We start from the raw sequence: 57671 nt of genomic DNA on the forward strand, positions 1-57671 counted from the left end.
GAAGCTTACGAGGCTGAAGGGGTGGAAGTTTTCCATGATCTTCAAAAAGCGATTGAGCGAGGAAAAGAGTATTCGGATGAAGTAGTCATTATCGGTGGAGCCGAAATTTTCAACTTATCGATGGACATTGCCGATCGTCTATACATAACGATCATCCGAAAAGAATATGAAGGGGATACATATTTCCCTGAACATAATAATAGCTGGAAGCTTGTATCGGAGTCGGAAGATCATTTTACGGAAGAAGGCATTCCGTATTCTTATTTGATATTTGATAGAACCTCTAACAGCTGACTTTTGACTGCCTCAAAAATGTAAAGGAAGTGCTTTACTTGAAGAAAATTCATATCGTAACGGACTCAACTGCAGATTTGATTGAAAACTATACTGATCAATTTGATATTCATATTGTCCCGCTAACGATTCATATTGACGGCAATACGTATACGGATGGAATTGATTTGCAACCTGAATCTTTCATTGAAAAAATGAATGGAAGCAAAGAGCTTCCTAAAAGCTCGCAGCCGGCTGCAGGAGTTTTTAAAGATTTGTATGACCGCCTCGGAGAAGACGGGAGCGAAATCATCTCTATCCATATGACTGGTGGCATGAGTGGAACTGTCAAATCAGCGGAAGCTGCTGCTGAAATGACAGACTCGAAAGTGACTGTCATCGATTCTATGTTCATCTCCCATGCTTTGACGTTCCAAGTCGTCGAAGCTGCCAAAATGGCGAGCGAAGGTAAGAGTTCCAAGGAGATTATTGACAGATTGACGGATGTACGTAAAAACACGACTCTATTTGTAGTCGTCGACAAGTTAGATAATCTCGTGAAAGGCGGCCGTATCGGCAAAGGCAAGGCATTGATCGGTTCTTTATTGAACATCAAACCGATTGCGACGTTGCAAGACGGCGTCTATACACCTGTAGGGAAAGCGCGCAGCCATAAACAAGTCGTTTCACATCTTTTCAAAGCATTCAAGGAAGAGACCGCTGGGAAAATAATACGCTCGATCGGCATATCTCATGCAAATGGGATGGCGATGGCGGAACCGCTATTACAGCTAATGGAAGATTCGGGTTTGAAGGATGTCAAATTCTCATTCACTTCCCCGATCATCAGCACACATACAGGCGAAGGCGCAATCGGTTTCATGTATTATACTGACTGATCGACCTTCGGGCGGTTCAATAACTGAAAAAAGGGGAATTGTGTTTATGAGAAGAGTTTTCTTATTCATCGTCTTCTCATTCGTTTTATCCGGATGCCAGGAAAGAGTCGTCTTCGAGACATCTTCATTTTCTGAAAGGGAAAGTTTGGCACTGTCGGACTTTAATGTCCCGGATTATTTCATTCCCGAAAAGGTCACTGTTATCGGACTTGGGGATTCACTTACCCAAGGAGTGGGGGATGAGCTGAAAAGGGGCGGTTATTTCGGGCGTGTTGCTCTTGCAATGAATGATTGGAAAGGCGTAGATGAGATCGATTCGAAGAACTTGGCCAAAAGAGGAAGGCGAAGCGATCAATTAATTGATCAATTGGAAAAAGAGGATATCCAGACAGAGATTAAAAAGGCGGATGTCATTTATATGACAATCGGCGGAAATGACATGATGAAAATCGTCAAAGAGAATCTTTTCAATTTGACTGCAAAACCGTTCTATGTTGAATTGGGTAAATTTGAAAATAGACTAGATGAAATATTCAAGATCATTCGAGGACTGAACGGGGACGCAGTAATCGTCGTTTCGGGCTTATATAATCCGTTGTCCATTGTCACGGAGGAAGCGAATGAATTTGAAACGGTTATCGCTGACTGGAATGAGGCAATCGAAATTCAGGCAATTATGGACGGAAAAGCTTGTTACGTCCCTGTAGTCGACTTATTTGTGAGCAATGAAAACATGGTATACCATTCCGATTTTTTTCATCCAAATGCGAAAGGATACGAATCGATGGCAAATCGCTTTATTGAAAAGATCGACCAATGCGGTTTGACGGAATTGTCGGATGGAAAATTGGATATGTAGAGGTGACCGTTGGTGAATCTTTGGAAAATAGCATTTTTCGTACTGGTCGGCCTTTTAGCGACCGGTATTATTGCTTTATTTATGTTCTTAGAAAGTCCGGGGGATTCGGATCCGCTTCCCCCTTTGAATCAATTTACGCCGAAGGGCAGCGTGTTGAGCGTCAAAGCGACCCGGAGCGATTTGGAGGCGCTTGCGAATAATTATATCCGGAAAGCAATGAAGGGAGAACGGCTTCCTGTAACTATGGAAGTGAAGGATGATGTCGTGCTTCATTCGGAATTGACTGCCTTCGGAATTACATTCCCCCTCATGATGCATTTTGATCCGGTTGTACTTAAAGACGGTAACTTAATGCTGAAACAGACTTCTATGGAAATTGCAGAATTGGAACTTCCACCTTCGACGGTATTAAGTGTATTGCGTGATTCAGTCAAACTGCCTCCGTGGATGATTGTAAGACCAAAAGAGGAAGAGATATTCATCCACTTGACGGATCTTGAAATAGCAGGCAATTTGCAAGTTAGGGCTAAATCGGTGGATCTTGTGAATGATAATATTGAACTTGAAGTGACGATACCTAATGATTGAAGTCCAGCTTCGGGCGCCAGAAACTCGGGGTCATAAGTCGAATATGCTGCGTGGCAAAGAGCGCCACTTCGCATCTTCGTCTTATGCCCGTCGTTTCTAGTCGGGCGCCCTGCGCATTCTAAATGAGGAGGGGTAAACTTGCCAATTCAAAAAGCGACATTTGCCGGAGGGTGTTTTTGGTGCATGGTAAAGCCTTTCGATCGGTATGATGGAGTCTTGTCCGTCGTCTCCGGATATACAGGAGGAGATGTGGAAAATCCATCATATGAACTCGTCTGCACAAATACGTCGGGACATCGCGAAGCCGTTCAAATCACTTTTGACGATGAGATTATTTCATATGAGGAGCTTCTATCTATTTTTTGGCGCCAAATCGATCCAACAGATGTGGGAGGACAGTTCTTCGATCGGGGAGAATCGTATCGCACTGCGATTTTCACTCATTCACAGCAACAAGAAGAGCTTGCTGTCAAATCCAAACAGGAGCTTGACTCCTCAGGGAAATTCGACAAGCCGATTCAAACAGATATTTTGCCGGCAAAACCGTTCTATCCCGCTGAAGAGGGGCACCAAAACTATTACATGAAAAACCCATCACATTATGAACGCTATTCAATAGGTTCCGGGCGTGAACGATTCAAAACTGAACATTGGGGTGATCAATCTTGAAGGAAGAACTTAAAAATACTTTGACGGAAATGCAGTATTATGTGACTCAGGAAAATGGAACAGAACCACCATTCAACAATGAATTCGATAGCCATTATGAAGAGGGGATCTACGTTGATATCGTTTCCGGGAAGCCGCTTTTCAGTTCAAAAGACAAGTATGATGCCGGATGTGGATGGCCAAGCTTCACGAAACCGATTGAGAGCAAAGAAGTGACAGAGCATTTTGACACAAGTTACGGAATGCGTAGGACAGAAGTACGCAGCAGGACAGCCGACTCCCACTTGGGACATGTCTTCCCTGACGGCCCGGGTCCGGCTGGCCTCCGTTATTGCATTAACTCTGCAGCTCTTCGTTTTGTTCCTGCCGACAAGCTCGAAGAAGAAGGCTACGGTGAATATACACACTTATTCAATGACTGAAAGGAGGTTCGAGGATGGATCGTTCTTTTTATCAATTTGTTTTATCTTTCCGGGGAGGGAAGAAAGACGATGAAAAATCCGCCTTTGCTGAAGCAGTGTTCAATGACCATAGTTTCCCGAAGGACGAAAAAGGCTTCGACCCGCTTTCCCGCTACTTGGAGGAGAAGGCGGACCCCGAAATGCCAAGTGTCGTTTTTGATGAATTATATGAATTGTACAAAGAGCGTTTTCAATAGGATGGAACGACTATCTTCATTGCATAAAAAGCGGTTTAACTGTATGATTAGAAAAGAAATTTGAAAGTGAGGCGGATAAATTGAGCATACATATTAATGCGAAAAAAGGCGATATTGCAGATACGATTCTTCTACCAGGAGACCCATTGCGGGCAAAATATATCGCAGAAACATTCTTAGAGGATGTAACACAGTACAACGAAGTGAGGAATATGTTCGGATACACAGGAACATATAAAGGGAAGCGCATTTCTGTTCAAGGAACAGGCATGGGTGTTCCTTCCATTTCCATTTACATCAATGAATTAATGCAAGAATATGATGTACAGAAACTGATTCGTGTAGGAACTTGTGGAGCTATTCAAAAAGACGTACACGTCCGTGATGTCATTTTAGCTCAAAGCGCGACGACGAACTCACCGATCAACCGTACGTTTTTCAATGGAGTTGACTATGCTCCGACAGCAGATTTTGATTTATTGCTGAAAGCTTACAATGCTGGTTTGGAAAAAGGCTTAAAGTTGAAAGTGGGTAACATTTACACAGAAGACTTCTTCTACAATGAGCATGCTGAGCATGAAAAACTTGCACAATACGGTGTGTTAGCAGTTGAAATGGAAGCTGCGGCCCTTTACACATTGGCTGCGAAATACGGAAGACAGGCATTAGCCGTATTGACTGTAAGTGATCATATTCTTACTGGAGAAGTCACAACTGCGGAAGAACGCCAAACGACATTTAATGACATGATTATTGTAGCACTTGAAGCGGCAATTCAATAATCGTGCAACGGAGGACCGCTCGCTGATAAACGGCGGTCTTTTTTTGAATAAACCGGTATAACGGGAAAGAAAGTGGGGAATGGGATGGACGAAAAAGAGAAAAATGGCGGACATGAAGCTGAAACAAACTATGAACCGCCGGCAAAGCGATATATACGAATAAAACCGTTCTCGTTAGTCATGCTCATATTCGGCCTCGTCCTTGCGACTGCCGCTGTGACATTTTTTGCATTGACGACAGGTGAGGATAAGGTCGTGGAAGTGGTCAGTCCTCAAAACCCGACGACAGATCGCAAGGAATTTAAAAAGCTATATGAAGCTTATGATGAAATGAAAAAGACCTATTATAACGAAATTGATGAATCTGCCGTGATTGATGGTGCCATAAACGGTATGATCGAAGCATTGGGTGATCCTTTTTCAGATTATTTAAATGAAAAGGAAGCACGTCAATTAACTGAAAGCATTTCTTCGAGTTTTGAAGGAATCGGTGCAGAAATCCAAGAGTTAAATGGGTATATAAATATTGTTTCACCAATTAAAAATTCACCCGCGGAACGTGCAGGACTCTTGCCAAATGATCTGATCATCGCTGTCGACGGCAAGAGCATCCAAGGAATGTCCTCTTCAGAAGCTGTCCTTCTCATACGCGGTAAAAAGGGTACAACTGTGACCCTTTCCGTCCGTCGCGGCGAAATGGGAGAGCCATTTGACGTGAAAATTGTTAGAGACGTCATTCCAATTGAAACGGTCTATGCAGAAATGCTTGATAACAATATTGCCCACATTCATATTACAAGCTTTTCTGAGCACACATATGAAGAGTTATTGGCTGCACTTGATGAAATGGAAAAGCAAGGCATGGAAGGTCTTATCATGGACGTCCGTCAAAATCCTGGTGGCATGTTGAACACAGCTATCGACATTTCAGACCTATTCGTTGAGAAGGATAAGAACCTCTTTCAGTATGAAGGTAAAGGGAATAACCCCGAAGTGTATGTCGCTTCTGACGGAAGGAAAGTGAAAGTTCCTGTCACTCTGATTATCGATGACGGCAGTGCCTCCGCTTCAGAAATATTGGCAGGCGCTTTAAAGGAATCTGCAAATGTACCGCTCATCGGTATTAAAACGTATGGAAAAGGTACCGTTCAGACACCAAAAGACTTGCCGGACGGATCCAATTTGAAGTTGACAACAGCGAAGTGGTTGACGCCTGACGGCAACTGGATACACGAAAAAGGAATTGAGCCTGACATTGAAGTTCCTTACCCTTCATATGCGATGCTCCCGTTCCTTGATCCATCCATGGAAATGAAAGAGGGAATGGTATCACCTGCAATAAAAACAGCAGAGGAAATGTTAAGCGCTGTCGGATATGACCCAGGTGAAATAGACGGTCTCTTCGATCAAACGACGGAGACTGCCGTTTTAGAACTTCAAAAGGCATTATCTTTGAAAGAAGATGGCGTCCTCGTGGGGGACACGACTTATGGATTGATGAACGAACTGAGAAATAAAATCCAAGAAGAAGACCCGCAGTTGCTAAAAGCAAAAGAAGTTTTAATGGAACAGATAAAAAAATGATTGGAAAGCGTCCACTCCTTCACGGATGGGCGCTTTTCATGTAAAAAAAGAGGGATACTCATGATTGACGTATACTTGTTAAGCGGTTTTTTGGGAAGTGGAAAAACTTCCTTATTGAAAAATTTGATTTCCCAATTAAAAGAGGAAGGAAAAAAGCCGGCTATTTTTATGAATGAATTCGGCTCTATTTCCATTGATTCTGATACAGTCGGCAAAGAAAAAGACATCCCGTTAAAAGAACTTTTGAATGGATGCATTTGCTGCACGGGTTCAGAAAAAACGGAGGCGCAGCTACAAGGCTTGCTGGAAGAGAATGATGACATTGATGTCATATTGATTGAGACGACAGGTGCCGCTCACCCTGTCGAAGCGCTAGACGCTGTTTACTCTCCTTTATTCGCTGAACGTTTACAAATCAAAGGTATTGTAACAGTTGCAGATGCTAAGCGTTGGTTGGAAAGGGATAAGATGTCGCCTCAAATCCGTTCATTGTTCATGGAACAGATTCGTCATGCTCATATTTTATTGGCAAATAAAGCTGATTTGTTATCGGAATCCGAATTGGCGACAGTGTCGATGGAACTTTCGAATTTTAATAGTACGGCGCCCATCATTCAAACTACGAATGCAGATATCTCTTTCTCCTTCATTGAGAAAATGCTTAGTGACGTTCCAAATCCGACAAGGGAATCCATTGTTTCTGGACAAAATCTTCCTTTGACCTCCAAATTGATTACCTTCGATAAGCCAGTTGATAAGGATGAATTTGAAGATTGGGTCAGATCATTGCCGGATACGGTATATCGGATGAAAGGCTATGTACCTGTGAAAGGAATACCGAACCCGTACCTTTTCCAATATGCATATGGAATGGTGAATTGGCTTCCCGAGTATGTGAAAATGGAACCGAGACTTGTAATTATCGGAGAAGGGATCAACCAAATAGAGTACGTAGGATTGTAAGTCTATGAGCTTACTGTCAACCCCTTATTAGTTACAATAATAGTCGTATTGACCAAAACAAGCCAATTCCAACGTTTTTCATTCACCTTTGTCATCGGGTTCAGAAATTCTTTGGTTCTACTGGGATTTAATTCCGATTCTTCCCTTCTCGCATGCGTTATGATAGTTTGCGAAGGGAGGAGTAATAAGATGAAAAAAACGATGTCTGTCATCTTGCTCGGTTCGGCGCTTCTAATGTCGAACAACAGTGCAGAAGCTTCTTATAACAATAACGAATTGGAAACACAAAAAGCGGTGCAAAACGTTCAGTACTATGTATATGAAGGGAAATTTTCTGCTTACAATCCTGAGGAAGTTAACCAATATGTGAACATGTACTTGAATGACCTAGAAAAATATTTTGGTAAAAATATAGAGGTTACTTTTCAACAATCCGCTCAACCGGTGAAGAAACCGCTAGAATCAAAACCAGTGAAAGTAGCACAACCTGCAGAACAGGTTAAACCTGAACCTAAAAAACAAGTTGAACAACCTGCTCCAGTACAACCAACGAAACCTGTAGAACAAGCTAAGCCAGTAGAGCAGGCCAAACCAGTGGAACAGGCAAAACCTGCAGAACAAGCAAAACCAGTTGAAAATCAGGTTCAAAATGATATCTCCGCGATTGAACAAGCGGTTCTTGACTTGACGAACGCCGAAAGACAGAAAGCCGGATTGCAACCATTGCAAATCGACAAGAATCTCATGAACTCGGCTCGTCAAAAATCAACGGATATGGCGACTAAAAACTACTTCTCACATACAAGCCCGACATACGGCTCTCCTTTCGATCAAATGAAAGCGAACGGGGTTACGTATCGTTCAGCTGCTGAAAACATCGCAATGGGCCAACGTTCCGCAGAAGAGGTTGTCAAAGCGTGGATGGAATCTCCAGGTCATAGACAAAATATCTTGACACCGAACTTCACCCATATCGGAATCGGTTATGATGCAAACGGTCAATATTGGACACAACAATTCATTCAAAAATAAGAGATAGAAAGAACATGGCTGGGAGTTACCAGTCATGTTCTTTTTTTGCATAAAAGTGTTCGCAGCAGGCGATACTTGACGAGTGAGGTGATCGTATTGGCCAATGAAGGTAAGCCGGTGATCGATAAAAAAAGCTTGAAACAACTTTTTTTCAATTCAACAGATTTCGTTATTATAGATGTAGACTGGCCGACCGGTAAAGGGATTTTATGCTATTATTCATCGCTGGTTGACACAGCTGAAGTAAACAAACAGATTACTATTATTCAACAATATGCAGCTGAGAAAATGAGCAATTGGGGGAAAACAGCTGTCTCAGAAGTCAAGCCGTATTCGGAAGCTGAGCTTATAACAGCCGTATGCAGCGGCCTGACAGTCGTCATTTTTCAAGATTCCCAAGTAATGTTGACCATTTCCGCGCAAAGCTCTTTCAGCAGGTCACCTAATGAACCGGAAGCTGAGCAAGTTGTCCGTGGTCCCCATGATGGCTTCATTGAAAGTACACAACAAAACCTTACACTTATACGTCGAAAACTTGAGAGAAGTGACCTCGTCGTTAAATCTTTTGAAGTAGGCAAAGAGCCAAAGAAGAAAATTACCTATCTATTCATTTCTACCATTGCGGACAAAAACGTTGTTGAATTATTAGAATCCCGTCTACGAGACATACAAGATGAAGAAATTCTTAACACCGGTGAACTTGAGGATTTTCTTGAGGACTCCGTTTTCTCGCCCTTCCCTCAATTCCTCAATACTGAGCGGCCGGACCGGGTTGTTATGAATTTGATGGAAGGGAGGATAGCTATCTTTACCAATAATTCACCAACCGCTTTAATCGCACCTATATCTTTTTTTTCGTTTTATCAATCTCCTGATGATTTTAATGGCCGAGTCATCGTCGGTTCGTTTTTCAGACTCTTGAGGATCATGAGTTTGGTGATGGCCATCTACCTCCCGGCATTTTATATAGCAGTCGTCGGCTTTCACTCGGAGATATTGCCAATAGAAATTAGTAAAAAAGTGAAGTTGGCGATTAACGAAATCCCATATCGTCCAATTTTCGAAGCAATCATATTGGAAGTGTTCATTGAATTGATCCGAGAGGCGAGTATTAGGCTTCCGAAGCCGATCGGACAGACAATCGGTGTTGTGGGCGGTTTGATTATCGGAGATGCGATAGTTAATGCAGGCCTCGTATCTAATTTAATGGTCATTGTCGTTGCATTGACTGCAATTTCAAGTTTTGTCATCCCTACGCTTGAAATGAATATGTCCATTCGGATAATAAGGTTCCCATTCATGTTGGCTTCGGCACTTTTCGGCTTTTTCGGTATGGCAATCGGAACTTTACTATTAGTTATTCACCTTTTGTCGTTATCTTCATTGAAGCAGCCGTATTTTTCGCCTTTCATTCCATTGGACACAACAAGATTCATGAATGTGTTGTTCCGCATGCCATACTCTAAATTTAATAAACAGCAACAGACTTTTACATTCATCAACAAAAAGAAAGGCCGGAAATCATGATGTTTACATTATCAAGAATCCAGTTTTTCTTGCTATTGTTCATCATTCAGACAGGAACAGTTTTCATTTCGTTCCAATCTCGTTTAATTAATGCTTCAGGATCGAATGCCTGGATCGTCTTCATCATTGCCGGAATCATCCATTACGTGCAATTGATGCTTTTTGAGAAGTTTTATAAACGGTTCAATCCAGGTCCGTTTATCTCCCATCTCTATATTGCTTATTGGTTTTTTATCATGGTTTCCTTTTTGGCTTATATCAATTACACGCTCTCCATTTGGATTTTTCCGAACACCCCTCAGATTGTCACGATGGCCATCATCGTTGGGGTATCATTGTATGCAAATACGAGACGGCCGGAAACGGTCATCAACTTACCGGTTGTCATCATACCGATGATTCCATTCTTCCTCTTATTTGTATTCATGGCTATACCGGAATTGGTATGGACATGGCTTTTTCCAATTAATTTAACGGATTATAAGTCCCTGTTGAAAGGGTTATTTATATCTCAGATAACATTCATTGGTGTGGAGATTTACCTATTTCTTCGAAAGTATGTTAAAGAGGATGAACCGGTAAAAGGAAAGCCGCTTTTCATTTACCAATGTATATGGTTCTTGTTTTTCTTTACAATATTGGTTTTCGTTCTTCTCTTTTTCCCGGTGAAAGGTTTCAAATTTGCAACGGAGCCTCTGCTGCACTTGCTGAAATCGCAGAAAGTATCATTTGTTGAACGCCTGGATCTGTTCTTTCTATTCATATGGGCAAGTTGGAGCATAATAACCGTTACGATTTATACGTTCATGTGCATCCATGTACGAAAACTTCATTCCAAAAATCTCAGCAACCGTAATATTTTTCTATTCCATTCCCTTCTCGTCATCATTCCAGCTTATTTGGCGACGAAAGACCGGATTGAAATTGTTCGACAATCCTCCATCTATGTCCATATGGTTTTTTCTATATTGTTTCCAGCCATTGTCATTTTGATGAATAGGGGGAAAAAGAATTGAAAAAGGGATTTCTAGTGGTCATGCCATTGATAGTAATTTTACTGGGGGGTTGTTGGGATGAGGCTCAATACAAAGATGTGACAATCGTTCCGGTCATGGGGATAACAAAAGAAGACGAAGGAGTGAAAGCGAATTTTTCCTATCCTACTTTCGAAAACGGGGAAATCAATTATAGTAAATCCGAGGGGAAAGGACTTTCGACGAGAGAGGCCCGTGAAGATGCTAACCATCGAACGATGGAAGCGCTGGACATTTCTCATCTTGAAGTATTATTAGTGTCGGCTGAGATTGCTAAAGAAGATCTATATGAACCGTTAGATCAGTTTTTTAGGTATCCGAGGAATAGGATTACGAGCTATATCGCGATTGTCGAAGGCGATATGGAACAATATTTCAATCCTTCGGGTGAACTTAAAACCGATATTGCGGATTTCTATCCGGAGCTGCTGCGTACCGCTGTCCTGTATACATATGTTGCAGAAAACACATTGGGAGAGACGGCTAAATTGCTGCTTGATGAATCGATGGACTTAAGTTTGCCATATATAATCATAAACGAAAATGAAATACCTACTATCGAAGGGATTGCTTTGTTCAGCAACAAACATTTTACGGGGAAGACTCTAAAGAAGCAAGAAGCGATATTAGCAGCCATCATGAAAAAAATGCAAGGAAGGTATACCCGCCTCACATATGAATGGAAGGAAAAGAAAAGTCCCATCACGATTGAAATCATTAACGTTAATAGAAAGATGAAAATCTCCAATGGGAAGATTGATGTTAACTACGTCATCGATCTTAGTGTTGAAGAATTTCCTAAAAATGATTTGTACAAAAAAGAAACCCGAAGAGAGGCGGAAATATTCCTCGCCGACAAGATAAAGAAGGATTTCGAAGCAATCATTAAAAAAACGCAAGAAGCGAAAAGTGATATTATCGGTTTCGGCAGAAGAGTCCATGCGTTCCATCCGGAGCTCTGGAAACGCGGAAAATGGCAGGAAACGTATGCGACGATTCCAATCGAAGTAGATGTGAAAGTGAAAATGAAGAGAACAAGTATTTTAGACTGAAAAATCCCGAGCCGTATAAACGGCATCGGGATTCATTTCGTTAAGTTTCTTCTTTGGAGATGAAACAGACGAACACTTAACGTGATTGCTCCAATCGTTAACCCGGTAATAAGGCCAACCCAATATCCATATGGCCCGAGATCAGTATAGGTTGCAGTCAAATAACCTACAGGCAAGCCGATCACCCAATATGAAATGATCGCCATTAAGAACGTCATATTTACATCCTTATAGCCGCGTAAAGAACCTTGAATCGGTGCTTGGATCGCATCTGACAACTGAAAGAACGCAGCGAACAGGAAGAAATGTACTGAGAGTTGAATGATCGCCTTGTCGGTCGTGTAAAGGGAAGCGATCGGCTCTCTGAACGTCAATAAGATGACGATTGAAATAAAGCTGAACAGAACGGCAAGCCCGACTGCTAGGAAACTGTAATGCTTAGCCTCATTCATCCGTCGTGCGCCAACAGATTGGCCGACCAGAATCGTAGCGCCCATTGAAATGCTTAGCGGCACCATATAGAGGAGTGAAGTGAAATTCAATGCTATCTGATGGGCAGAAATCGTCTCAGTCGAATAGCCGCTCATTAGAAGTGTCACAACAGAAAAAATGCTAATTTCCACAAAGATTGATAATCCAATCGGCAGACCGATTTTCAAAATCTCTTTCCATCTTTTGAAAGAGACGCGTTCCCAATTGGAAAAAAGGGTGAAAGTTTGAAACGGCTTCCGCAATTTTGCAATTACGAATGTAATACCGAAAACAATCCAATAGGTAATGCCGGAAGCATAACCTGCACCAGCTCCACCCAGTTCTGGAAATCCGAATTTCCCGAAGATGAGTAAATAATTGAGTATAATATTGATCGGTGCAGATAAGAGAATGATTGACATCGATACTCGCGTCGATCCGAGTGCGTCAAAAAATGAACGCAGAACGGTATAAGCGAATAGCGGGAGTAATCCAATGCTCATTCCTTTCAAGTAATCCGCAGCAACTATCCTAACTTGGCCTTCTAGCGGCATATGCTGAAGGGATGGGATAACAGCATACAACATGATCGTAAAAACGACTGCAGCAAGAACGATTGATACATACAGCCCTTGTTGAACCGACGGGCGAACCTCGTTCTTACGATTGCCCCCTATGTAATGGGCGATCATCGGGGTTAGTCCCATCAGAATTCCTGAAAGTCCTGTATAGACCGGCACCCAAAAAGATGATCCAATTGTAACACCCGCAAGATCATGCGTATGATAACGTCCCGTCATGAGGATATCAAAAAAAGTCATCATATAGAGTGCAACTTGGGTGACGAGTATCGGAATGACTATTTTTGTGAAGTTCAATGTTTTTTGGCGAAGCGGCAAAGCTTGTTCCACTAATAATACCCCTTTCATAGCAACAACGGACATATCCATCAGTAAAAAAACGGACGTAAATCAATCAACATTGTAACATGATTTGTCTGCTATAATAACAAAGAAGTAAATAGGGTATATGTTGAACCGTAGTTTTCGATCGTCTTTAGAGGTGTTTGAAGTAGATGTTCAGCCTGAATTGCTTAATAAAAATCAGATGAGGTGAATGGCCACATGAAACGGCCGGTAATACTATTGACAGGTGGCGGAACGGCAGGGCATGTTTCCGTCAATGAAGCGCTAATTCCTGTCTTCATTGAAAAAGGATATGAAATCCATTATATCGGTTCCCATGATGGAATCGAAAAAGAATTGATAAAGGAAGGCCATCGAGAAGTGATCTATCATGCCATCCAAAGCGGCAAGTTAAGACGGTATTTTTCCATGAAGAACTTTTCTGATCCATTTCGCGTTGGAGCGGGCGTCATCCAGGCGTTTTCGATATTGCGCAAAGTGAAGCCGGAAATTATTTTCTCGAAAGGCGGATTTGTCTCTGTGCCGGTTGTATTGGCGGCAAAGCTCGCGAAAATCCCAGTCGTTGTCCACGAATCGGACGTAACACCGGGATTGGCGAACAAGCTGGCACTTCCTTTTTCAAAACATATTTTCACTGTTTTTGAGCAGACGCTTGATTATGTGCCTGAAGGAAAAGCGACATGTACAGGGGCTGTCATCCGGCCTGAAATATTCCAAGGGGACAGGAATGAAGGATTACGCATTGCTGGCCTGACAGGAGATAAACCAGTGTTCATTGTGATGGGCGGTAGCCAAGGCTCGGCAGTGCTTAACGAGGCCGTTCGAAAGGAATTGGAAACCATACTCAAAAAGTTCGATGTCATCCACCTTTGCGGTAGAGGTAATATTGATGAATCATTAGAGCATACGAAAGGCTACATACAGTTTGAATATGTCACTGAAGGACTGCCACATTTATTAGCAGCTTCCGATTACGCTGTATCCCGTGCAGGCTCCAATGCAATATTTGAATTGTTGTCTGTCTTAAAGCCAATGCTGCTGATTCCGCTGTCCGCTTCTCAAAGCAGGGGAGATCAGTTGTTGAATGCATCTTTATTCAAATCACTCGGCATTGCAAATGTGAACCAGGAAGAGGAGTTGCATGACCTATCCATGGCCGAGTTATTCAACTCACTTATGGAGGACGGAGACAAATTGGTTACCAATATGAGAAAAGTCTCAAACACGAAATCACCTGAGAAAATGGCGGAATTGATCCTCTCATACAAGAATTAGCTAGAATAGAGTTTGTAAAGTTGGAAAAATGGCGAGAACATTACAAACGAAAGACATGGAATCTATTTTTGTTAAATGCATAAATGTCAATAAAATAGAACTAATCCCTTTCCGTTCTATTATTTGCATGGTAATATGGATACGGATTAAAAATAGTAACACAACAGGCCAATAGGCAAAATGTGGAGGTCATTTTACATGTCGAACAATGTTGGTACCCAACGTTCCCCTTACTCGGTATTTACTGGTCCGAACCTTGGGTATGTAATGGAAATGTATGAACAGTTCAAAGTGTCACCCGAAACGGTAGATCCAGAGCTTGCTGAAATGTTCAGAAGCTATGGCGCGCCTTCGATTGAGGGAGCCGAACAAACTACAGCAATGTCAGCTGTGCCGGCAGGTGATTTCGGCAAAGTACTGGCTGCTTATAAGCTAGTTGACGCTATCCGCGCATACGGGCATCTTGCTTCGGATATATATCCGCTGAACGACAGACCTAAAGACGCAACCCGTCTGGAACTTTCGTATTATGGATTATCTGAGAATGATTTGCAGTCGATGCCATCCTCCTTGTTCCTGAAAAATCCGCCAGCCCATGTAGAAAATGGACTGGATGCTGTAAACTATTTGAAATCATTGTACACGGGGAAGATCGCCTACGAATTCTCTCATGTAATAGATGAAGAAGAGCGTGCATGGATTCAATCGAAAATCGAAAACGGTGAAATCTCCGTACAACTTTCCGAGAATGATAAAAAGGCCTTGCTAGAAAGACTTACTAAGGTTGAAGGCTTTGAGAAATTCATTCATCGGACATTTGTCGGGGCAAAACGCTTCTCCATTGAAGGCCTTGATTCCCTAGTCGTCCTTATTGACGAATTGGTGCGCCGTTCAGAAGCCGATAAAGTGAAAAAAATATTAATCGGCATGGCACACCGTGGACGTTTGAATGTATTGACCCATATTTTGAATAAACCTTATGAGATGATGTTCGCTGAATTTGCAGGTGTCCCTTCCGAGCCTTTCCTTCCGAAGGATGGATCGCTCGAGACGACACATGGCTGGTTCGGTGATGTTAAATACCATATGGGAGCCCTTTACAAAGCTCCTTCAGGAACTGAACGCTTCTTAGCTTACAACCCTTCGCATTTGGAAGTCGTCAATCCGGTAGTGGCTGGCCAGACTCGTGCCGCGCAGGAAACGACAGACCATGAAGGCTTGCCAGAGCAAGATATGAAAGCGGCTTATGCAATCATGATCCATGGTGATGCAGCATTCCCTGGTCAAGGCATTGTTCCTGAAACGTTTAACTATAGCCGCGTCCGCGGATATAAGACTGGCGGTTCAATCCACATTATCGCCAATAACACGATCGGTTTTACAACTGAATATTACGATTCGAGATCAACTCATTATTCTTCGGATCCCGCAAAAGGATTTGAAGTGCCAGTATTGCATGTTAATGCTGACAGCCCGGAAGACGTTATGGCAGCGGCGGCATTTGCATTTGAGTATCGTCAAAAGTTCGGTAAGGATATTTTAATAGATTTGATCGGATACCGTCGTTATGGACATAACGAAATGGATGAGCCGTTAGTGACGAACCCGATGATGTACCACTTAATCCATAAGCATCCGACAGCTCGCCAGATTTACGGATCTAAGCTTGTCGAAGAAAATATCTTGCAAGACAAAGATGTAGATAAATTAGATACGGATGTATTTGCAAAGATGCAAGCCGCATATGACAAAGTGAAGGAAAACTCCTCCAAAGCGAAAGAAAGTTCCAATGCGACACCAGATGCTGTCGTGGCTGGATATCCGAGAGATCTTGAAACAGGCGTTAGTCAAGAAAGATTGCAACGGTTGAATGAAGAGCTTCTCACTTATCCAGAAGATTTCACGGTGTTCAGCAAGTTGGATCGTATTTTGAAACGTCGTGAAGAGCCTTTCAAAGGCAAAGGAAAAGTCGACTGGGCACATGCGGAACAATTGGCATTCGGTGCAATCCTACAAGACGGAAAGCCGATTCGCCTAACAGGCCAAGACGTCCAAAGGGGGACTTTCGCACATCGTCATCTTGTGTTGCATGATGAGAAAACAGGGGAAGAATTTGTTCCGCTTCATCATATTAGCGATTCAAATGCTTCATTTGTCGCTTACAACAGTCCATTGACGGAATTTGCCGTCGTCGGCTATGAGTTCGGTTATAACTTGGAGAAAGACCAAGCGTTGTCAATTTGGGAAGCTCAATATGGAGACTTTGCAAATATGGCACAAGTGATGTTCGACCAATTCATCTCCTCCAGCCATTCGAAATGGGGACAGCAGTCCGGGATGGTCATCCTTTTGCCGCACGCGTATGAAGGTCAGGGACCGGAACACTCAAGTGCCCGTCTCGAAAGATATCTACAACTTAGTGCCGAAAACAACTGGACAGTTGCTAACATTTCAAGCGCGGCAAACTATTTCCACGTCTTGCGCAGGCAGGCAATGATGCTTGGTACTGAAGTGGAGCGTCCACTCGTCATCGTTTCACCAAAATCACTCCTTCGTCACCCGCTCGTAGGTGCGGACGTCAGTGATCTTGCTGAAGGCCATTTCCAAACAGTCCTTGAACAGCCAGGAACAGGCCAGAATCCGGACAAAGTGAAGAAAATCCTATTCGCAAGCGGTAAAATGGCAATCGATCTTGCTGAGAAAGTGAAGGATGGAGAAAGCTTCGACCACTTGCATATCGTGCGTGTGGAACAGCTATATCCTTTCCCTTCCGATAAAATCGCAGAAATCGTAGCACGCTATCCGAAGGTGAAGGATCTTGTCTGGGTCCAAGAAGAGCCTAAAAACATGGGGTCTTGGTCATTTGCATTGGAGTACATGCAGGAAATCGCAGGCGATAAAAAATCGGTTTCTTATGTAGGCCGTATCCACCGCGCGAGCCCTTCCGAAGGAAATGGTGAAGCGCACAAAGTCGAGCAACAACGCATCATCGAAGAAGCTTTGAAAAAATAATTGCACATTAATACAACATATTTGTTTAGCACCGTTGAAACGGTAGAACAGAGGAGGAATTTATTGTGGCTGAGATCAAAGTACCTGAACTTGCAGAATCGATTACTGAAGGAACGATTGCAAAATGGTTGAAACAACCAGGTGAGAGTGTTGACAAAGGTGAGTTTATCGTAGAATTGGAAACTGATAAAGTTAACGTTGAAGTTATTTCTGAGGAAGCGGGAGTCATCCAAGAACTTCTTGCTGCAGAAGGCGACACAGTCGAAGTCGGTCAAGTCATCGCAGTAGTCGGAGAAGGATCTGGAGCACCTGCTGCTCAACAAGCGGCACCTGCTCCAACTGCAGAAGAGACGCCTGCACCAGCACCAGCACCACAACAATCAGCTGCTGCGCAAACAACTGAACAAACTTCTTCCGACCGTACGATTGCTAGCCCAGCTGCTAGAAAACTAGCGCGTGAAAAAGGCATCGATTTAGCCACTGTTTCACCAGTAGATCCGATGGGACGCGTTCGTGCTCAAGACGTTTCTGCACATGGTACTGCACCTAAAGCTCCTGCTGCATCCGCTGCACCAGCTAAAGCTGCATCGGCTCCTGTAGAAGACGGCCGCGAAACTCGTGAGAGAATGACGCGTCGCCGTCAAACGATTGCAAAACGTTTGTTGGAAGTAAGACAATCAACTGCAATGCTGACGACTTTCAACGAAATCGATATGACTGCAGTGATGGAACTTCGTTCACGTAAAAAAGATGAATTTTATGACAAGAATGATGTACGTCTTGGTTTCATGTCCTTCTTTACGAAAGCGGTAGTTGCTGCACTTAAAAAATATCCATACGTCAATTCAGAAATCGATGGCGATGACATCATTCTGAAGCACTATTACGACATCGGTATTGCAGTATCGACTGAAGGTGGATTAGTCGTTCCAATCGTCCGCGATGCAGATAGAAAGAACTTTGCTGAAATCGAGTCGACAATCGGAGAGCTTGCTGGAAAAGCAAGAGACAATAAATTGACGATTGCTGATATGTCAGGTGGTTCATTCACAATTACAAATGGCGGTGTGTTCGGATCGTTGTTCTCTACACCAATCTTGAACGGCACGCAAGTCGGAATCCTAGGCATGCATACTATTCAAAAGCGCCCTGTTGCAGTAGGCGATAAAGTGGAAATACGCCCAATGATGTACATTGCATTATCATATGACCACCGTGTCATCGATGGAAAAGACTCGGTCGGCTTCTTGAAAATGGTAAAGGAATTGATTGAAAACCCTGAAGACTTACTTCTTGGTTCATAAGTTATTTAATGATAAACTGAAACAGCCCGAGCATCTCGGGCTGTTTCATATTACTGCAATTGGATGGTGATCTACATGTCTTTTAAAGATTGGACGACTGCACCGACGCTTCGGAGAGTCGTATGTACGCATGCGAATGCGGAAAAATATGTCGTAACCGATTGTTTAACACCGGGCAAAGAATATGATGTAAAAAATGAAACGGACGAATTCATTTTCATCGTAGATAATACCGGTAAAGTCGGCGGATTTTATAAAACATATTTCGAATGAATTTTTCGCCCGATGCCAATCTATCAGCATCGGGCCTTTTTTAGGAGGATGAACATTTCATGGATTCTTTTATTGCAAATGAAAAGGCTGTTCGGCATGCAAGGAAATATGAAAAGCAATATTCCGATTTAATCCAAGAAGGAGGTTATATTTCCCCTGTTTCTGATCTATGGGAGGATATTCTGATTGGGATAATATTAAAGAAGCCTGTTCTTTTGAAAGGGCCGTCTGGATCCGGAAAGACGAAACTTGCACAAAGCATTTCACATTTTTTCAATCAGCCAATGCATAGTGTGAACTGTTCTGTCGATTTGGACGCTGAGTCGCTTTTAGGTTTCAAGACGATTAATGCAAGCAGTGGCCAATCCATTATTGAATTTGTAGAAGGGCCGGTTGTACAAGCAATGAAGGAGGGTCATATCCTCTATATCGATGAAATCAATATGGCAAAGCCGGAGACACTGCCGATTTTACATAGCGTTCTCGATCATAGACGTATGTTGACAAACCCTTTCACTGGAGAAGTCATTCATGCTCATCCTAATTTCACTGTTATTGCGGCTATTAATGAAGGGTATGTCGGGACATCCCCTATGAACGAAGCATTGAAGAACCGATTCATTTCCTTTTCGATACCATACTTGTCGGGTGAACAACTACAGGAAATTATTCAATCTCTTTTCCCCCAAGCCGATAATACTTTGGTTCATACGTTCATGAATATTAACGAAGATTTAAAAAGGCAAGTGTTGAACGGTTTATTGTCTGAAGAAGCCGCCTCTGTCAGAAGTTTATTGGATGCAATTGCGCTTGCGGAACATATGCCGGTGAGGCGCGCAATCAAATATTCCATTGCAGAAAAGCTGGAAGACAAAATGGAAAGGGAACTCGTCATGGAATTAGTGGAAACGTGGGTGAAGTGAGGCGAATGAAATGGTTAAAATAAATCGGTTCATTCAATTCAATGATGAGACGATCGATGCCAACTTGCTGTTGCTATACGAACGGTTGGGGAGGGCGCTTGCGGATGCGGAATTCTTGGAATTGACGGAGCGGAAACTATTTGAATTCCAGCCGAAGGAAGGCATTGTCTCGATTAGCGTGTTTTGGAGGCATCGATCCGAAGATGTGATGCACGCCGGCCGGTTATCTGACGTGTATTTATTAACAGCAGGTTTTTGGAAGCATTTTTCTGTATCCGACTGGATCAGATACAGGGAAAGGTACGAAAGCCATCCTTTACGAAAATTCGCTGAAGAACTGTTGCTCATGTTGGAGGAATTTAGGCTAATGGATGTAGTTGAGAAGGAGAGACCGGGGACTGCCAAGGCATTTTCGGTGAGAAGGCAGCTTTTGCTAGGATTTCATCGGGATAAACTCATGTCCAATACGAATAAGGCATTTATTGCTGACGCGTTATTGAATCAGCTGTTCCTCACTTTACATGAAGGACGGTTGACAGACTCCCACGTCGAGTGGGACTTGCCGATTGGTCAAATAATGATGCTCACAACGTATGCAACTGATGCAAAAACAACTTCAGACATGGCTGGACTGGCGGAGCGCATCGTCTACATGGTAGAGGAGACGATTGAAAATGACCTTGTTCATCAGTATTATGCTGTCGGAGATGCTATTTCGGAGAAAACAGCTGTATTTCATTATCATGAAGGGATGAATGAAGCGGAAAAAGGGGAAGAGGAACCAAAGGAAACGATCGAGGAAATTTTCCGTACGTGGCATCGGGAAAGTGTTAGTGAATCTGGCGTACACTTGGAATACGAGTTGGAGCATGGAAGGGCTGGGAGGGGAGACGGCAGCAACATGACAGAAGGAAATGAAAATGCTGAAATCCAAGAGACTGGGACCGGCCAATCAGAGGGGAATGAAAGCAGCAAGTGGGCAGATGAGGAGCGGGCAACACAGGGCAAGAAATTAGAGCGAAAAACGGCGGGAAATGATTTTGGAAAAGAGCATGTAAACGTTGTTTATGAAGAGCAGGCAGTTCAAGTTGTCCGCGATGAATTGAATCTGAAAAAATTAATGCAATGGCGTGAAGAGCAAAGACCGCATGTCCGTTCATTTGTAGAGGAAATGAAAAAACGGATCGAGTTGAAAGAAGACTCGAAAAGGACGGGCTTGATGAAGGGCAGACTATCGACAAAATTGACGACGATGCTATTGGATGAACGTCCTCGGCCTTTTTACAGGAAAAACATGCCCTCAGATAAGCTTGACGCAGTGTTCGGCTTGCTCGTCGACGGTTCCGCCTCGATGATGGATAAGCTCGATGAGACGAAGAAAGCAGTGTTGCTTTTCCACGACGTCTTACGCGAACTATCTGTCGAGCATGAAATCTCTTCTTATTTTGAGGATGCAATTTATGCCTCGAAGAATTTCCAGCCGAATGTGTTCGGATTAATGCATACATTTGAGGACAAGCGGAAAGATGATGGATTGACGATTCTTTCATTTGAGACGAACGAAGATAATCGGGACGGTTTTGCGATTAGGTGGATGACGCGTCGGTTATTGGTCAGACCAGAGAAACATAAATTCCTCCTCGTTTTTTCGGATGGTGAACCTTCCGCTTTTGGTTATGATCGGAATGGAATTTTGGACACGAGGGAATCTGTATTGGAGGCCGAGAAAAAAGGGGTCTCTGTCATCCATTTGTTTTTAGCGTCAGAGGAGCCAACGGATGATCAGCGGGCGTTGTTTTCAATGATGTTCGGGAATAAATCTGCCGCATCGCAATCTGTTGAACATTTCACTGATCAGACATTACGGATATTGAGAAAGCTGTTGGCGATTGTATTGGTATAACAGAACGAAAAAACCGCCATATGGCGGTTTTTTAATTTATAGTGGACGATTCGGAGATTGTGTTTTTTCGTGGACGGCTAGAAGACGTTGTTTCAATTCTTCTTCCATGCGGGCGATTTCAACTTCCGCCGCTTTCCGTTTCGCGCGTCCATCCGCTTGGATGACAAGCGTCTCTTCAATTGTCTGGATTAAGTTTTCTTGTGTTTTCTTCAATGTGTCAATTTCGATGATGCCTCGTTCGTTTTCTTTCGCAGTTTCGATCGAGTTCACTTTTAACATCTCTGAATTCTTCAATAGAAGGTCATTTGTCGTCTTCGTCACAAGACGCTGTGATTCGACGGCTTTTCGCTGTCTATTCAGTGTCAACGCTATGGCGATCTGATTTTTCCATAACGGAATGGAGGTCATGATAGACGATTGGATCTTCTCTGCAAGGGTTTGATTCGTTTGTTGAATCATTCTGATTTGCGGAGCGCTTTGGATTGTGATCTGTCTTGAAAGCTGAAGATCGTAGAGTCGTTTTTCCAACCGATCTAGGAATTGCCTCATATCATTCACTTCTTGGAACGCCATCTGGTCGTTCGATAATTCCGCTTTCCTTTGCATTTCCGGAATAATGACATTGGCAATCTCATCTCGTTTCAATTCAGCCGCAGCAATATAGACATTCAAAGCTTGGAAATATGTCTTGTTCTGTTCGTAAAGGCTATCGAGCATTTGAACATCTTCGAGCAACCCACGCTTAGAATGTTCCAATTGGACACCAATGCGATCGATTTGCGTGCTAAGTTTTTGGTATTTTGTCATCATTTCCTGAATGGACCTTGTTGCTCGGCTAAAGAGACGGCTCAGTCCGGATTTTTTCTTCTCGGATAAATCTTCAGGATCGATTTCCGAAAGCTTGCCCATTAAATCGCTTAAGACATCCCCGACTGGGCCGATATCCTTGCTTTGTACATGATCCAACATTTTATGGGAGAAGCGTGATAATTCATTTTGCGCATTTGCGCCATATGTGATGATCGCTTCATAATTACCTACGGGGATTTGCTCGGCAAGTTGCTTCGCCTTTTCCTGTTCTTCAGGCGACAAGCGATCTAACAGTTTCACTGTCACCTGGCCTTTGCTTTGCTCTGTCTGCATCTCTTTTGGCAATAGCGGTTCATTTACGTTAAATGGATTGTCCAATAGGTCATCCATCGTTTTCACATCTGCATTAGTCAAGTTGTTTTCCGTCATTCCGCATTTCTCCTTTCATCTCAAGCAACGGTTTATTCTTTTTCATTGTAACATCCACATAGTCCAGCTCGAGTTGCAGCTGTTCAATATCAGTCGCTAATGCGCCTCTTAAATCTTGCTCCAATTGCTTGTTCACTTCAGTAAGTGTTTCCCTTGTATGTTGGAGGGCGACTCTGATTTCTTGATCTTTCAACGGTTGATTGACCAATATTGCATATTTGGAAGTCAACTCGACAGCTGAATCGAGATGAGAGTAGAAAAATCTCTCGACATGATAGAATTTCTTCGGGTTTTTGCGTACTATGGTAAGAATCCTTTTTGCCAAGTTATTCATCTCATATACTTGTTTGAATGCTTGGACAGAACGTACCTGGCCGTACAAACCGTTCAATTGCTTGATTTTCGATTTCGCTTCGTTGATCTGGTTTTTAATATGCTTATATTCGGATCTAGACATGCCAAGTTCTTTCACATTCGACGACAGTTGTATTTGTTTAATCGTGAAATTGCCACCTAAGTATATTGCAATCATCAGGCCTGTTGCGGCGAATGGGTTCATGCCTGCAGCAAGAATCATTGCCAACCAAGAGCCGAAGCTAATTGGCGCCGCTATTAAGTGCCTTTGGAAAAACTGTTTAACTTCTTGCATCGTCTACAGGCCTCCTTATTATCTCTATTCTTTACTACGTTTGATACGACCAAAAGTTTCATCCCCTTAGTCCAATTATACCTGATTTACGGTGGAAATACATTTTAATGAATGTGTGAATTCATTTACTTGGATAGTTTCACTGGATTTGCTAAAATGAATCCACTCACTGCCTTTTTGGATAGGGGGAACGGAAAATGGAATATGAAGTTATTTATATGAAAGCTGACTACGAACCATGGTGGATGTTCGAAGACTGGGAGAAGACAATTCAATCAAGACGTGCATTTGAATCTGCTCATGAGGCTTTGGAGTACTTATATGATTTAAATAAGGAATTTGGGGTAAAGTATAATTACAAAGAAGAACGAAAAGGTTGTTTTTTTGCGTATTGGTCGGATAGAGAGCGCATCTTCTGTGAAGGTTGCGATGAAGATCTACAAATATTTCATGGCATCATCACCTTGGTGGGGGGAAAACCTTCTTGCTTTATGTCGATAAATAATTCGAATATTTGATATTGTTGTATTGACAATTTTCTTGGGTATGGTATAGTAGCAGTAATATAAATTGATTTACCGAAGCAGACGGATTCACGTATTACAAAAGGTGATCGGCGTTGTCGGTGCTTTTTGTAATATGTGAATTTTTTTCATGTATTAGCAATACAATTATTTGGAGGTAGTCACAGATGAAACAAGGTACAGTGAAATGGTTCAACGCTGAAAAAGGCTTCGGATTTATCGAAGTTGAAGGGGAAGACGATGTATTCGTACACTTCTCCGCAATCCAGGGAGACGGATTTAAATCTTTGGACGAAGGTCAACAAGTCGAGTTCGAAGTTGTAGAAGGCAATCGTGGTCTTCAAGCTGCTAACGTAGTCAAACTATAATTCGTCAGTAAAAGAGGCACCTTTGACAGGTGCCTCTTTTTTTCATTGGAAGCTTACTCAGATGCTATTCCGGCTTTGTAACGGACTCCAATGTTGAAGTAACAATGAAATCTTCATCTTCATCAACCGTTTTCATAATCGATTCGCGTTTCACTTCACCGAATCCTTTAACGAAATATTTACGATTGACGTAATCATTGCCTTTTTCTTCGATGACAAAGGCATGCTCGAACGTCTGGTATGGTGTTTCAACGGTTACATCGGTTTCGACAATTTTCCAGCTATCGAATGTTGTTCCAATTTTAAAAGGTTTTTTCAAGTATATGCCAATAGGATTCATCGCTTCAATCTCTTGCTGGGAAGGGAAGTCCTCATGCAAATCCACCGGTTTTTCTTCCATTTTCAAGATCTGCTCTTTCTCAATTTTGTAGATGCGCCTGATCACAGCGCCGCCATTATTTTCATGAAGAATTACATAATCCTTATAAGGATGGGCAAAATCAATATCCAGTTTCGCAAATTCGTTTCCTTCCCCTTTAAACCGTGCTGTTGATCCGGCAGGGAGAAAATAGTCAAGTAATGTTTGGTCGTTTTGGTTTGGCTTTGCATTCGAATCCTGAGTATTCCCTTTTTGTTCAGTCGGATTTGTCGTTTCTCCGCTATTTCCCGAATTGTTCAAGCTTGTGGTTTTGTTCGTACAACCGGATGCAATCAATGCGATAAGCAAGACATGCAAGATTATGGTTTTCCTTTTCATTCATTACACACTCCTTTCCGGTAGTATTGCCGATAATATAACCGCTATCCTTTTTTATTTCCATTACCGATAATTGAAATTCCAAACGAAAAAACCGTTTCCCATCAAAGGAAACGGTTCTATCTATTAGTTGGAAACGGCTTGTTGCTCTCTCCATTCAAGATATTCATCGTATTGCATCATTTTATCGAAAATCGTACCATCTTCACGAATTTCAATGATTCGATTCGCGACTGTTTGTATGAACTGCTGGTCATGAGAAGTGAAGACCATAGCTCCTTTAAAAGCGATCAATCCATTATTCAATGCTTGAATCGATTCCAAATCCAAGTGGTTCATCGGCTCATCAAGCAAAAGGACATTGGCATTGTTCAACATCATTTTGGAGAGCATGCAACGAACTTTTTCTCCACCCGATAACACAGAAGGTTTCTTTTTCACTTCTTCGCCGGAGAAGAGCATACGTCCTAGGAAGCCACGTAAGAACGTTTCCGTCTGATCTTCAGGTGAATATTGACGTAGCCATTCAACCAATGATGTTTCAGACCCCTCAAAATACTCATTATTATCAAGAGGGAAGTAGGAGCGAGTTGTCGTGACTCCCCATTTGAATGTTCCTGCATCAGGTTCCGCCTCTTCTGCAAGGATTTCCAAAAGTGCTGTTTTGGCGAGTGGATTGCCCAAGAGGATAATTTTATCCTCTTTGTTCATCGTAAATGTTACGTCTTTCAACATCACTTTGCCATCTTGAGTCTTAGAGAGATCCTTGACACTTAGTACATCATTTCCGATTTCACGCCCGATTTGGAAGTTAACAAATGGATATCTGCGGGATGATGGCCTAATATCATCCAATTCAATCTTCTCAAGCGCTTTTTTACGAGAAGTCGCTTGTTTTGATTTTGAAGCATTTGCACTGAAGCGTGCGACGAAAGCTTGTAATTCCTTGATTTTCTCTTCTTTTTTCTTGTTTTGATCTTGAGCCATTCTTAACGCTAACTGGCTTGATTCGTACCAGAAATCGTAGTTTCCTGGATACAGCTGAATTTTTGAGAAGTCAAGATCTGCAATTTGTGTACAAACTTTATTCAAGAAGTGACGGTCATGCGAAACGACAATGACTGTATTCTCAAAATTGATAAGGAATTCTTCCAGCCATTGAATTGCTTTCAAGTCCAAGTGGTTCGTTGGCTCATCCAGTAGCAAGACATCGGGTTTTCCGAATAGAGCCTGCGCAAGAAGAACTTTCACTTTTTCAGAACCGCTTAGTTCAGCCAATTTGACATGATGGAGACTTTCCGGAATACCTAATCCTTGTAGAAGGATGGCTGCTTCCGATTCAGCTTCCCATCCATTTAATTCAGCGAATTCTCCTTCGAGTTCTGCTGCGCGCATGCCATCCTCGTCAGAGAAATCCTCTTTCATATAGATTGCATTTTTCTCGGTCATGATATCGTATAGACGTTGATGTCCTCTGATGACCGTATCGAGCACTTCGTTTTCTTCATATTCGAAGTGGTTTTGTTTCAGGACTGCCAAACGTTCATCCTTATTCATGATGACGTTGCCTGTTTGAGGTTCCAGTTCGCCTGACAAAATTTTAAGGAAAGTCGATTTACCCGCTCCATTTGCTCCGATCAATCCATAACAGTGACCTGGGTTGAACTGTATATTCACATCTTCAAACAGTTTGCGGTCACCGAATTGAAGACTTACATTACTGACTGCTATCATAAAAATCCTCCTAAATTCACAATGCTCCTATTATAACATGGATTCTTTACGGAGTGGTATGTGTATGATTCGTTTTTCGCACTTTTTAAGCTCATCTCGTGTATGATTGTAAAGGAAGTTTTTCTTCTTCATTTTTTTCGTTCGACCTTCGATGCATTTCCACAAAAATATCCCCTTCTTGGGGATCAACACTTGAATACGCTCCGTTGCCGGTAGGCATCCAATAAGCATAGCTCTTTATTCAATAAATACTCCATCCGCACATAATCTCTCTTCGTTGGAACAGCATGCTTATCCAATCCGGACATGGAGAACAAAAAATAATAGTCTTTCACTTTCCGGAATATGAAAACGGTGTGGGGGAACTCATCAAAAATACATTTCACTTGATACTTCCGTGTATATTCCCAATGTAGGAGTTTCATGCACATCTTTCCTTTCAAAACTATTATAGTAGAAATATGAAAGGAACACAAGTTCGTATATCGGAGTAAAGGAGTTTTATAATGTTACAACGTTCTTTGAAACATAACACCATTTTACTTATCATTACAATTTTTATCGTGGCGGTTAATATGAGGCCAGCTATTACGTCAATTGGTCCTATGCTTGATATCATTCGAGACGATCTTTCCCTTACAAACGCAAAAGTGAGTCTTTTAACGGCCTTGCCGGTCTTTTGCATGGGCTTATTTGCGTCTTTAGCTCCTCTTCTGAATCGAAGGCTTGGTCTGACGCGATCCATGTATCTCATGTTATTTGTCATTGGTTTCATGACAGCGCTAAGGGGATTTTATTCGAATTATGCTTCGTTGCTCATCTCTGCGATTATTATCGGGATTGCAATTGCTGTCATGGGACCGCTTCTATCTGCAATGATCAAACAAAGTTTCCCTGAACGGGCGACAAGCGTAATCGGCGTCTATTCATTCGGCATGGGAGTCGGTTCTTCGTTGGGAGCAGGTCTTACTGCCATATTTTTCGAATCCACTGGCTCATATCCGTTTGCACTCGGTATTTGGGCGGTTCTATCGGTTGCAGCAATTTTCTTCTGGCGACTTTCGGTAAAAGGGGATATTAGTCTTCAGCATGAGGTAAGGGAGAATGGAAAACAGAGGAAGAAGAAGGACGCGTTGTCCCCTTGGCGACAGAAAAAAGCTTGGCTATACTTGCTCTTTTTCGGTTTACAAGCGTCAAGTTTCTTTAGCATCATTACGTGGATTGTGCCGCTCGCGACAGTTGCAGGAATGTCACTCGTGCAAGCGAGTTCTCTTTTAAGTTTGATGATGACTTTGCAGATCGTGTTAAATCTTATTTTTCCAATGGTCTATGAACGTTTCCCGAAAAGAAGATTCTGGCTGCTTGTGTTTTTAACGATGGGACTGATTGCATTCGGTTTGTTTTGGACCGGAGATACGACCCTTATGTGGGTGAGCTCAGTTTTAATGGCGATTCCGCTAGCAGGTCTATTCCCGATAGCTTTGTTATTTCCGTTGGATGCGACGGAAACAGCTGAAGATACAAATGAGTGGACCGCAATGATGCAGACGGGCGGCTATCTTATCGCAGGGTTTGTACCGTTATTAATTGCATTAGTCTACGACTGGACTGGCGATCATCATAATACATTGATGATTTTCATGGGATTGTTCGTTTCGATGATCGTTCTGACATTCATGGTCGGAGAACGGGAACAGAAAGTGGAATAGGGGAAATAACAGGTAAAGGATTCCTTCACCTCAGACTGTAGACAAACACCATGAATTTGTGTGTTTGCCTACAGTCTTTTCTTTTACAATAGAGGTCTACAAGAAGAAAGTTGATTTCCGCTACGAACGGACGCTTTCCGCGGGCACGGCTTCAGCCAATCGAACAGCGAAGGGTTCGATTTGTTTAATTTCTGCGGTTTGTGCAGAAATTAGACAGCACCCCTATGCTCGTAACGCTACGCTTTTACTCGCAAAAGCTGTTCTTCGTAACGGCTTTCGCTCAGTCCAGGGTCTTCAGCTCGTGCTGTTCCCGCAGGAGTCGCCGTCCTACGCTCCAATCAACGGTGTTTCCTACAAAATAAATGAGGTGATAGATATGATGACGAAGAATCAAATTATCGATTTCCTAGCTTTAAAGCAGCCGTTAAAAAGCTATATACGACGACAATCTTTAACAGATACTTGCGTTTATTAATTGATTTTATATGTAATAGAAGAGAATGAACCACCCTACAGTTTCAATGAACCAATTAGTAGAGGGCATTTAACTCGATAATAAAACATGTATCTGAATTCGTGTTGAAAAGTATTTATCTTTTAGATGATAGGGACATGAAACTGTGGGGGGGATTTCGAGGAAGAAGCCTATTTAGATGATCAATGGTCATAACGATAGAGAAAACAATTATATAAATAAGTAATTGAATGGAAGGTGGCGAAAGAAGTGCTCCCAACGCTTCGCTTTTGCTCGCGAAAGCCGTTCTTCGTTACGTCGTTTTCCTGCGGGATAAGCGTGACAGGTGAGACCCTGCAGGTAGCGAAGCGGCCGAGGAGGCTCACCGTACGCCCCGCGGAAAGCGTCCACCTGGAGCGTAAATCAACATGTGTAAAAGAAGTACCTAATTTTAAAGGGTAACGTGCAAAACACATTACCCCAGAGACTCATTTCCAATATTCTTTAATAAACTCGTCCCGTCCGGATTTGGCGCGATCTTCTTCATAATGAACTTGTTCTTTTTTATAGTAGTCTTGATGATATTCTTCGGCACGGTAGAATGTCTCCGCTGGTCGTATATCTGTCACAATCGGCTTCGAAAACTTGCCGCTGTTGGCAAGCTCCTCTTTCGAGCGCTCCGCAGCTTTCCTTTGTTCTTCATTATAATAGAAGATAGCTGTCGTATACGAGTGTCCGCGATCATGGAACTGTCCGCCAGCGTCTGTCGGATCGATCTGTGGCCAATATAATTCCAGCAATTTTTCATATGTAAATACAGAAGGATCATACGTGATCTCGACGACTTCCAAATGTCCTGAATCCCCTTTTTTAACGTCCTCGTAAGTAGGATTTTCAACGTGTCCACCCATATATCCCGAGACGACATCAACAATGCCATCCCACTCCTTGAATGGCTTCACCATGCACCAAAAACACCCGCCGGCAAAAGCAGCTTTCTCAGTTATTCTACTTGTCATAATCTGCAACCCCTCTCCAATTCAATAACTAAATTGTAGCACACGAAAGAAAGGCTGCCTACATACGGTCCGATGCCCGCAGTGCAACCTTTCCTCGAAGTGCCAATGAGTGGTTGTGCTTTTTGTTTTATCGATTAATAGACGAAGCTTGCACCAATAATGATTAACAGGATGAAAAGCACAACAATCAAAGCAAAGGAAGATCCATATCCGCCCCCGTATTCACGTCCCATTTATACCACCACCTTCAATATAGACTATGCTTGAAATTAATCGGTGCATAGGGAAATGACCAGATTCTGAAGCATTATCTAAAGGCACTCACATGGTATACTATCGATATACATACGCAACCAATGGCACTCAACAATCGTCCTATAGGTGACTTTACAATTTGGAGGAATTAGACTTGAACGAAGAACAGTACGAAGGCCCGGTGCCTAGAAGAAGAAGGCGAAGAAAATTACGGATGGGCAGGGTGTTTTTCACGATTCTTTTCATCGGCTTCATCGTGGCGGGGCTTTATTCATACTTTCAATATAAGGAAGGCAAGTCATTAGCAAATGGGAATACAATCGATCCAGGTCCTTTCCGTGGTGATGTCATCGATCCACAAAATCCATCCGTCGAAAACTATCTTCTATTGGGCATTGACGATGACGGAAGCGGAAGGTCACGCACCGACACAATGATGGTCCTTTCTTGGAATAAACAAGAAGGATCGATCCGCCTTGTTTCGTTCATGCGGGATATTTACGCAGATATTCCTGGATATAAATCATATAAACTTAATACAGCTTATTACTTAAACGGAGTCCAGGCGGTAAAGGATACGATTACCGGCATGTTTGGCATCCCAATTCACCATTACGCAATCGTTGATTTTGATAATTTCGAGTCGATCGTCGATATCGCGTTTCCTGATGGAATCACAATCGATGTTCAAAAAGAAATGTCTGAAAAAATCGGTGTGGCCCTCATGCCTGGCGAACAACGTCTGAACGGAAAGGAATTGCTTGGATATGCTCGTTTTCGCGCCGATGCTGAAGGGGATTTCGGCAGGGTGGCAAGACAACAGGAGGTTATTTCAGCTGTGAAAGACGAGGCAATGAGACCCGGAATGCTTCTTCATCTTCCTAAGTTGTCAGGTGCGTTATCGGGCTTCATCGAGACGGACTTAACGGCAAAGGATGAAATTTCAAAAGCGTTCACTCTTCTAATGAAGGGCAAAGCCGATCTGGAAACGATGAGGATCCCTGTAGAAGGCACATATCGCTTCAACTCTTATTCACATGCAGGATCAGTTATCGAGCTTGATATTGAAAAGAATAAAGAGGAACTAGCAGCTTTTCTTAATTTGGAACTTGAGTGATGGAAAGTAGGGGAGTCAATGGATTACGAAGAAATAAAATCAACGGAGCGAAGCAAACAATTGAATGATGGAACACCACGGATTATCCGTTTCCTTGGAGGCCGAGCTACAATGTTCGTGCTCCTTTCCATCTTGTTAATCGGCCTGATTATTTTAGTGTTCAGCAAAGTAGCTTTCGTTTTTTATCCTATAAGAGTTTTCTTTTCAACTGTAGTGTTGCCGATAATCCTTGCAACAATCGCCTATTATTTGCTACGGCCCATACTCCGTTTTTTGGAACGGATAAAAATTCCGAGGGTGTGGGGAATATTCATTATCTTCGTCGGGCTCATCGGCTTGATAACGCTATTGGTTTTTCTCGTTTTTCCTTTTTTGAAAACACAATTTGCGAACTTGATTGAAGAGTTCCCTACTTATTTCAATCAAATGCTCATTAATGTCGACTCATTTTTACGGACGTCAATTTTTTCAACGTATTATAAAGAAATGGATATCAACATTAGCAGTTTTCTAGACAACGGAAAAGGGAACATCGGTGAATTCATAACAGATGCGGTCGGTGGGATTGCTTCCGGCATCACATCATTCATTTCAGCATTGACCGGTTTCATTCTTGCAATCGTCACAGTTCCTTTTATTCTCTTTTATTTATTAAAGGACGGGGAAAAACTGCCTCAGATGATTAAAAAAATGTTGCCACCGCGACTTCGGGATGATGCAGAAGTGATTCTCAATGATGCCGATCATCAAATCAGCGCCTATATCCAAGGTCAAATTCTTGTAGCTATTAGCATCGGAATTATGGTGTCGATCGGTTTCCTCATTATCGGCATGAAATATGCACTGTTATTAGGTGCGCTAGCGATGTTTACGAGTGTCGTACCGTATTTAGGTCCACTCATTGCAATTACGCCTGCAGTCATCATTGCCATCGTCACTTCGCCATTAATGCTAGTGAAACTGGCCGCAGTCTGGACAATTGTTCAATTGGTCGATGGAAAATTCATATCTCCGCAAATCATGGGGAAGTCCTTGAGAATCCATCCGATCACTATCATTTTCGTTTTGTTAACAGCAGGTTCTCTATTCGGAGTTGCGGGAGTTGTCCTTGGAATTCCAGGTTACGCTTTACTGAAAGTGGTGTTCACGCATTTGTTCAAGTTGCTGAAAGTAAGATATAACAAATACGAGCCGAATGATGCGATGCATTATGAAAATGCAAAAGAATAAAAGGTAGGGACGTCCGTTCTCGGGCGTCCATTTTTAATTAAACAATAATAATATTATGTAAACCTGTAAACTATAACATATTTTATAAATGAAAAAGGGCACCCGATATTATATCGAGGTGCCTTTTGCTATTCCGTCTCATACATGATTGTTCCCGTCAATGATAGGTCGTATCCTCCTAATGCGCCGATTTCATTTTGAAATTCCGGCGAGCGGAGGATGGATAAGATGGAGCTGCGTACAATTTCATTCTCAGGAGTCTTGTACATGACGAGGTCATACTGCTCCTGGACGAGGGGGATAAAATCCACTCCTACCATTGGCGCAACTTTTTCAATCCCGACACCGACATCTGCAATGCCGGATGCCACTTTACTTGCGACGGCGATATGGTTCAATTCCTCCGTATGATAACCTTCGATGTGGCGGGGAATTATGCCTTCCAACCGCAACTTCTCTTCAAACAGTACTCTCGCTCCTGATCCTATTTCCCGATTGACCATTCTGATAGACGGAATGCTGAAATCTCTCCACGTCCGGATATTTTTCGGGTTGTTCTTTTGTACGAAAAGTCCCGCCGACCTCGACAGTAAATTGATGACGACGAATTCACGGCCGGTAAGTATTCTTTTAATATATGGAATATTATACGTGCCCGTCTCCCCGTCGAACAGATGGGTGCTGACGATGTCGGCTTCTCCTTCGTACATTGCGAGCAAGCTGTTGAGACTACCGGTGTAGGAACGGAGCGGACGGTATCCAGTCCCGCTTCTTTCAATTGCATTTGCAAGCAAATCCAAACTGATATCCTGCCCGCTAATGATCAGTTTCCTTTGTGATGCCGGCCGGTACGGTCTGGGAGGGGGAGTGGATTCAGTCCTTTGAATTGGTTTTTCCGCTGTTTCGGAAATTACTTTTTCTTGTTTCTCAATTAACCCGCCACTTTTGGATTTGTCCTTATAAGCTTCAAGGTCCTCCGCATCGATCCTCATTTGCCTACCGACACGGTACGCGCGAAGATCTCCTTTTTTAATTAAATCATAAACGGTCAGTTTGGAGACTTTCAAAAGATCCGCAATTTCCTCGGTCGTATATGAAGCTGCTTGATGATTAGCCATAAAAGTAACCTCCTGTAGCATTCTTATTTTCATTTTCTCTTATAATGAATATAAATGCAATATATTCAGATATAAGTGATGATAAGTAATTATTAGAAGTTATATTTAATTATAAGTAGATATATTCAGTTATAATATGTACTATATGGATATAGGTAGTAGTATCAAATGATAGCAAGGAGGGTTTGATGTGAAATCACTCGTTAAATGGATGCTCATTCTCGTTATATCGGCAATTTCTTTTGGCTGCGCAACTACAGGTGGGAAGGAAGATACACAGACGGAACTAGCAATTTCAGCCGCCGCAAGTTTGACGGATGCTTTGACCGAAATAAAACAAGCATACGAAAAAGACAATCATGACATTGGCCTCACTTTGAATTTAGGGAGCTCCAGAAAGCTTGCGACTCAGATTGAACAAGGCGCACCCGCCGATATTTATCTTTCAGCAAGCATGGACGATATGATACGACTGAAGGAAAAGGGGCTTGTCAATGAATCAACAATCATAAACTTTACAGAAAACTCTCTTGTGTTAATTGTCAATAAGCATGTTGAGAATCCTGTTTCATCTTTCGAACAGCTTGATTCAGTTGGGATCAAACATATTTCAATCGGGGAGCCGAATACTGTTCCAGCAGGAAAATATACAAAGGAGGTTTTGGAGCATCTCCAATTGTGGGCGTCCCTGAAAAATAAACTCGTCATGGGGTCGGACGTGAGGCAAGTGTTGACGCATGTCGAATTGGGGAATGCAGATTATGGGGTAGTATATGCGAGTGATGCGAGGACGTCTGATAAAGTGACTGTTGTTGCGGAAGCTGATCCCTCTTGGCATTCAAGGATCATCTATCCGGGAGCGGTAGTGAAAGATTCCAATCATCATGCTGAGGCACAGGATTACCTTGATTTCGTCTCGGGGGAAGAGGGGATAGCAGTTTTAAAGAAGTATGGCTTCAAATAAGTAGTAGAAGAGGGGCATATCAGGCATGGAGTATTCACCTTTGTTGCTGTCTTTGAAAGTGGCGGCCATTTCCACAACCGTCGTATTCATTTCCGGTGTATTTTTCGCACGAATTTTTGCAAGAAAACATTTTTTCGGTAAAACGGTAATCGAGTCCTTCTTCATGCTTCCTCTTGTCTTGCCTCCTACTGTAGTCGGCTTCGCCTTATTGCTACTGTTCGGCAAGCATGGCTGGATTGGGAAGTGGCTGATGGAATGGTTCGGTGTCCAGGTTGTCTTCACTTGGCTTGGCGCCGTTATCGCTTCCATCGTCGTCTCCTTCCCGTTGATGTACCAAAGTGCAGCAGCCGCATTTGGCAGTCTCGACGACCGGCTTGAAAACGCCGCCAGAACTTTAGGGGCATCAGAATGGCGCGTGTTCTGGACGATCGCTTTCCCGCTTGCCTGGCCAGGTCTCCTTGCCGGTCTCGTCCTTTCTTTTGCAAGGGGGCTCGGAGAATTCGGTGCCACACTTATGCTGGCAGGCTATATTCCTGGAAAGACCGATACAATTCCAATGGCTATCTATTTCGCTGTCGAATCAGGGCAAATGGAGAAAGCGACGTTCTGGGTAGTCATCATCGTCGCATTAGGCTTCAGCACAATTATGTGGCTCAATTGGTGGAGCCGGCGAAACATGAGACGGTATACGAATCAAAATCGAAGCAGGTGATCGGATGTTGAAAGTGAATATAAAAAAACGGTTAGCCCATTATGACTTGGATATCGAATTTGGTATGAAAGATGAAATACTCGTCTTGTTTGGTCCATCCGGATCCGGGAAAACAACAATCTTACATATGATTGCAGGATTGACGAAACCTGACGAAGGATTGATCAAACTAGGGGACAATACCTTTTTCCAAGGCAAAGGCAGCTCCTTGTCCGTGCAAGAGCGGAATGTAGGGATGCTGTTCCAAGACTATGCTTTATTCCCGCATATGACGGCTGGGAGGAACATTAGGTATGGCATGAAAAGCAAGGATGAAGACCGTTCATTTGTTGTGGACCATCTGTTGCATGTCCTCGGCATCCAACAGCTTGTGTCAAAATATCCCCACCAAATATCCGGCGGCGAAAAACAGCGGGTGGCCCTTGCACGAGCATTGGCATCGGAGCCGTCTATCCTGTTGCTGGATGAGCCTCTTTCCGCTCTAGATAGAGAAACGCGCATCGATTGCCAAAACGAATTGATTCGGTTGCATGAAATGTGGAAAATTCCGTTCATCATAGTGACGCATGATATGGAAGAAGCCAAAAAAATAGGGGACCGCATTTTATTTCTCGAGCATGGAAAGATCGTAGATGAAAAAGAAAAACAGATTTCAATAGATGCCCCGTGATTCTAGTTGAATCAGAGGGCATTTTTATTTTATTCCAATTGTGAAAGCAAGGCAGAGTAATCATCGGCGTCATCCACATCGAATACGAGTCTTGCATCTTCGCACGGCAATTGTTTTCCGTGCCCAAGAAATTCTTCGCGTAAAACCTTCCTGGCACCTTGATCGCCACGTATCGCCATGAGAGCCGGGAAAAGCTTTTCGGTAAAGAGAATTGGAGGTTTCATAGTTCCCTCATGTGTAGTGGCAATATAGTTACTGTTTGGATGTTGCTTCAAACATGCCACCATTTCATCGATCATCTGAATTGTTATGAAAGGTTGATCCGCCAATAAGATGATAATTGCAGAAGCACCAGCTTCCATTGCATATTCTATTCCACATCGGAGCGAAGCCGACTGCCCTTCATTAGCATTCGGACATTTGATGACTTTGCACTTCTCATGCGTCATTAACCGTTCTGAGAGCCAGGATAAATCATCGTTTTCGTTCACAATGACGCAAATACTGTCAAGTGAGGATTGTACAGCATTGTCGAGCGCCAAGCTGCCTAATGCCATTTTTCCTACTGCGAGCGATAATTTGTTCCTGCCCATCCTCCGACTATTTCCTGCCGCTAAATAGATGCCAATGATGGGCATATCGCTTTTCCTTTCCGAATGGCAATCATTTCGGCTATGATACTGACCGCAATCTCTTCAGGACCATCTGCCCCGATCGACAGGCCGATGGGTGAATGAAGCCAATCCGGAACAACACTTCCTAGCAATCGCCTCGTTCTTTTTTCCGATCCTAATAAACCTACATATAATAGTTTCTCTTTTTGTATACTGTTCAAGATTTGTTGATCGGCCTGGAAATCGTGAGTCATGATAACAACCGAATCAAGCTCATTAAAAGTGATACAGTTCAATAGTTTGTTAATGGGCGCTACTTGGAATGAAGTGGCATTCGGAAAATACTCTTCGGTGCAAAGTGATTCACGCCAATCGCATATATGCACGGCGTATCCGACAGATGATGCCAATGCTGCGAACGGGCGTGCATCGCCGCCTGCGCCGAATAGATATAAGGACGGTGCAGGCCAAATCAATTGATAATAATAGAGCTTATCTTTTATCCATTTACGGCCAGCAGAATGCTGAAAACTCTGCATCTCGCCAGTTGAAAAAGTTCTCGTCAATGTTCCGCGGCGCTCCGATCCGTTACTATAGCAGAAGTCAAAATCATTTTCTAAAGATTGTACAAACTGTACCGGACGTCCTTGTTTCAGTTGTTCATGTAAAAACAGCAGCGATTCTTTGAATCCTGCATCGATATCTCGCAGCATCACTGTTACGACACCGTTACATCCAGCCCCACGGCCCCATCCAAGATCGTCCTCCGAACGTAAATCAAATTCGCAAATCTTCACGCTTCCCGTATGGAACATCTCTTTAGCGCGGCATTGTAGATCGTATTCAAGACAACCGCCGCTAAGCAATCCTATTCTACTGCCATCTTCAAGAAAAAACATCCATGCGCCTTCCTTCCGGTAGGCAGATCCCTCTACGTGTATGATTTTTGCAATTACGGCCGCCTGTCTGGATTCAATAAGCTTATCTACTAACTGTGGAATAGACCCCATTATTCATCACCCCAGTATTCATTCGATACGTATAGTTTCATCAATTGTCCGTCTGTTTATTCGACTGGTCCTTATAAAAGCCAAATGAACTGGCTAACCTAATTAATAGTTTGGATTAAATTGGTTTACAAAGTAAGGGAGGAAGAGATTTTGCAATACGAAAATCGAACGACGGTCGGGTTTGCGGAACAACGTATAGATGCTGTCGAGAAATCCACCGGAAACGTCAAATACTTAGGGGATAAGTTTTTTCAAGGAATGTTGCATGCCAAAGTGGCCACGAGCACGGAAGCACATGCCCGCATCAAATCGATTGATACGAGCGAGGCTTGGAAAGTGCCAGGCGTACGCGCCGTTATCACAGGTGATACGTTCCCATTCCCGATAGGACCGATACTCGCCGATCGACCGCCGATCGCTTTTGAAAAAGTCCGGTATTACGGAGAGCCAATTGCCATCATCGTTGCCGATCATCCTTACCAGGCAAAACAGGCAGCGGGAAAAATAGTCGCCGAATACGAGCCGCTTCCACTCGTAAATTCGGTCGAACAGGCTTTTCAAAAGGATGCTCCATTGATTCACGAACAATCTGGACAGTATACAAAAATCATTGATAATGTCTATCCTGTCCCGGGAACGAATATTGCTAGTCATATTAAGATTAGAAAAGGGGAATTCGGGAAAGCGTGGGCAGTATGCAAAGATACAATTTCAGCTACATATTCATTCAATTTGTCCGATCACGCAGCAATGGAGACACGGACGGCGACTGTTGAAATCAATCCGGACGGCCGGATCATTGTCCACTCCACAAGCCAATCGCCATTTACGATCAAGAAAATCTTTAACCAGTTTTTTAATATTGATGTCGGCAAAATCATTGTACATATCCCGATGCTAGGAGGGGCTTTCGGTGGAAAGGGAGCCGTTCAGCTAGAGCCACTGGCATTTTTGGCATCGAATGCGGTAGGAGGGAAATTGGTCAAGCTGCAGTTTGATCGAGAAGAAGATATAATGACGGCCCCTTGCCATATCGGATTCAATGCAACAGTAAAACTCGGCGTGAACGAAGAAGGGAAGCTCATTGCGGGACAATACACATTTTTAATAGAAGCAGGTGCTTACTCCGACCAGGCTGCAGGCATTACACGGGCAGCCGCTCTCGATTGCACTGGCCCTTATCACATTTCTAACGTATGGTGCGATTCGTATTGTATGTATACGAATCATCCATACGCCACATCGTTCAGGGGATATGGCCATCCCGAGCTGACATTCGCCATTGAAAGGACAATGGATCAATTAGCGGCAAAATTGCAGATGGATCCTATCGAATTTCGATTGCTCAATGTCATTAAACCCGGTCATACGACACCGACACAGTCCGTCTTAACTGCAAACAATATCGGAGACGTGGAGAAATGCATGTCCCGGGCAAGGGAATTGATTGGATGGGATGGGAAGCGGACCATAATTTCGGAAAACGGCTTGGTCCGTGCAAAAGGAGTATCATTGTTCTGGAAAACGTCCACGACATCGACGAATGCGCAAGCAGGGGCGTTTTTGAAGTTTGAAGCGGACGGTACGGTCAACTTAATTTGCGCTGCTGTCGAGCTGGGACAAGGGACGAAGACTATTTTGGCGCAAATTGCTGCCGAGCGATTGAAAATGAATGTTTCCGATATTCACGTCACAATGGAAGTGAATACACAATACACGCCACATCAATGGCGGACGGTTGCGAGCAGCACGACTTTTTTAGCAGGAAATGCCGTGTTGGCGGCAGCAGATGACGCCATTAGGCAATTGAGAAGGATCGGCGCCGTCGCGTTGCAATGTTCCGAAGAAGATCTGGACGTCGGAAATGGCCGGGTTTATTTGAAAGCTAAACCGGAATTCGGAGTTAATATTGAAACAATTTCACTCGGTTATAAATATCCGAACGGCCATACGGTAGGCGGACAAATTATTGGAGTCGGCGTTCATGTGCAACGGCATTTGACGCCGATGGACAAGGATACAGGATTCGGCGATCCCGGTCCATGGTGGTCTGTCGGCGCCCAAGCTATAGAAGTGGAATGGGATGAACGAAAGTTTACGTATAAAATCGTGAAGGCGGTAACGGTGCTGGATGGCGGAACGATCATTAATCCAATGACTGCGACGCAGCAGATGCGAGGAGGCATTTTCCTGGGGCTTAGTATCGCGAGCGGGGAATCATTCGAATTCAATGATCAGGGCGTCCTGCAAAATCCTGATCTACGGACGTACCAGCTCATGCGGTTTGGAGAACAGCCTGACGAGTACATCGTTGAGTTTGTAGAGACGCCAGCGGAGGATGGACCATTTGGCGCTAGGGGAATCGGCGAATATGGAGTGATTGGTGCTGCCGCAGCGTTGGCCAACAGCCTTTCATTAGCGACAAATGTGGAACTGACTGAACTGCCATTGACACCCGAACTTATATGGCGGACGAGGAGAGCAGCCTATGATTCCGTTTAATTTTGATTACTTTAAGCCGGAGACAACGGAAGAAGCATTGAAAATCTATTCAAGTGAATGGAAATTGGGCAAGAAAGTCATTTATTTATCAGGTGGCACCGAAGTGATCACGTTTGCACGCGGAGGAAAAATGACATTCGACACCGTAATCGACTTAAAAGGGATTCCGGAGTGTAATATGCTTGAAATGCAAGGGGAAGAGTTAGTTATAGGAGCCGCTGTGACGTTGAATCGATTAATTGAAACGAACCTATTTCCGCTATTGAGCAAAACAGCGCGCACGATTGCTGATCACACTTCAAGAAATAAAATTACAATTGGCGGCAATCTTATGAGCAAACTGGGATATCGGGAAGGAATCTTGCCATTTCTCATTACGGATGCCGTCGCTAGTGTCATTGGTCATGAAGGGACAGTGGTCATGCCTGTGGAGAAACTTGCTGCGGCGGAATTGGCGGATGGTCAGTTTTTAACACATATTAAATTGTCGGCCTCAAATCTTGATTTGCCTTTTATCCATTCGAAACGGACCCGCTCATCTAAAGTCGGTTATCCGATCGTCAGTTTGGCTGCAATGAGTAAAGAAGGTCGTATCAGAATCGCATTTAGTGGCATACATGAGCATCCGTTCCGTTCTGCGGTAGTCGAAGGAGTCTTAAACGATACGGCGATTGAGGATGAACAGAGGGTGGACAAGGCGATAGCGAAGCTGCCAACGGATATCACGGATGATTTCATTGCTTCAAAACATTTTCGCCGATTCATCCTAAACAAGCTCTTATCTGAAATGAACACTGAATGGGAGGGGAACCGATGATCATTTCGAACAGAGGAAAATATACAGTAGTCCCTTTGCTTGTCAATGGCACTTCACAAGATGTTATGATCCGTTCTGCCGATACATTGCTTTGCACATTGCGCGAGCAACTAGGTCTGACCGGTGCAAAGCAAGCTTGCGGAAATGGGGATTGCGGAGCATGCACCGTATTGGTAGAAGGAAAGCCGATGCATTCTTGCCTCCTATTGACAATTGAAACTTTGTCTAGTGGTATAACGACAATAGAAGGTTTAATACATTCACCGGTGAGGAAGGCGTTCGTAGATAATTGGGCAATTCAATGCGGGTACTGTACACCTGGATTCATCGTCAATGGACATGCGCTTGTCACGGAACATCCCGACGCGGATAACGAACGAATTGAAGAATGGCTGCAGTCGAATCTATGCAGATGCACTGGTTATCAGGAAATAAAAGATGCGATCAAATCCGTTTTAGCCGCTGACAAGTTAATCGATCCGGAGAGCGCTGATGCTTCTATACAGTGAAAAATGAACCCTTGGCGTGAAAACCAGGAGTTCATTTTTTAAAGCTTTTATTGCCCATGTTCAACGTTTCAATCAGTTGCAATGTTTGGGCTGCCTGGTCAATTTGTTTCCTGACCTGTTCTAGTTGTTGCTGTACTGTAGTGGGCGATTGAGTAACTGCATGCCCTTGTAACTGATTCAAAAGCTGCGAGGCTTGTTGTAGTTGTTGTTGTGCTTGTTGTACCGATTGTGAATCGAACAGTGTACTCATCTGTTGTATCGTTTGGGATGCTTTGTGCAACTTCTGAAGGATCTGCTTTTTATCCGTCTGGAACTGTTGTTCAGCCATCGGTTGTTGTGATGATTGCTGGACCATCTTGTCATTCCCCTTTCATTCTGATTAGACATAGTATGTGTGTATGGAAAGAAGGTTAAACAATCCTTCTTTTTACCCGTGTGAACCGATGATATACTTTGGGGTAAACATATATGGGAATGGGGAATGGCTATGGGTGGTGTAGCAGAACATGAGTTTGTAATGTTTTCTTTTGTACATCTAACAGTTGTTTTACTGATCGGTTTCATTATCGGCCTTCTTTATTGTCAGCGAAGGCGATTGCAAGAGAATGTGTCAAAACTGAAATGGGTGGAACGATATTTTGCGCTGTCATTATTAGCTATGGATATCACCTATCATATTTGGCTCATTGTGACGGATCGTTGGGGCTTGGATGATGCGCTGCCGCTCGAATTATGTAGCATCTCTCTACTAGCCTCGATTGTGCTCCTGTTGACGGGGAGTCGGTATTTAGTTGATTTTGTCGTTTTTGCAGGGATCGGTGGCGCTTTACAAGCTATAGGAACACCCGTTCTTGACATGGATTTTCCGCACTTTCGATTTTTTCATTTTTTCTACACGCATATGGGCATCATTTTGACAGGACTTTATTTTGTTTGGGTGAAAGTGTATGAACCAACGTTCAAAGGCGTAGTGAAAACGATGTTGATCATCAATGTTCTTTTGCCGTTTATTTTGGCTGTCAATTGGTTGTTTGACGGGAATTATATGTTCTTAAGGATGAAACCTCAAAATGGCAGTCTACTAGATTTCCTCGGTCCTTATCCTTGGTATATTCTATCGTTGGAAGCGGTCGCTTTCGTCATTTTTACAATCATTTGGCTTTTATTACGGACAAAAGGGAGTAAGAGAGCAAGATAGTTTTGACGTTCCTCTGATTTTCGATATGGACAACCATTCATCGGGAATGCTAAAATTTACTAACCGACAACAATGGGAGGGAGATGACGATAATGGAATCGAGCAAACAAAACGGGGTAAAAGCGAAGATCAGTTTGAAAGAAGCAGTCAAACAACAGCTTGAGGCTAAGAAGAATTCGACAAAGTCGACAAAAACAACAGGAAATCAAATTCAACAAACAAAAAAAATGAAGAGCCAACAGTCGAAGAAAGTAACCCAATCAAGTCGAAAAATGGGTATTTGACCATGCTGACAAAAAAAGCAAATCCCTAACAAGGGACTTGCTTTTTTCTATTCTTACAACTGTTTCAGTAGATTTGCCATCTCGATGGCGGATACTCCTACGTCCCATCCTTTATTTCCAGCTTTCGTCCCGGCGCGCTCAACCGCCTGTTCAATCGAATCGGTCGTCAATACGCCAAAGATGACTGGCACTTCTTCTGTCATATTGAGTGCGGCAACCCCTTTAGCCACTTCGTTGCATACGTAATCAAAGTGGGGAGTAGCCCCTCTAATGACGGTGCCTAATGTAATAACTGCATCATATTTTTTTGAAGCCGCCATTCGTTTTGCAATGAGCGGAATTTCGAAAGCGCCAGGAACCCAAGCGATTTCAATATCGTTCGCATCAACGCCGTGGCGGCGCAATGCGTCTTCAGCTCCACTGAGAAGCTTGCCTGAAATAAATTCATTGAAGCGGGATACGACGATGCCGATTTTAAGTCCTGTACCGATTAAATGTCCTTCGTATGTCAAACTCATTATATTTCCTCCTCAGATATGCAGTAAATGCCCTAATTTCTTCTTTTTCGTCTCCATATAAAATCGGTTGCTTTCTTCTACAGGAAGTTCGATAGGGATACGATTTTCAATCACTATTCCATGCTCAGAAAGACCTTCGATTTTTCGTGGATTGTTCGTCAACAATTGAATTCGAGTGCATCCGAGATCTGAAAGGATTTGTGCGCTGACGAAATACTCCCGTAAATCGTCGCCGAACCCTAATCGGGCATTTGCCTCAACAGTGTCAAACCCTTGCTCCTGAAGCTTATAAGCTTTCATTTTATTGACGAGGCCGATTCCTCGTCCTTCTTGGCGCATATAAATAAGGATTCCCATCCCGGCTTCCTCAATTTGTGTAAGTGCAGCATGCAGCTGTGGACCGCAATCGCATCGGCAAGAACCGAATACGTCACCCGTCAGGCATTCTGAATGGATTCTGACGAGAGGGGCCGCGCCGGGCGTGACATCGTCCAATTGACCTTTCACAAAAGCGATATGTTCGCGGCCGGTCAACTTTTCTACATAAGTGATTGCGGTGAAGTCGCCGAACGTCGTCGGCATGTGAATATCGACGACCCTTTCAATAAGTCTTTCACTTCGCTTCCGGTGTGCAATCAATTCTTCTATCGTCAAGATCACCAGGTCGTGCCGCTTTGCAATTTCCACTAACTCTTCTCCTCGAGCCATCGTTCCGTCGTCATTCATTATCTCGCAAATGACGCCCGCTGAAGTAGCACCGGATAGACGGGCTAGATCGACCGCCGCTTCCGTATGTCCTGGACGCACCAATACACCGCCCGCTTTTGCGACTAACGGGAAAATGTGGCCGGGCCTTCTGAAGTCTGAAGGCTTTGAGTCTCTATCTATCATTTTGAAAATCGTTTCCGAGCGTTCAAATGCGGAAATCCCTGTATGGCATGACGAATGGTCAATACTGACTGTGAATGCTGTACCATGTACATCGGTATTCATAGTAGTCATAGGCGGTAAACTAAGTTGGTCTGCAAGTTGTTGTTCAATCGGAACGCATATAAGGCCTCGTCCTTCCGTCGCCATGAAATTGATCATCGCTGGAGTCGCATAGTCAGCGAGCGCGACAAAATCACCTTCATTTTCACGGCTTTCATCATCCACGACGATAATCGCTTTTCCTTTTTTCAATTCCTCGATCGCTTTTTCTACCGTAACAAACATCACTAACACCTCTCAATCCAAAAATCCGCTATTGGCAAGTGCTTCCATTGTCAGCCCGCCTGGCGGTCCAGCTTCTTTTCTTAAGACAATCCGCTCTATATATTTCGCAAGAATATCGCATTCTACATTGACAAAGTCTCCGACACGCTTATGACCGAGAACAGAATCAGCTTGAGTAACGGGAATGAGGGATATCGTAAACCCGTGTTCAAATATGCTGAAAACAGTCAATGAAGTTCCGTCAACCGTTATCGAACCTTTAGGGACAAGATACGTTTGGAATGCGGAATCCATTTGAATATCGATATATATTGCATTTTCAATCGGACGTACCGCGATAATTTCACCGACGCAATCGACATGACCGGTTACGAAATGGCCGCCAAAACGGCCGTTCGCTGCCATAGCGCGCTCCAAGTTCACACGGCTTCCGGATTTCAATGTGGAAAGTGACGTCGCTATGAACGACTCGGGCATGACGTCTGCTGCGAACTCGGTTTTCGAAAAATCCGATACAGTAAGACATACTCCATTGACGGAAATACTATCTCCCTTTTTCACGTCGGATAGCACATGACTGCATCGGATGATCAGTTGCATAGAGGATGAACTTTTCTTTATCGTATGAACTGTTCCTATTTCTTCAACAATTCCAGTGAACAACTAGCTTACACCTCCAATCGGAAGAAGAGCATGAATCGGGATTGCTACTTTTGGCGTCCTATGATGCCTATTTAAAATAATTTGTAATGGGTTCTTTCCACCATGGGGCAAACGGGTGGTAGGGAAAGGGTTATGGAGAAGAATAAAATCAAAATATGCCCGGTTGCTAAAATCCGCCTCTTTTTTACATAAATCAGAGATCACTTTAAATCCGGCAGTCCGAAGAAGCCTAATCCTATTTCCAATTACGGAAGGATTCGGATCTTTGGACTCGATGAATACACGGCGAATGCCGCTAGCGATGATTGTATCTGTGCACGCAGGTTGTTTCCCGATATGCGCAGAAGGATTTAGAGTGGCATATAGATCGGCTAACTTCAAATAATCGGCGTGGACCATCGAATTCCTCCTTTCAATTTTTGAAAGGGCGGATATAGTTGGGCATGGCCATCAAACGCGAACAACTTCTCCCATCCAGACTTTAACTGTCGGTGCCGGAGTTTCACCAGCTCCACCGTATCCATAAAGGTACGGGTCACGGACTGACAAGCATTGCGCTTGATCACCGCCGGTAAGGAATTTCACCTTGCCCCGAAGTGTCGTTTTGAATGAACCGATTCAAATTTAACACACTTCAGAAATGCATGCCAAGTAACTGAACAAGAAAAGAATATGAAAGAATTAGTTTTCTGAGTGATTCAATGTTAAAATCTAAAGGAATCTATGATGAATAGCTTAGATTTTACGGCGACTTCAGCAGAATATGGGACCAAATTCTTTATTGAAAAATGAACCAATGTATTCAAGTAATTGTTACAGGTTTAATAGAAATCCAAATAGCTGAAATAATGATTTACGTAACATATAATAAAAATGGAAATAATAATACGAACGAGGATTGAAGCATAGATTTGACCACTGGTGGTCGGTCTTATCATGCTAGGGAAGAGGGATGTTGGTTAATGACTGGTTCGATTCATCAACGGAAAGCGGAGCATATCGACATCACGCTCAATGAAAAAGTGACAGGGAACCAAATTACGACCGGATTGGAAAGGGTTCACTTCATTCATAACGCTTTACCTGAAATTGACTTTAATGAAATCTCCATTGAAAGCAAATTTATTGGCCAAATGCGTCCAACGCCTTTTATGATCAGTTCCATGACTGGAGGAGCCGCGTTCGCTGAAACAATCAACCGTAATTTGGCGCTTGCAGCAGAAGAAAAAGGCTGGATATTAGCTTTAGGGTCCATGCGAGCATTAATCGAGAGCGAAGAGCACCGCTCATCATTTCAAGTGAGGCAATACGCGCCATCCGTTCCGATAATCGCCAATTTAGGCGCGGTTCAATTGAATTACGGATTTGGTGTCGATCAATGCAGGCAAATTATTGATATGACAGAAGCAGATGCATTGGTATTGCATTTGAACAGTCTCCAGGAAGTCATTCAGCCGAACGGAGATTTAAATTTCAAGGATTTATTAGTGAAAATCGAAGAACTGGCGAGAACGTTGCGGGTTCCATTAGGTATTAAGGAAGTCGGTTGGGGCATCGACGGAATGACGGCCAAAAAGCTTTGTGAAGCCGGCGTGTCTTTTATAGACGTAGCTGGGGCTGGAGGTACATCATGGAGCCAAGTGGAAAAATATCGCTCGACAGATCCGGTGAAACAGGCCGCAGCCGAAACGTTCAGCGTTTGGGGTATCCCGACAGTCGATTGCGTCGTTTCAGTACGTAAAAAGATTGGTGAACAATCGATTGTCGCCAGTGGCGGCATGGCAACAGGTTTGGATGCTGCCAAAACGATCGCTTTAGGAGCTGATGTTGTCGGTTTCGGGAGATCTATTCTGAAAGAAGCGACACAATCTCCAGAAGATGTCATCAGAGTGATGGAAACGAAAGAACTGGAGCTCCGCATGGCAATGTTCGGGGTCGGGGCATCTACATTAGGTGAACTGCAAGCGAGCGACAGAGTACGATATGAGCGATGATAAATGATTTAACAGACCACTTGCTAAGGCGAGTGGTCTATTCTTTTTAAATTACTATTCAGTTAATTAGTTGAAAACGGGAACGTTAGTTTGTATAATGAGAAAGAGGGGAAATATGCAGAAGGGGGATAAGCGAGTTGGCAAGAAATCCAGGTATGACTGACGAAAAGATCATCGAATTATACAACAGCGGGTTACCTTACACCAAGCTTTGCGAAGTTATTGGATTGTCTGATCGTGCAATCCGAAATGTATTATATAAGCATGGGGTCGAATTGAATCCTATAGGACGTCCGCGTATTCACAAAGTGAACGAGAACTTTTTCAAGATATGGTCACATGAGATGGCTTGGGTTTTGGGATTATTTATCACAGATGGCCATGTGAACAAAAGAGTTCATTCTGTCTATTTATCTCAAAATGACGAAGATTTGTTAAGGAAAGTAGCCAAACTTATGGGTGCATCTCCAACGATTGCACAAGGAACCGGCACAAGAAAAACCCCAATGCTAATCATCAACTCGAAGATCATCAAACAGGATCTTGAACGACTGGGAATTACACCAAATAAGTCATATACAGTGGCTTTTCCTAACGTGCCAGTTTGGTATTTACCTGCATTTGTGAGAGGCGTTATTGATGGGGATGGTTGGGTTGACCGAGAGGGTTATCGAATGAACATAACGACAGCAAGCATCGTATTCGCAGAAGGTTTACAAACAGTTTTTACTAATTGGGGATTATCCTCAACCATTGCTGCGATAAGGAGTTCTAAAGGTAAACCGATATATAGAGTATGGATAAGGGGTAAAGACCAATTATTGCGTCTCTCGAATATTTTGTATAATAATTGCGATGGTAACTATGTTGAAAATAAAATGATTAGAATGACCATCAATAAAACACCTACACATTTAAGAAGCAAAGAAGAATATCTTACCGATCAAGGCAGAATTGCATTTCGGACGACTATTAGCAAATCAATACTGATGCAGCTAAATGATATGGCTAAGGAACAGGAAAAGCCTATGAACCATATTTTAGAGGATTATTTTGAACAACTATTGGATATAGGTACGATTTTGTATTGCAAGAGTGATCGTCCAAAAGATCGTATCCATTATAAGACCACATACAAAAAGGATTTATTACATGAGATAAGAGAATTTGCGAAAATTAATGGATTATATATCAATGATGTAATTGAATACAGTACAACGTTAGGGAAGAACAACTGAAACTGCCATCTATATGGCTTTCTTTTTATTTTTGTTTTTAGTTTACATAATATATAGTCTGGTTCGGAGTTTTTAAATTATGGGAAGGTTCCTATAAATTATGGTTCTTTAGGAAGTTTAATATCCATTTGACGAGGAATTATTGTTTAATCAGTTATTAATTATATTATAGCAAATATAGTCGATAGTTTCCATCAAAAAATAAAAAGAGAGCCGTAATTATAATACAAAAACATTCCAAGAAGTGAGAGGGAATAAATAGAGGCGGCGTTCATTACACCCCATTAAAACTCTTTATAGGTCGACCAGGGAACAAGGAATGGTGTATCAGCAATGATGCGACTGTCTCTAGATGAACGAAAGCCCTTTGACAGAGAAGTTACTCACAGCCTTCCACTACAGGAAGATTTCAAGCGTTCAAATTGAACCTGAAACAATACCACGCGATCTTGGATCGACTCGTGAAAGACAATCCACTAAATAGACAACTTACGCGGGGTGATGTCCGAATCACTGCAAATCGCTGGCACCACTGCAAAATATGTGGTAATCCTTTTATCACTTACGATGCCCTCAATAAGATGAAACTCTGCGCAAGTCAAGACTACGTGCGCTACAACACTTCCACAAGCCAATACTACAAATCCACAGGGAAAAGCATACGTGATGTACGTAGACAAATATCTTAGAATAAAACAAAGGTTCTGTCGAAATTCACTTTACATTAAGACTTAAGACATTTAAAAGTGATAATATACATAAAAAGGGGGCGTATTAATGGCTATTAGTTTTATTTCTGAGGAATTTAAACAAAAGGTAAGTGATCTTCTAAGTTTTTTTGAAGCGCACAATATAGATTATGACTCTACGTATCTTCCTGATGATGAAGACGAAGAGACAGAGGATGAAGTAGTTGTAATCGATGAAGATTATATGGTTCCTGTTTGGTTTCCGCATTCGGAGTTGGAGGATTACCCAACGCTTGGTGAGTTATTCATTTTAGTAAATGATGCTAAGGAGGCTGTTGAATTTAATGAAAACAAATTAATTAGCAAAAGAAATGCTTTATATACTATCGATGATCAAGAGTTGATATTAAGTTCTGAGCATAATATTCCTTCTCTTACAGAATTAATAGACGGGCAAAATTACTCAATAAATATTGTAAATGGATTAACAAGCTATGGGATTAAATTAATTATTAATAATCTTTATGATCAGTATCTACCCCCAGTAGATGAATTTGATTTCTTTATAGAAATTACTGTTGAAGACACCATAGATGCAAGTATTGTCGATGATTTAGTTAACGCATATTTATTTGAGTTAAAATCAACATTAGGGATTAGTGTACATTTAGCTCCAAGGTTGTCCTATATAACTGATGAAGTTCCAGAGTTTAAAATAGCTGCAAAAAGGCTTAGACCAATGCTACGAGGAAAAGGTATCGATGAATTGCTAAGATTGTATAATTCTTCTCTATCTAGTATGGATTACGAAATATTGGTTCTGACGTACACAAAAGTCATAGAATATGTTTCTCAAACCGTTATACAGGAAGACCTTATTAATTCTGTTACCAAGAAGCTATTAAGCCCGAGAGCTTTAAATCCAGATGCAAACTATATACTTGAATTAGGAAAAATATTCGAAAGTAACCGAAATAATCAAAAAGACTTTCTTGCTATAAAACTAACAATGGAAACTTGTTGTGACCTAAATGATATTGCTACAATAGCTCCCCCATTCTTGGAGTCTGTTAGGAAGTTAAGGTTGGAAAGCAATAACGACGATAAAGCAAAAGCCTTAAAAGATATTTCTAATGCTATTAGTCATACTAGGAATATGTTTGCTCATGCAAAAACCAATTATGAAAAGAAGGGGATGGAATGTCCAGCAGATCAATTAAAGGCATTTTCTAAATGCTTAGATGTCCTTGCGCAGCAGGTAATAAGATGGTTTGCGAAAGAACATGAAGATAACAGGGTGGTTTAATTTTATTGGTTTTTTGACTGATTAACATACTGGCTAAAGAAGAATTGCAAACTCCCTAAACCTAATTAAATGGCTTCGGTAATTATGAAATTCAGAAACTTATGATGGGTTTAGGTTAACTAAATTCACAGTATAACATTATTTCTTCTTCAACTAACGGGGCAGGTTAGTGGAAGAATGGCTTAAAGAAATAGCACCTATACACCAAAATGTTTATAAAAGTGTTAAAAATAAAGTATATTGGGAAATTAAATAAGGGGGTTATTATGAGTATTAAATTTAATGAGTTTTATAAAGAAGAATTAACGAGTATTGAGATTCAAAGTGCTATGGGAAATGGATTTATAACTTCAAAAGAATTAGTGATGTATTATTTGTATCGGATAGCGAAATATGATCAGGACGGACCGAGAATAAATTCCGTTCTTGAAATTAATCCTGACGCTATCTTTATAGCCGAAGCCCTTGATAACGAAAGAAACACTAAGGGAGTTAGAGGCCCTTTGCACGGAATTCCTGTCCTTCTAAAAGATAATATTGAAACTTCGGATTCGATGCATACAAGTGCAGGTACGATTGCATTGGAGCATTATGTTGCGGAAAAAGATGCGTTTCTTGTGGAAAAGCTCCGTAAAGCAGGTGCGGTTATTTTAGGTAAGACCAATATGACGGAATTAGCTAATGCAATGTCTACGACAATGTGGGCCGGATATAGCTCGAGAGGAGGGCAAGTATTAAACCCTTATGGAGATCCTGACCTTTTTGTGGGTGGGTCTAGTTCTGGTTCTGCTGTGGCAGTTGCTGCTAATTTTACGGTTTTATCCGTCGGTACTGAAACTGATGCTTCAATTCTTAGTCCTGCTATACAAAATTCAGTAGTAGGAATTAAACCAACTGTAGGTTTGATTAGCAGAAGTGGTATTATACCTTTTACATATTCTCAAGATACTGCTGGGCCAATGGCGAGGAATGTTACGGATGCAGCCCTTTTGCTAGGGGTTATGGCTGGTCTTGATAAGGAAGATGCTGCTACCTTTAAAAGTGAAGGAAGGATAGAGCAGGACTATTCTAAATTCCTTGATTCCGATGGTCTTAAAGGAGCTAGGATCGGTATATTTAAAAATGCATCCAATGACTTTCTAAATTCGGATGAGTACGATGAGGCTTTGTTTCAAAAAGCTATACAAGTTATTAAAAATCAGGGAGCCATTATAGAAGAAGTAGAAATGCCTTCGTTTCATAGAGAATGGAATTGGGGAGTAAATCTATACGAATTGAAACACAGTTTAGATAATTTTCTTTCGCAACTCCCAACAAACTTGCCTATTCATTCAATCAAAGAATTAATTGAGTTTAATCAAATCAACAAAGAAAAGGCATTAAAATATGGACAGGATAAATTGGAGCAAAGAGACCACTTTCCAAATACATTACGGAATCCCGATTATTTACTAAACAAATTGGAAGACCTGTATTTTTCCCAGGAACAAGGTATCGACCTTGCTTTGGAAAAATACAATCTAGATTCAATTCTTTTCCCCTCTTATATAGGTTCAACTATTAGTGCAAAAGCAGGGTACCCCTCCATTGCCATACCAGCTGGTTATAAGCAAAACGGTCGACCTTTTGGAGTTACCTTTGCAGGAACAGCCTTTAGTGAAGGGAAATTAATTGCGTTAGCATATGCCTTTGAACAGGCCACTAACCATCGGAAAAGTCCAAACATAGGCACTGAAATATTAAATACTACTAAATAGTATGAAGCGTTTTACTTCAAAGTTATAGTGAGTTGATCCAAAGTGAATTAACTCATTTTTTGGTGAATAATTTGTATAAACAGGGGGCATATTCCTGGAATAAACGAAAATGATAGTTGCATTAAAAGGAAACAATGTGATGAATTGTACTTAAACAAACGGCTGCTTTACTTGAAGATCGTTGAGCTGCTTAGACGGCTCTTTTTTCTTGTTCAACTAACGTGGCAGGTTAGTGGAACAAGCGGAAATCTAAATTGCATGGAGATAGAGATTGGGGGCGAAAGAATGAAAAGGACGGTAATTGGCGGTTTTATAATGGTAGGGGATTATTTACCACATTAACTATAATTATAGTGGCAATGACGTATATTCCCAGCATGACTAGTTGGTCTGGTTCAAAGTTGTGGTATGCGATTTTTGGGGAAAAGCAGCAATATGGGATTGGGAATGAAGCTGTTCAAAGTTTATTCCTAGGTTTCCCATTTGTTGTAGGATTGTTGTTAACGATTTTGGGGCTAGTAATACTAGCAATGGAGTATTTCGACAAGTCCTTTTTAAAGTGAGTTTTTTACTAACGGGGGCTTTAATTGGAGATCGTTGAGCCTCCAGAACAGTTCTTTTATTTTGTTCAACTAACGCAGGAAGAAGAGGGGTTATAACCTTCCTTGTTGAATAAAGAAAAGGACTAGTAAATGGGGGTGTTTATTATGAAATCAAGAAAAACGATGTTATCTTCTATAATTGCAATTGCATTGGCATTAGTCGTAATTTCTTGTTGTTTAGTTGTTGAAAATGTAGGTCCTGTGAAACGAATTTTTTTTCCGATGGTTACAGCTGTTGTAGATTCAGCAGATAGCATGGATGAGTGGGAAGGAATAAGTTTTAACGATAAAAATGAGCTGACATTCGATAGCGTTTTCTGGAATAAGGAAATCACTAATCATGCAAACAGTGGAAGTGATGTCCTTCTGAGGGTAAAAGATGTAAATGGAGAAATAGTAGTAGATGAATTTCAGGTATTGCCTGGAAAAAGTGTGAAATTGGAAGGGCTAAAGAATAATGAAAAATATTTCTTTGAAATTAAAGCTACAAAGGGAAGATTTTTTATTAATGCAACATAAGAAGGTATTTAACAAACGGGTGCTTACTTCAAGAAGGAGTAAGCTTTATTCTTATTGAACTAACGCAGCAGGTTAGTTCAATAACTGATATTTGAAGTTTAGCGGGAATAAATATAAAAAGATGGAGGTATGTTTATGTTTAAAAAAAGCTTAATCTTGATCTACGCCGTGATTTTATCATTAGTAATTGGGGGCTGTAATGACGAAGAGCCGATAAAAGAAGAAGTTATTCAACACAATTGGAATGAAAGTCCTCTTTTTAAATCAGGAAGTTACACAATGATCGGGGAAGAAGGACGTTTGGGTTTTATTTACGATGATAGTGAAGTAGTTAAATTTTATCCAGACAAAGTACAAAAGTATATGTGGCACTTTTGGGGAAATGAAGATGAGTTAATTGGTGATTTTAAGGTTTTAGGAACTCACGAAAACAGTGATGAGGAAATAACAATTGTACCAACAATAGGGAATTCTTTTCCTAGCCCAAATAATGGTGCAGATCAGCATTTCCCAACAAATATGATGCTCCCTAAAAGTGGAATGTGGAAGTTAGATGCTTATATCGGAGATGAAATATTTGGAAGCGTTTATGTAAAAGTTCATAAGAAATAAAGGCTTACTGAACTAACGAGGCAGTTAAGTTCAACAATGAGGATATTGCTGGAAGGATATCGAAGTAAGTGTTTTATGAGAAATTAGATTTACTTTTCCTTGTTAAATAATGGGCGGGGTGGGTGTGAAAATGCAAATAAGAAGAGCTAAATTAGATGATGCATCAGGTATTGCAAAAGTACACGTGGATTGTTGGAGAACGACTTATAAAGACATTATCCCGAATGACTTTTTAAACAATTTATCCTATGAAAAACGAACAGTATTGTGGGAGGGAAATATTGCAAGAAAAGATAACTATGTTGTTATTGCAGAGAATAATGAAGGTGAAATAATAGGTTTTGCAGATGCTTGGAAGAGAGAAACCAATGTAGTGAAGAATTCGGGTGATTTGACTTCGATTTATCTGCTTGAAGAATATCAAGGAAGAGGGATTGGAAAAAAGCTATTAAAAGATCTATTTTTGCATTTTAAACAATTAGGTTATGAAAAAATATTTGTGGATGTCCTGGAGGAAAATAAAACTCGTTTTTTATATGAATATTATGGTGCGAAATTAGTTGAAGCCGTTCAAATTAAAATTGGTGGGAAATTATTAAATGAATTAATTTATGAATGGGATAATGTAGACAAGGTTATTGAGAGATTTTAATTAACCTTTGGCTATGTAGTAACCAAAATTCGTGAAAACTTTATTTCACTAACGGGTGCTTTCATTGAAGATCGTTGAGCTGTTTGACAGCTCTTTTATTTTGCGGACCAGGATAGTTCAATAAGGAGGAGTAGTGGTTCTTCTTATTGAATTAAAGAGGTGGCGTTAGAAGGGAGTTTTTATATTGACAAAATTTTTTCACATACCTTATGGAGATCACCCGTCCCAATTCGGTGTATTGCGTATTCCAGATCTTTCTGGACTCAGTCCAGTGGTTGTTACAATTCATGGTGGTTTTTGGCAATCAAAATACGATCTTGAGGAAAATACACCACTTGTTGAAGATTTGACTCGTCGTGGTTATGCTACTTGGAATATTGAATACCGTCGAGTCGGAGAAGATGGTGGAGGTTGGTCAGGAACATTGAGTGATGTTATAGATGCTGTAAATCACCTCACTCAACTTGAGGAACGCTTTCAGCTCGACCTCTCTCGAGTGGTTATCCTTGGGCATTCAGCAGGGGGACACTTGGCTCTTTGGTTGGCATCTCGGTATAACAAAGTCCAAACGGACGGGATCGGTAATACACTTCTTATACCTATACGAAGTGTAATAAGTTTGGCAGGGGTTTTGGATTTGAGAAAGATGTGGGAAATCCATGAAGAAAAAGGGATGACTAGTCCAGTAGCTTCATTTATTGGTGGATCACCCCAAGAAGTATCTGGACGTTATAGGTTAGCATCACCGATAGAATTGTTGCCTTTGAATGTCGAACAAATATTAATTCATGGTGAATTAGATCGTCATGTTCCAGTTGATTTGAGTATTGAGTATCATCGTAGGGCTATTGAACAGGGCGATAAAGTTCGTTTGGTGGTACTTCCAGACGTGGAACATTTTATGGTTATTGATCCGTCATCATCGGCATGGGAGTCAGTGACCGATTCGCTAGAAACTTTAAAAGTAAGTTCTTGTTCTTTTTCTTGTTCAACTAACGGGGCAGGTTAGTTCAATAAACGAAGATAAATGTGAAACTTTATTCGCTTGAAATTGTCTAAATATTTATATGGGGGGTGCTTCGTTGAAAAAATTGTCTCTGTTATTGATAGCTGTGGTGTTCACCTTGTTTTTCGTTAGTGGATGTTCCTCTAAAAATATTCAAAAAGTAGATGTTTACGAAATGGAAAGCTTTTCGGATATCAAAATAGATTCATTGATCTCCTTTACAAGCTCAGAAGTTGTTAATGATTTTGTGAAAGCGTTCAACAACGCTAAAAAAATGCCAGGTATAGTTGATATGGCTAGTCCTCAGTATAAAGTTGAATTCGGTGAAGAATCCTATTTTCTTTGGATAAATGATGAAAGTGGTACGATAATGAATTCAAAAGATACTCATACTATCTATACCCTTTCAAAAAGTTCAGCAAAAACGATTAATGAGTTATTGAACTAACGGGTGCTTTACTTGAAGATCGTAAAGCTGCTTAGACGGCTCTTTTTCTTATTCAACTAACGAAGCAGGTTAGTTGAATAACAAGAGAATCTTGTATCTTATGAAAGGGTGAATTAGGGTATGATTAAAACTTTAAAGAAGGATGTTTTTAAAGATCTCACCACATATACTGAAAAAATAAGAAGAGATATGAAAGCATCGGGTACTGCTCTGGTTATTATGAAAGACAATAAAATAGTACACGAATGGTATTCGGGTGAGTATCATTTTGAGCAAGGGGCAAAAAAGATAAATTATGATTCAAGATTCAATGTTTATTCGGTTAGAGTTACTTACGTTGGACTCGCAATTGCAATAGCTATAAATGAAGGTTTATTAAGCTTGGATGATAGTTTAAGTAAATATTTAAATGAATATAATAAAGAAACTCTTGGAGAGACAACGATTAGACATTTATTAACAAGGTGTACTGGTCTAAAGTTTGAAAATAGTAAAGTTTATCGTGCCTTTGATTTAGGAACAGATATTGAGGGAAAGAAACCAGAAATATTGGCAAAAATCTTATACAAAGCTACTGGCAAAACAGTAAACGACATCCTCTTAAAGAAAGTGTTTAAACCTTTACACTGGACAAACACTGGGTGGGTTACTGAAGGAAACAACAATTTAGTTTGTGATATAGATTCATCGAAGAGTTACCCTACATTGAGAATAGGTTCAAATATAGGTGATGAAAGAAATCTATATGTAAGTGCCAGAGAATTAGCATATTGGGGAAATTTACATTTAAACAAAGGGGTATTTGAAGGTAAATTAATACTCCCACAAGAGATATTTGAACTAACTACTTCTGTTCAAAGCCCTAATTCTTTTCCCAATCAACTTCCGAAGTTCGGGTTTTTATGGTGGGTTAAGGATGGAGATGTATCTGTTACTTACAATGAATTAGGTTCAGAATTACCAGATGGTTCTTATCAAATCCTTGGAGCATC

59 protein-coding genes and 1 riboswitch (2 of these 60 cut by a window edge) are annotated in these 57671 nt (G+C 41.9%); of the genes, 43 read left to right on the forward strand and 16 right to left on the reverse strand.

What is annotated here, in order from left to right; all coding sequences use genetic code 11:
* From AB1K89_RS00590 to AB1K89_RS00655, 14 genes are all read left to right on the forward strand, one after another.
* On the forward strand, window positions 1–294 hold the 3' portion of the coding sequence (locus AB1K89_RS00590; protein WP_413052894.1) for a dihydrofolate reductase. Its footprint begins 195 nt before the window's first position; the window shows 294 of its 489 coding nt (coding positions 196–489); its start codon lies beyond the left edge, outside the window; its stop codon occupies window positions 292–294.
* Window positions 295–332: 38 nt separating this feature from the next.
* Window positions 333–1172 carry a DegV family protein gene (locus AB1K89_RS00595; protein ID WP_413052895.1) on the forward strand — a complete coding sequence of 280 codons (840 nt, stop codon included), beginning with the start codon at window positions 333–335 and terminating at the stop codon, window positions 1170–1172.
* A gap of 46 nt (window positions 1173–1218) precedes the next feature.
* Window positions 1219–2031, forward strand: coding sequence for a GDSL-type esterase/lipase family protein (locus AB1K89_RS00600; RefSeq protein WP_413052896.1), 813 nt, complete (start codon window positions 1219–1221; stop codon window positions 2029–2031).
* A gap of 12 nt (window positions 2032–2043) precedes the next feature.
* The gene (locus AB1K89_RS00605; protein ID WP_413052897.1) at window positions 2044–2619 is read left to right on the forward strand and encodes a YpmS family protein; all 576 of its coding nucleotides are present in this window, start codon (window positions 2044–2046) and stop codon (window positions 2617–2619) included.
* A gap of 138 nt (window positions 2620–2757) precedes the next feature.
* Window positions 2758–3288, forward strand: a complete 531-nt coding sequence (gene msrA / locus AB1K89_RS00610; protein WP_413052898.1) for a peptide-methionine (S)-S-oxide reductase MsrA — start codon at window positions 2758–2760, stop codon at window positions 3286–3288.
* A complete protein-coding gene (gene msrB, locus AB1K89_RS00615) occupies window positions 3282–3710 on the forward strand; it encodes a peptide-methionine (R)-S-oxide reductase MsrB (RefSeq protein WP_413053420.1) in 429 nt (142 codons plus the stop codon). The genes msrA (AB1K89_RS00610) and msrB overlap by 7 nt, the downstream gene beginning before the upstream one ends.
* A gap of 14 nt (window positions 3711–3724) precedes the next feature.
* Window positions 3725–3946, forward strand: coding sequence for a YozE family protein (locus AB1K89_RS00620; RefSeq protein WP_413052899.1), 222 nt, complete (start codon window positions 3725–3727; stop codon window positions 3944–3946).
* A gap of 80 nt (window positions 3947–4026) precedes the next feature.
* Window positions 4027–4728, forward strand: a complete 702-nt coding sequence (gene deoD, locus AB1K89_RS00625; protein WP_413052900.1) for a purine-nucleoside phosphorylase — start codon at window positions 4027–4029, stop codon at window positions 4726–4728.
* An 84-nt stretch (window positions 4729–4812) separates the two neighbouring features.
* Window positions 4813–6312, forward strand: coding sequence for a lmo1851 family serine protease (locus tag AB1K89_RS00630; RefSeq protein ID WP_413052901.1), 1500 nt, complete (start codon window positions 4813–4815; stop codon window positions 6310–6312).
* 60 nt (window positions 6313–6372) lie between these two features.
* Window positions 6373–7275 (forward strand): CobW family GTP-binding protein, encoded by a 903-nt coding sequence (locus AB1K89_RS00635; RefSeq protein ID WP_413052902.1) that lies wholly within the window; start codon window positions 6373–6375, stop codon window positions 7273–7275.
* Between the two features lie 189 nt (window positions 7276–7464).
* Complete coding sequence (locus AB1K89_RS00640; protein WP_413052903.1) at window positions 7465–8307, forward strand: CAP domain-containing protein; 843 nt, start codon at window positions 7465–7467, stop codon at window positions 8305–8307.
* A 75-nt stretch (window positions 8308–8382) separates the two neighbouring features.
* Window positions 8383–9834: a spore germination protein gene (locus tag AB1K89_RS00645; RefSeq protein WP_413052904.1), complete on the forward strand. Its 1452-nt coding sequence runs from the start codon at window positions 8383–8385 to the stop codon at window positions 9832–9834.
* Window positions 9831–10850, forward strand: coding sequence for a GerAB/ArcD/ProY family transporter (locus AB1K89_RS00650; RefSeq protein ID WP_413052905.1), 1020 nt, complete (start codon window positions 9831–9833; stop codon window positions 10848–10850). Before AB1K89_RS00645 ends, AB1K89_RS00650 begins: the two co-directional genes overlap by 4 nt.
* Window positions 10847–11920 carry a Ger(x)C family spore germination protein gene (locus tag AB1K89_RS00655; protein ID WP_413052906.1) on the forward strand — a complete coding sequence of 358 codons (1074 nt, stop codon included), beginning with the start codon at window positions 10847–10849 and terminating at the stop codon, window positions 11918–11920. The genes AB1K89_RS00650 and AB1K89_RS00655 overlap by 4 nt, the downstream gene beginning before the upstream one ends.
* Window positions 11921–11952: 32 nt before the next feature.
* Here the strand turns inward: AB1K89_RS00655 and AB1K89_RS00660 are convergent, their stop codons facing one another.
* Window positions 11953–13302, reverse strand: coding sequence for an MATE family efflux transporter (locus AB1K89_RS00660; RefSeq protein ID WP_413052907.1), 1350 nt, complete (start codon window positions 13300–13302; stop codon window positions 11953–11955).
* A 213-nt stretch (window positions 13303–13515) separates the two neighbouring features.
* On the opposite strand from AB1K89_RS00660, the gene murG reads away from it, so the two are divergent.
* The 6 genes from murG (at window position 13516) to AB1K89_RS00690 (ending at window position 22007) form a co-directional block, all read left to right on the forward strand.
* The gene (gene murG / locus AB1K89_RS00665) at window positions 13516–14592 is read left to right on the forward strand and encodes an undecaprenyldiphospho-muramoylpentapeptide beta-N-acetylglucosaminyltransferase (RefSeq protein WP_413052908.1); all 1077 of its coding nucleotides are present in this window, start codon (window positions 13516–13518) and stop codon (window positions 14590–14592) included.
* Between the two features lie 198 nt (window positions 14593–14790).
* Window positions 14791–17604 (forward strand): 2-oxoglutarate dehydrogenase E1 component, encoded by a 2814-nt coding sequence (locus tag AB1K89_RS00670; RefSeq protein ID WP_413052909.1) that lies wholly within the window; start codon window positions 14791–14793, stop codon window positions 17602–17604.
* Window positions 17605–17669: 65 nt separating this feature from the next.
* Complete coding sequence (gene odhB, locus AB1K89_RS00675) at window positions 17670–18908, forward strand: 2-oxoglutarate dehydrogenase complex dihydrolipoyllysine-residue succinyltransferase (RefSeq protein WP_413052910.1); 1239 nt, start codon at window positions 17670–17672, stop codon at window positions 18906–18908.
* A 75-nt stretch (window positions 18909–18983) separates the two neighbouring features.
* Window positions 18984–19181 carry a DUF6501 family protein gene (locus AB1K89_RS00680; RefSeq protein WP_413052911.1) on the forward strand — a complete coding sequence of 66 codons (198 nt, stop codon included), beginning with the start codon at window positions 18984–18986 and terminating at the stop codon, window positions 19179–19181.
* 59 nt (window positions 19182–19240) lie between these two features.
* Window positions 19241–20104: an ATP-binding protein gene (locus AB1K89_RS00685; RefSeq protein ID WP_413052912.1), complete on the forward strand. Its 864-nt coding sequence runs from the start codon at window positions 19241–19243 to the stop codon at window positions 20102–20104.
* Window positions 20105–20114: 10 nt separating this feature from the next.
* Complete coding sequence (locus tag AB1K89_RS00690; RefSeq protein ID WP_413052913.1) at window positions 20115–22007, forward strand: vWA domain-containing protein; 1893 nt, start codon at window positions 20115–20117, stop codon at window positions 22005–22007.
* A gap of 36 nt (window positions 22008–22043) precedes the next feature.
* Here the strand turns inward: AB1K89_RS00690 and AB1K89_RS00695 are convergent, their stop codons facing one another.
* Complete coding sequence (locus AB1K89_RS00695) at window positions 22044–23246, reverse strand: toxic anion resistance protein (RefSeq protein ID WP_413052914.1); 1203 nt, start codon at window positions 23244–23246, stop codon at window positions 22044–22046.
* Window positions 23224–23895, reverse strand: coding sequence for a 5-bromo-4-chloroindolyl phosphate hydrolysis family protein (locus AB1K89_RS00700; RefSeq protein ID WP_252503336.1), 672 nt, complete (start codon window positions 23893–23895; stop codon window positions 23224–23226). The genes AB1K89_RS00695 and AB1K89_RS00700 overlap by 23 nt, the downstream gene beginning before the upstream one ends.
* A gap of 197 nt (window positions 23896–24092) precedes the next feature.
* Between AB1K89_RS00700 and AB1K89_RS00705 the strand changes: the two genes are divergently transcribed.
* On the forward strand, window positions 24093–24413 hold the full coding sequence (locus AB1K89_RS00705; RefSeq protein ID WP_413052915.1) for a DUF1033 family protein: 321 nt from the start codon (window positions 24093–24095) through the stop codon (window positions 24411–24413).
* A gap of 173 nt (window positions 24414–24586) precedes the next feature.
* A complete protein-coding gene (locus tag AB1K89_RS00710; RefSeq protein WP_147055882.1) occupies window positions 24587–24787 on the forward strand; it encodes a cold-shock protein in 201 nt (66 codons plus the stop codon).
* A gap of 64 nt (window positions 24788–24851) precedes the next feature.
* On the opposite strand, the gene AB1K89_RS00715 is transcribed toward AB1K89_RS00710, so the two are convergent.
* The 3 genes from AB1K89_RS00715 to AB1K89_RS00725 form a co-directional block, all read right to left on the reverse strand.
* The gene (locus AB1K89_RS00715; protein ID WP_413052916.1) at window positions 24852–25544 is read right to left on the reverse strand and encodes a hypothetical protein; all 693 of its coding nucleotides are present in this window, start codon (window positions 25542–25544) and stop codon (window positions 24852–24854) included.
* 126 nt (window positions 25545–25670) lie between these two features.
* The gene (locus AB1K89_RS00720; protein WP_413052917.1) at window positions 25671–27278 is read right to left on the reverse strand and encodes an ABC-F family ATP-binding cassette domain-containing protein; all 1608 of its coding nucleotides are present in this window, start codon (window positions 27276–27278) and stop codon (window positions 25671–25673) included.
* A gap of 185 nt (window positions 27279–27463) precedes the next feature.
* Window positions 27464–27703 carry a hypothetical protein gene (locus tag AB1K89_RS00725; protein WP_413052918.1) on the reverse strand — a complete coding sequence of 80 codons (240 nt, stop codon included), beginning with the start codon at window positions 27701–27703 and terminating at the stop codon, window positions 27464–27466.
* 81 nt (window positions 27704–27784) lie between these two features.
* Between AB1K89_RS00725 and AB1K89_RS00730 the strand changes: the two genes are divergently transcribed.
* A complete protein-coding gene (locus AB1K89_RS00730) occupies window positions 27785–28987 on the forward strand; it encodes an MFS transporter (RefSeq protein ID WP_413052919.1) in 1203 nt (400 codons plus the stop codon).
* 942 nt (window positions 28988–29929) lie between these two features.
* Here AB1K89_RS00730 and msrA (AB1K89_RS00735) read toward each other — a convergent pair.
* Together msrA (AB1K89_RS00735) and AB1K89_RS00740 are read right to left on the reverse strand one after the other, a co-directional pair.
* Window positions 29930–30460 (reverse strand): peptide-methionine (S)-S-oxide reductase MsrA, encoded by a 531-nt coding sequence (gene msrA, locus AB1K89_RS00735; protein ID WP_413052920.1) that lies wholly within the window; start codon window positions 30458–30460, stop codon window positions 29930–29932.
* 134 nt (window positions 30461–30594) lie between these two features.
* Window positions 30595–30693 carry a YjcZ family sporulation protein gene (locus AB1K89_RS00740; protein ID WP_252503343.1) on the reverse strand — a complete coding sequence of 33 codons (99 nt, stop codon included), beginning with the start codon at window positions 30691–30693 and terminating at the stop codon, window positions 30595–30597.
* A gap of 236 nt (window positions 30694–30929) precedes the next feature.
* Here AB1K89_RS00740 and AB1K89_RS00745 point away from each other — a divergent pair, with 236 nt between their 5' ends.
* A complete protein-coding gene (locus tag AB1K89_RS00745; protein ID WP_413053421.1) occupies window positions 30930–31832 on the forward strand; it encodes an LCP family protein in 903 nt (300 codons plus the stop codon).
* A gap of 18 nt (window positions 31833–31850) precedes the next feature.
* The gene (locus AB1K89_RS00750; protein ID WP_413052921.1) at window positions 31851–33062 is read left to right on the forward strand and encodes an AI-2E family transporter; all 1212 of its coding nucleotides are present in this window, start codon (window positions 31851–31853) and stop codon (window positions 33060–33062) included.
* A gap of 128 nt (window positions 33063–33190) precedes the next feature.
* Here the strand turns inward: AB1K89_RS00750 and AB1K89_RS00755 are convergent, their stop codons facing one another.
* On the reverse strand, window positions 33191–34180 hold the full coding sequence (locus AB1K89_RS00755; protein WP_413052922.1) for a substrate-binding domain-containing protein: 990 nt from the start codon (window positions 34178–34180) through the stop codon (window positions 33191–33193).
* 190 nt (window positions 34181–34370) lie between these two features.
* On the opposite strand from AB1K89_RS00755, the gene modA reads away from it, so the two are divergent.
* From modA to AB1K89_RS00770, 3 genes are read left to right on the forward strand one after another with little or no spacing between them, the layout of a single operon-like run.
* Complete coding sequence (modA, locus tag AB1K89_RS00760) at window positions 34371–35144, forward strand: molybdate ABC transporter substrate-binding protein (RefSeq protein ID WP_413052923.1); 774 nt, start codon at window positions 34371–34373, stop codon at window positions 35142–35144.
* Between the two features lie 25 nt (window positions 35145–35169).
* Window positions 35170–35856, forward strand: coding sequence for a molybdate ABC transporter permease subunit (gene modB, locus AB1K89_RS00765; RefSeq protein ID WP_413052924.1), 687 nt, complete (start codon window positions 35170–35172; stop codon window positions 35854–35856).
* Window positions 35857–35860: 4 nt separating this feature from the next.
* Window positions 35861–36526: an ABC transporter ATP-binding protein gene (locus tag AB1K89_RS00770; RefSeq protein ID WP_413052925.1), complete on the forward strand. Its 666-nt coding sequence runs from the start codon at window positions 35861–35863 to the stop codon at window positions 36524–36526.
* Between the two features lie 29 nt (window positions 36527–36555).
* On the opposite strand, the gene AB1K89_RS00775 is transcribed toward AB1K89_RS00770, so the two are convergent.
* Together AB1K89_RS00775 and AB1K89_RS00780 are read right to left on the reverse strand one after the other, a co-directional pair.
* Complete coding sequence (locus tag AB1K89_RS00775; RefSeq protein WP_413052926.1) at window positions 36556–37119, reverse strand: nucleotidyltransferase family protein; 564 nt, start codon at window positions 37117–37119, stop codon at window positions 36556–36558.
* A gap of 20 nt (window positions 37120–37139) precedes the next feature.
* Window positions 37140–38150: an XdhC family protein gene (locus AB1K89_RS00780; RefSeq protein ID WP_413052927.1), complete on the reverse strand. Its 1011-nt coding sequence runs from the start codon at window positions 38148–38150 to the stop codon at window positions 37140–37142.
* A gap of 150 nt (window positions 38151–38300) precedes the next feature.
* On the opposite strand from AB1K89_RS00780, the gene AB1K89_RS00785 reads away from it, so the two are divergent.
* The 3 genes from AB1K89_RS00785 to AB1K89_RS00795 are packed head-to-tail and all read left to right on the forward strand — an operon-like array spanning window position 38301 to window position 41978.
* Window positions 38301–40652, forward strand: coding sequence for a xanthine dehydrogenase family protein molybdopterin-binding subunit (locus AB1K89_RS00785; RefSeq protein ID WP_413052928.1), 2352 nt, complete (start codon window positions 38301–38303; stop codon window positions 40650–40652).
* Window positions 40639–41469: an FAD binding domain-containing protein gene (locus AB1K89_RS00790; protein WP_413052929.1), complete on the forward strand. Its 831-nt coding sequence runs from the start codon at window positions 40639–40641 to the stop codon at window positions 41467–41469. The genes AB1K89_RS00785 and AB1K89_RS00790 overlap by 14 nt, the downstream gene beginning before the upstream one ends.
* Window positions 41466–41978 carry a (2Fe-2S)-binding protein gene (locus AB1K89_RS00795; protein ID WP_413052930.1) on the forward strand — a complete coding sequence of 171 codons (513 nt, stop codon included), beginning with the start codon at window positions 41466–41468 and terminating at the stop codon, window positions 41976–41978. Before AB1K89_RS00790 ends, AB1K89_RS00795 begins: the two co-directional genes overlap by 4 nt.
* Before the next feature lie 31 nt (window positions 41979–42009).
* Here the strand turns inward: AB1K89_RS00795 and AB1K89_RS00800 are convergent, their stop codons facing one another.
* Window positions 42010–42333, reverse strand: a complete 324-nt coding sequence (locus AB1K89_RS00800) for a hypothetical protein (protein WP_413052931.1) — start codon at window positions 42331–42333, stop codon at window positions 42010–42012.
* A gap of 132 nt (window positions 42334–42465) precedes the next feature.
* Between AB1K89_RS00800 and AB1K89_RS00805 the strand changes: the two genes are divergently transcribed.
* Window positions 42466–43176 carry a YwaF family protein gene (locus AB1K89_RS00805; protein WP_413052932.1) on the forward strand — a complete coding sequence of 237 codons (711 nt, stop codon included), beginning with the start codon at window positions 42466–42468 and terminating at the stop codon, window positions 43174–43176.
* 92 nt (window positions 43177–43268) lie between these two features.
* Window positions 43269–43460 carry a hypothetical protein gene (locus AB1K89_RS00810; protein ID WP_413052933.1) on the forward strand — a complete coding sequence of 64 codons (192 nt, stop codon included), beginning with the start codon at window positions 43269–43271 and terminating at the stop codon, window positions 43458–43460.
* 53 nt (window positions 43461–43513) lie between these two features.
* Here AB1K89_RS00810 and ribH read toward each other — a convergent pair whose 3' ends face one another.
* From ribH to AB1K89_RS00830, 4 genes are read right to left on the reverse strand one after another with little or no spacing between them, the layout of a single operon-like run.
* Window positions 43514–43978, reverse strand: a complete 465-nt coding sequence (ribH, locus tag AB1K89_RS00815; RefSeq protein ID WP_413052934.1) for a 6,7-dimethyl-8-ribityllumazine synthase — start codon at window positions 43976–43978, stop codon at window positions 43514–43516.
* 12 nt (window positions 43979–43990) lie between these two features.
* Entirely contained in the window at window positions 43991–45193 is a 1203-nt protein-coding gene (locus tag AB1K89_RS00820) for a bifunctional 3,4-dihydroxy-2-butanone-4-phosphate synthase/GTP cyclohydrolase II (RefSeq protein ID WP_413052935.1), read from the reverse strand.
* Between the two features lie 12 nt (window positions 45194–45205).
* A complete protein-coding gene (gene ribE / locus AB1K89_RS00825; RefSeq protein ID WP_413052936.1) occupies window positions 45206–45856 on the reverse strand; it encodes a riboflavin synthase in 651 nt (216 codons plus the stop codon).
* Window positions 45857–46255 (reverse strand): hypothetical protein, encoded by a 399-nt coding sequence (locus AB1K89_RS00830; protein WP_413052937.1) that lies wholly within the window; start codon window positions 46253–46255, stop codon window positions 45857–45859.
* Window positions 46256–46314: 59 nt separating this feature from the next.
* Window positions 46315–46459, reverse strand: a riboswitch (FMN riboswitch).
* A gap of 359 nt (window positions 46460–46818) precedes the next feature.
* Here AB1K89_RS00830 and fni point away from each other — a divergent pair.
* The 10 genes from fni to AB1K89_RS00880 form a co-directional block, all read left to right on the forward strand.
* The gene (gene fni, locus AB1K89_RS00835) at window positions 46819–47850 is read left to right on the forward strand and encodes a type 2 isopentenyl-diphosphate Delta-isomerase (protein ID WP_413052938.1); all 1032 of its coding nucleotides are present in this window, start codon (window positions 46819–46821) and stop codon (window positions 47848–47850) included.
* A gap of 137 nt (window positions 47851–47987) precedes the next feature.
* Complete coding sequence (locus tag AB1K89_RS00840) at window positions 47988–49088, forward strand: LAGLIDADG family homing endonuclease (RefSeq protein ID WP_413052939.1); 1101 nt, start codon at window positions 47988–47990, stop codon at window positions 49086–49088.
* 777 nt (window positions 49089–49865) lie between these two features.
* Window positions 49866–51083 carry a hypothetical protein gene (locus AB1K89_RS00845; RefSeq protein WP_413052940.1) on the forward strand — a complete coding sequence of 406 codons (1218 nt, stop codon included), beginning with the start codon at window positions 49866–49868 and terminating at the stop codon, window positions 51081–51083.
* 266 nt (window positions 51084–51349) lie between these two features.
* Complete coding sequence (locus AB1K89_RS00850; RefSeq protein ID WP_413052941.1) at window positions 51350–52840, forward strand: amidase family protein; 1491 nt, start codon at window positions 51350–51352, stop codon at window positions 52838–52840.
* A 707-nt stretch (window positions 52841–53547) separates the two neighbouring features.
* A complete protein-coding gene (locus tag AB1K89_RS00855; protein WP_413052942.1) occupies window positions 53548–53961 on the forward strand; it encodes a hypothetical protein in 414 nt (137 codons plus the stop codon).
* A gap of 135 nt (window positions 53962–54096) precedes the next feature.
* Complete coding sequence (locus AB1K89_RS00860) at window positions 54097–54573, forward strand: DUF4871 domain-containing protein (RefSeq protein WP_413052943.1); 477 nt, start codon at window positions 54097–54099, stop codon at window positions 54571–54573.
* Window positions 54574–54703: 130 nt separating this feature from the next.
* On the forward strand, window positions 54704–55225 hold the full coding sequence (locus AB1K89_RS00865) for a GNAT family N-acetyltransferase (protein ID WP_413053422.1): 522 nt from the start codon (window positions 54704–54706) through the stop codon (window positions 55223–55225).
* Between the two features lie 184 nt (window positions 55226–55409).
* On the forward strand, window positions 55410–56234 hold the full coding sequence (locus AB1K89_RS00870) for an alpha/beta hydrolase family protein (RefSeq protein WP_413052944.1): 825 nt from the start codon (window positions 55410–55412) through the stop codon (window positions 56232–56234).
* A gap of 73 nt (window positions 56235–56307) precedes the next feature.
* Entirely contained in the window at window positions 56308–56679 is a 372-nt protein-coding gene (locus AB1K89_RS00875; RefSeq protein ID WP_413052945.1) for a YhfM domain-containing protein, read from the forward strand.
* A gap of 120 nt (window positions 56680–56799) precedes the next feature.
* Window positions 56800–57671, forward strand: partial view of a serine hydrolase domain-containing protein gene (locus tag AB1K89_RS00880; RefSeq protein ID WP_413052946.1) — the 5' portion only. 151 nt of this gene lie beyond the right edge of the window; the window shows 872 of its 1023 coding nt (coding positions 1–872); its start codon is at window positions 56800–56802; the stop codon falls past the right edge of the window.

It is taken from the genome of Sporosarcina pasadenensis (genome assembly GCF_047228845.1).
In the GTDB taxonomy this organism is placed as follows: domain Bacteria; phylum Bacillota; class Bacilli; order Bacillales_A; family Planococcaceae; genus Sporosarcina.

Bases quoted from the DNA above. Each gene is read 5' to 3' on its own strand.
- AB1K89_RS00600 (WP_413052896.1), top strand. From the start codon at position 1,219: ATGAGAAGAGTTTTCTTATTCATCGTCTTCTCATTCGTTTTATCCGGA.
- AB1K89_RS00620 (WP_413052899.1), top strand. From the start codon at position 3,725: ATGGATCGTTCTTTTTATCAATTTGTTTTATCTTTCCGGGGAGGGAAG.
- AB1K89_RS00630 (WP_413052901.1), top strand. From the start codon at position 4,813: ATGGACGAAAAAGAGAAAAATGGCGGACATGAAGCTGAAACAAACTAT.
- AB1K89_RS00635 (WP_413052902.1), top strand. From the start codon at position 6,373: ATGATTGACGTATACTTGTTAAGCGGTTTTTTGGGAAGTGGAAAAACT.
- AB1K89_RS00640 (WP_413052903.1), top strand. From the start codon at position 7,465: ATGAAAAAAACGATGTCTGTCATCTTGCTCGGTTCGGCGCTTCTAATG.
- AB1K89_RS00650 (WP_413052905.1), top strand. From the start codon at position 9,831: ATGATGTTTACATTATCAAGAATCCAGTTTTTCTTGCTATTGTTCATC.
- murG (WP_413052908.1), top strand. From the start codon at position 13,516: ATGAAACGGCCGGTAATACTATTGACAGGTGGCGGAACGGCAGGGCAT.
- AB1K89_RS00670 (WP_413052909.1), top strand. From the start codon at position 14,791: ATGTCGAACAATGTTGGTACCCAACGTTCCCCTTACTCGGTATTTACT.
- AB1K89_RS00680 (WP_413052911.1), top strand. From the start codon at position 18,984: ATGTCTTTTAAAGATTGGACGACTGCACCGACGCTTCGGAGAGTCGTA.
- AB1K89_RS00685 (WP_413052912.1), top strand. From the start codon at position 19,241: ATGGATTCTTTTATTGCAAATGAAAAGGCTGTTCGGCATGCAAGGAAA.
- AB1K89_RS00690 (WP_413052913.1), top strand. From the start codon at position 20,115: ATGGTTAAAATAAATCGGTTCATTCAATTCAATGATGAGACGATCGAT.
- AB1K89_RS00695 (WP_413052914.1), bottom strand. From the start codon at position 23,246: ATGACGGAAAACAACTTGACTAATGCAGATGTGAAAACGATGGATGAC.
- AB1K89_RS00700 (WP_252503336.1), bottom strand. From the start codon at position 23,895: ATGCAAGAAGTTAAACAGTTTTTCCAAAGGCACTTAATAGCGGCGCCA.
- AB1K89_RS00705 (WP_413052915.1), top strand. From the start codon at position 24,093: ATGGAATATGAAGTTATTTATATGAAAGCTGACTACGAACCATGGTGG.
- AB1K89_RS00710 (WP_147055882.1), top strand. From the start codon at position 24,587: ATGAAACAAGGTACAGTGAAATGGTTCAACGCTGAAAAAGGCTTCGGA.
- AB1K89_RS00715 (WP_413052916.1), bottom strand. From the start codon at position 25,544: ATGAAAAGGAAAACCATAATCTTGCATGTCTTGCTTATCGCATTGATT.
- AB1K89_RS00720 (WP_413052917.1), bottom strand. From the start codon at position 27,278: ATGATAGCAGTCAGTAATGTAAGTCTTCAATTCGGTGACCGCAAACTG.
- AB1K89_RS00725 (WP_413052918.1), bottom strand. From the start codon at position 27,703: ATGAAACTCCTACATTGGGAATATACACGGAAGTATCAAGTGAAATGT.
- AB1K89_RS00730 (WP_413052919.1), top strand. From the start codon at position 27,785: ATGTTACAACGTTCTTTGAAACATAACACCATTTTACTTATCATTACA.
- msrA (WP_413052920.1), bottom strand. From the start codon at position 30,460: ATGACAAGTAGAATAACTGAGAAAGCTGCTTTTGCCGGCGGGTGTTTT.
- AB1K89_RS00740 (WP_252503343.1), bottom strand. From the start codon at position 30,693: ATGGGACGTGAATACGGGGGCGGATATGGATCTTCCTTTGCTTTGATT.
- AB1K89_RS00745 (WP_413053421.1), top strand. From the start codon at position 30,930: ATGGGCAGGGTGTTTTTCACGATTCTTTTCATCGGCTTCATCGTGGCG.
- AB1K89_RS00750 (WP_413052921.1), top strand. From the start codon at position 31,851: ATGGATTACGAAGAAATAAAATCAACGGAGCGAAGCAAACAATTGAAT.
- AB1K89_RS00755 (WP_413052922.1), bottom strand. From the start codon at position 34,180: ATGGCTAATCATCAAGCAGCTTCATATACGACCGAGGAAATTGCGGAT.
- modB (WP_413052924.1), top strand. From the start codon at position 35,170: ATGGAGTATTCACCTTTGTTGCTGTCTTTGAAAGTGGCGGCCATTTCC.
- AB1K89_RS00770 (WP_413052925.1), top strand. From the start codon at position 35,861: ATGTTGAAAGTGAATATAAAAAAACGGTTAGCCCATTATGACTTGGAT.
- AB1K89_RS00775 (WP_413052926.1), bottom strand. From the start codon at position 37,119: ATGGGCAGGAACAAATTATCGCTCGCAGTAGGAAAAATGGCATTAGGC.
- AB1K89_RS00780 (WP_413052927.1), bottom strand. From the start codon at position 38,150: ATGGGGTCTATTCCACAGTTAGTAGATAAGCTTATTGAATCCAGACAG.
- AB1K89_RS00790 (WP_413052929.1), top strand. From the start codon at position 40,639: ATGATTCCGTTTAATTTTGATTACTTTAAGCCGGAGACAACGGAAGAA.
- AB1K89_RS00795 (WP_413052930.1), top strand. From the start codon at position 41,466: ATGATCATTTCGAACAGAGGAAAATATACAGTAGTCCCTTTGCTTGTC.
- AB1K89_RS00800 (WP_413052931.1), bottom strand. From the start codon at position 42,333: ATGGTCCAGCAATCATCACAACAACCGATGGCTGAACAACAGTTCCAG.
- AB1K89_RS00805 (WP_413052932.1), top strand. From the start codon at position 42,466: ATGGGTGGTGTAGCAGAACATGAGTTTGTAATGTTTTCTTTTGTACAT.
- AB1K89_RS00810 (WP_413052933.1), top strand. From the start codon at position 43,269: ATGGAATCGAGCAAACAAAACGGGGTAAAAGCGAAGATCAGTTTGAAA.
- ribH (WP_413052934.1), bottom strand. From the start codon at position 43,978: ATGAGTTTGACATACGAAGGACATTTAATCGGTACAGGACTTAAAATC.
- AB1K89_RS00820 (WP_413052935.1), bottom strand. From the start codon at position 45,193: ATGTTTGTTACGGTAGAAAAAGCGATCGAGGAATTGAAAAAAGGAAAA.
- AB1K89_RS00830 (WP_413052937.1), bottom strand. From the start codon at position 46,255: ATGGTCCACGCCGATTATTTGAAGTTAGCCGATCTATATGCCACTCTA.
- fni (WP_413052938.1), top strand. From the start codon at position 46,819: ATGACTGGTTCGATTCATCAACGGAAAGCGGAGCATATCGACATCACG.
- AB1K89_RS00845 (WP_413052940.1), top strand. From the start codon at position 49,866: ATGGCTATTAGTTTTATTTCTGAGGAATTTAAACAAAAGGTAAGTGAT.
- AB1K89_RS00850 (WP_413052941.1), top strand. From the start codon at position 51,350: ATGAGTATTAAATTTAATGAGTTTTATAAAGAAGAATTAACGAGTATT.
- AB1K89_RS00855 (WP_413052942.1), top strand. From the start codon at position 53,548: ATGAAATCAAGAAAAACGATGTTATCTTCTATAATTGCAATTGCATTG.
- AB1K89_RS00860 (WP_413052943.1), top strand. From the start codon at position 54,097: ATGTTTAAAAAAAGCTTAATCTTGATCTACGCCGTGATTTTATCATTA.
- AB1K89_RS00865 (WP_413053422.1), top strand. From the start codon at position 54,704: ATGCAAATAAGAAGAGCTAAATTAGATGATGCATCAGGTATTGCAAAA.